Annotated in this window: 47 protein-coding genes, 1 other RNA gene and 1 pseudogene; 15 read left to right on the top strand and 34 right to left on the bottom strand. The window is 52.5% G+C overall.

Translation table 11 applies throughout. The annotated features are described in order from the left end of the window. Both LQZ19_RS05740 and LQZ19_RS05735 read right to left on the bottom strand, forming a co-directional pair. Positions 1-1,751, bottom strand: a 1,751-nt coding sequence (locus tag LQZ19_RS05740) for a methyl-accepting chemotaxis protein (RefSeq protein WP_411046702.1), incomplete at its 3' end; no start/stop codon positions are given. Between the two features lie 73 nt (positions 1,752-1,824). Then, on the bottom strand, positions 1,825-4,008 hold the full coding sequence (locus LQZ19_RS05735; protein ID WP_411046701.1) for a methyl-accepting chemotaxis protein: 2,184 nt from the start codon (positions 4,006-4,008) through the stop codon (positions 1,825-1,827). A 169-nt stretch (positions 4,009-4,177) separates the two neighbouring features. On the opposite strand from LQZ19_RS05735, the gene LQZ19_RS05730 reads away from it, so the two are divergent. Next, complete coding sequence (locus tag LQZ19_RS05730; RefSeq protein ID WP_411046700.1) at positions 4,178-5,275, top strand: AI-2E family transporter; 1,098 nt, start codon at positions 4,178-4,180, stop codon at positions 5,273-5,275. A 17-nt stretch (positions 5,276-5,292) separates the two neighbouring features. Here the strand turns inward: LQZ19_RS05730 and LQZ19_RS05725 are convergent, their stop codons facing one another. Further along, complete coding sequence (locus tag LQZ19_RS05725) at positions 5,293-6,333, bottom strand: L-threonylcarbamoyladenylate synthase (RefSeq protein WP_411046699.1); 1,041 nt, start codon at positions 6,331-6,333, stop codon at positions 5,293-5,295. 10 nt (positions 6,334-6,343) lie between these two features. Then, positions 6,344-7,399, bottom strand: coding sequence for a magnesium/cobalt transporter CorA (gene corA, locus LQZ19_RS05720; RefSeq protein WP_411046698.1), 1,056 nt, complete (start codon positions 7,397-7,399; stop codon positions 6,344-6,346). A gap of 120 nt (positions 7,400-7,519) precedes the next feature. Between corA and LQZ19_RS05715 the strand changes: the two genes are divergently transcribed. Further along, positions 7,520-7,966 carry a PTS sugar transporter subunit IIA gene (locus LQZ19_RS05715; RefSeq protein WP_411046697.1) on the top strand — a complete coding sequence of 149 codons (447 nt, stop codon included), beginning with the start codon at positions 7,520-7,522 and terminating at the stop codon, positions 7,964-7,966. A gap of 107 nt (positions 7,967-8,073) precedes the next feature. Here the strand turns inward: LQZ19_RS05715 and LQZ19_RS05710 are convergent, their stop codons facing one another. Both LQZ19_RS05710 and LQZ19_RS05705 read right to left on the bottom strand, forming a co-directional pair. Further along, positions 8,074-9,282 carry a hypothetical protein gene (locus LQZ19_RS05710; protein WP_411046696.1) on the bottom strand — a complete coding sequence of 403 codons (1,209 nt, stop codon included), beginning with the start codon at positions 9,280-9,282 and terminating at the stop codon, positions 8,074-8,076. Positions 9,283-9,302: 20 nt separating this feature from the next. Next, positions 9,303-10,208 (bottom strand): hypothetical protein, encoded by a 906-nt coding sequence (locus LQZ19_RS05705; protein WP_411046695.1) that lies wholly within the window; start codon positions 10,206-10,208, stop codon positions 9,303-9,305. Positions 10,209-10,301: 93 nt separating this feature from the next. Between LQZ19_RS05705 and LQZ19_RS05700 the strand changes: the two genes are divergently transcribed. Next, the gene (locus tag LQZ19_RS05700) at positions 10,302-12,170 is read left to right on the top strand and encodes a glycoside hydrolase family 5 protein (protein WP_411046694.1); all 1,869 of its coding nucleotides are present in this window, start codon (positions 10,302-10,304) and stop codon (positions 12,168-12,170) included. Here LQZ19_RS05700 and LQZ19_RS05695 read toward each other — a convergent pair. Further along, a complete protein-coding gene (locus LQZ19_RS05695; RefSeq protein WP_411046693.1) occupies positions 12,134-12,874 on the bottom strand; it encodes a transglycosylase SLT domain-containing protein in 741 nt (246 codons plus the stop codon). The genes LQZ19_RS05700 and LQZ19_RS05695 overlap by 37 nt on opposite strands. Positions 12,875-12,979: 105 nt before the next feature. Here LQZ19_RS05695 and LQZ19_RS05690 point away from each other — a divergent pair, with 105 nt between their 5' ends. The 8 genes from LQZ19_RS05690 (at position 12,980) to LQZ19_RS05655 (ending at position 19,384) form a co-directional block, all read left to right on the top strand. Beyond that, complete coding sequence (locus tag LQZ19_RS05690) at positions 12,980-13,654, top strand: L-threonylcarbamoyladenylate synthase (RefSeq protein WP_411046692.1); 675 nt, start codon at positions 12,980-12,982, stop codon at positions 13,652-13,654. 100 nt (positions 13,655-13,754) lie between these two features. Beyond that, the gene (locus LQZ19_RS05685) at positions 13,755-14,927 is read left to right on the top strand and encodes a type III PLP-dependent enzyme (RefSeq protein WP_411046691.1); all 1,173 of its coding nucleotides are present in this window, start codon (positions 13,755-13,757) and stop codon (positions 14,925-14,927) included. Between the two features lie 130 nt (positions 14,928-15,057). Next, on the top strand, positions 15,058-15,321 hold the full coding sequence (locus LQZ19_RS05680; protein ID WP_411046690.1) for a hypothetical protein: 264 nt from the start codon (positions 15,058-15,060) through the stop codon (positions 15,319-15,321). 8 nt (positions 15,322-15,329) lie between these two features. Beyond that, positions 15,330-15,584 (top strand): hypothetical protein, encoded by a 255-nt coding sequence (locus tag LQZ19_RS05675; protein ID WP_411046689.1) that lies wholly within the window; start codon positions 15,330-15,332, stop codon positions 15,582-15,584. A gap of 307 nt (positions 15,585-15,891) precedes the next feature. Continuing rightward, complete coding sequence (locus LQZ19_RS05670) at positions 15,892-16,530, top strand: tetratricopeptide repeat protein (RefSeq protein ID WP_411046703.1); 639 nt, start codon at positions 15,892-15,894, stop codon at positions 16,528-16,530. 129 nt (positions 16,531-16,659) lie between these two features. After that, positions 16,660-16,953 carry a hypothetical protein gene (locus LQZ19_RS05665; protein WP_411046688.1) on the top strand — a complete coding sequence of 98 codons (294 nt, stop codon included), beginning with the start codon at positions 16,660-16,662 and terminating at the stop codon, positions 16,951-16,953. Between the two features lie 116 nt (positions 16,954-17,069). After that, entirely contained in the window at positions 17,070-17,735 is a 666-nt protein-coding gene (locus LQZ19_RS05660) for a hypothetical protein (protein WP_411046687.1), read from the top strand. Between the two features lie 695 nt (positions 17,736-18,430). Further along, positions 18,431-19,384, top strand: coding sequence for an Rpn family recombination-promoting nuclease/putative transposase (locus LQZ19_RS05655; RefSeq protein WP_411046686.1), 954 nt, complete (start codon positions 18,431-18,433; stop codon positions 19,382-19,384). A gap of 42 nt (positions 19,385-19,426) precedes the next feature. Here the strand turns inward: LQZ19_RS05655 and pheT are convergent, their stop codons facing one another. After that, on the bottom strand, positions 19,427-21,172 hold the full coding sequence (gene pheT / locus LQZ19_RS05650; protein ID WP_411046685.1) for a phenylalanine--tRNA ligase subunit beta: 1,746 nt from the start codon (positions 21,170-21,172) through the stop codon (positions 19,427-19,429). A 114-nt stretch (positions 21,173-21,286) separates the two neighbouring features. Between pheT and LQZ19_RS05645 the strand changes: the two genes are divergently transcribed. Beyond that, a complete protein-coding gene (locus LQZ19_RS05645) occupies positions 21,287-22,264 on the top strand; it encodes a carbohydrate kinase family protein (protein WP_411046684.1) in 978 nt (325 codons plus the stop codon). Between the two features lie 28 nt (positions 22,265-22,292). On the opposite strand, the gene LQZ19_RS05640 is transcribed toward LQZ19_RS05645, so the two are convergent. The 4 genes from LQZ19_RS05640 to LQZ19_RS05625 form a co-directional block, all read right to left on the bottom strand. Beyond that, positions 22,293-23,012: a P-II family nitrogen regulator gene (locus tag LQZ19_RS05640; protein WP_411046683.1), complete on the bottom strand. Its 720-nt coding sequence runs from the start codon at positions 23,010-23,012 to the stop codon at positions 22,293-22,295. Then, on the bottom strand, positions 23,005-24,552 hold the full coding sequence (locus LQZ19_RS05635; RefSeq protein ID WP_411046682.1) for a DUF1538 domain-containing protein: 1,548 nt from the start codon (positions 24,550-24,552) through the stop codon (positions 23,005-23,007). Before LQZ19_RS05635 ends, LQZ19_RS05640 begins: the two co-directional genes overlap by 8 nt. A gap of 53 nt (positions 24,553-24,605) precedes the next feature. After that, positions 24,606-26,192 carry a phenylalanine--tRNA ligase subunit alpha gene (gene pheS / locus LQZ19_RS05630; RefSeq protein WP_411046681.1) on the bottom strand — a complete coding sequence of 529 codons (1,587 nt, stop codon included), beginning with the start codon at positions 26,190-26,192 and terminating at the stop codon, positions 24,606-24,608. 61 nt (positions 26,193-26,253) lie between these two features. Further along, positions 26,254-26,940 (bottom strand): hypothetical protein, encoded by a 687-nt coding sequence (locus LQZ19_RS05625; protein ID WP_411046680.1) that lies wholly within the window; start codon positions 26,938-26,940, stop codon positions 26,254-26,256. A gap of 82 nt (positions 26,941-27,022) precedes the next feature. On the opposite strand from LQZ19_RS05625, the gene LQZ19_RS05620 reads away from it, so the two are divergent. Together LQZ19_RS05620 and LQZ19_RS05615 are read left to right on the top strand one after the other, a co-directional pair. Next, complete coding sequence (locus LQZ19_RS05620) at positions 27,023-28,114, top strand: hypothetical protein (RefSeq protein WP_411046679.1); 1,092 nt, start codon at positions 27,023-27,025, stop codon at positions 28,112-28,114. Between the two features lie 23 nt (positions 28,115-28,137). Then, positions 28,138-30,507, top strand: coding sequence for an Lcl C-terminal domain-containing protein (locus LQZ19_RS05615; protein WP_411046678.1), 2,370 nt, complete (start codon positions 28,138-28,140; stop codon positions 30,505-30,507). Between the two features lie 21 nt (positions 30,508-30,528). Here LQZ19_RS05615 and LQZ19_RS05610 read toward each other — a convergent pair whose 3' ends face one another. The 4 genes from LQZ19_RS05610 to LQZ19_RS05595 all read right to left on the bottom strand — a co-directional run bounded on the left by LQZ19_RS05610 (position 30,529) and on the right by LQZ19_RS05595 (position 34,171). Continuing rightward, positions 30,529-31,155, bottom strand: coding sequence for a rhomboid family intramembrane serine protease (locus tag LQZ19_RS05610; RefSeq protein WP_411046677.1), 627 nt, complete (start codon positions 31,153-31,155; stop codon positions 30,529-30,531). A 43-nt stretch (positions 31,156-31,198) separates the two neighbouring features. Beyond that, positions 31,199-32,203, bottom strand: coding sequence for a diguanylate cyclase DgcA (gene dgcA, locus LQZ19_RS05605; RefSeq protein ID WP_411046676.1), 1,005 nt, complete (start codon positions 32,201-32,203; stop codon positions 31,199-31,201). Between the two features lie 89 nt (positions 32,204-32,292). Further along, on the bottom strand, positions 32,293-33,270 hold the full coding sequence (gene dusB / locus LQZ19_RS05600; RefSeq protein ID WP_411046675.1) for a tRNA dihydrouridine synthase DusB: 978 nt from the start codon (positions 33,268-33,270) through the stop codon (positions 32,293-32,295). Positions 33,271-33,394: 124 nt separating this feature from the next. Further along, positions 33,395-34,171 (bottom strand): TatD family hydrolase, encoded by a 777-nt coding sequence (locus tag LQZ19_RS05595; RefSeq protein WP_411046674.1) that lies wholly within the window; start codon positions 34,169-34,171, stop codon positions 33,395-33,397. A 243-nt stretch (positions 34,172-34,414) separates the two neighbouring features. Here LQZ19_RS05595 and LQZ19_RS05590 point away from each other — a divergent pair, with 243 nt between their 5' ends. Next, positions 34,415-35,089 (top strand): response regulator, encoded by a 675-nt coding sequence (locus LQZ19_RS05590; RefSeq protein ID WP_411046673.1) that lies wholly within the window; start codon positions 34,415-34,417, stop codon positions 35,087-35,089. Here the strand turns inward: LQZ19_RS05590 and LQZ19_RS05585 are convergent. From LQZ19_RS05585 to LQZ19_RS05500, 18 genes and pseudogenes are all read right to left on the bottom strand, one after another. Then, on the bottom strand, positions 35,072-36,148 hold the full coding sequence (locus tag LQZ19_RS05585; protein ID WP_411046672.1) for a peptidylprolyl isomerase: 1,077 nt from the start codon (positions 36,146-36,148) through the stop codon (positions 35,072-35,074). The two genes, LQZ19_RS05590 and LQZ19_RS05585, sit on opposite strands and share 18 nt — an antisense overlap. Positions 36,149-36,181: 33 nt before the next feature. Next, complete coding sequence (recR, locus tag LQZ19_RS05580) at positions 36,182-36,772, bottom strand: recombination mediator RecR (RefSeq protein WP_411046671.1); 591 nt, start codon at positions 36,770-36,772, stop codon at positions 36,182-36,184. Beyond that, positions 36,769-37,122: a YbaB/EbfC family nucleoid-associated protein gene (locus tag LQZ19_RS05575; protein ID WP_411046670.1), complete on the bottom strand. Its 354-nt coding sequence runs from the start codon at positions 37,120-37,122 to the stop codon at positions 36,769-36,771. Before LQZ19_RS05575 ends, recR begins: the two co-directional genes overlap by 4 nt. Continuing rightward, positions 37,112-37,561, bottom strand: coding sequence for a hypothetical protein (locus LQZ19_RS05570; protein ID WP_411046669.1), 450 nt, complete (start codon positions 37,559-37,561; stop codon positions 37,112-37,114). The genes LQZ19_RS05575 and LQZ19_RS05570 overlap by 11 nt, the downstream gene beginning before the upstream one ends. Before the next feature lie 44 nt (positions 37,562-37,605). Beyond that, positions 37,606-38,826, bottom strand: coding sequence for a DNA polymerase III subunit gamma/tau (dnaX, locus tag LQZ19_RS05565; protein ID WP_411046668.1), 1,221 nt, complete (start codon positions 38,824-38,826; stop codon positions 37,606-37,608). Between the two features lie 76 nt (positions 38,827-38,902). Next, positions 38,903-39,085 (bottom strand): Trm112 family protein, encoded by a 183-nt coding sequence (locus LQZ19_RS05560; RefSeq protein WP_411046667.1) that lies wholly within the window; start codon positions 39,083-39,085, stop codon positions 38,903-38,905. Between the two features lie 29 nt (positions 39,086-39,114). Next, a complete protein-coding gene (gene thiM, locus LQZ19_RS05555; protein WP_411046666.1) occupies positions 39,115-39,915 on the bottom strand; it encodes a hydroxyethylthiazole kinase in 801 nt (266 codons plus the stop codon). Positions 39,916-39,950: 35 nt separating this feature from the next. Then, on the bottom strand, positions 39,951-40,628 hold the full coding sequence (locus LQZ19_RS05550; RefSeq protein ID WP_411046665.1) for a class I SAM-dependent methyltransferase: 678 nt from the start codon (positions 40,626-40,628) through the stop codon (positions 39,951-39,953). A 58-nt stretch (positions 40,629-40,686) separates the two neighbouring features. After that, positions 40,687-41,289, bottom strand: coding sequence for a flavin reductase family protein (locus tag LQZ19_RS05545; protein WP_411046664.1), 603 nt, complete (start codon positions 41,287-41,289; stop codon positions 40,687-40,689). 124 nt (positions 41,290-41,413) lie between these two features. Further along, positions 41,414-41,512: signal recognition particle sRNA small type (gene ffs / locus LQZ19_RS05540), an RNA gene on the bottom strand. Between the two features lie 142 nt (positions 41,513-41,654). Continuing rightward, positions 41,655-43,262, bottom strand: coding sequence for a carboxylesterase/lipase family protein (locus LQZ19_RS05535; RefSeq protein ID WP_411046663.1), 1,608 nt, complete (start codon positions 43,260-43,262; stop codon positions 41,655-41,657). A gap of 77 nt (positions 43,263-43,339) precedes the next feature. After that, on the bottom strand, positions 43,340-44,947 hold the full coding sequence (locus tag LQZ19_RS05530; protein ID WP_411046662.1) for a carboxylesterase/lipase family protein: 1,608 nt from the start codon (positions 44,945-44,947) through the stop codon (positions 43,340-43,342). Positions 44,948-45,070: 123 nt separating this feature from the next. After that, complete coding sequence (locus LQZ19_RS05525) at positions 45,071-46,186, bottom strand: ABC transporter substrate-binding protein (RefSeq protein WP_411046661.1); 1,116 nt, start codon at positions 46,184-46,186, stop codon at positions 45,071-45,073. 61 nt (positions 46,187-46,247) lie between these two features. After that, positions 46,248-47,177: a branched-chain amino acid ABC transporter permease gene (locus tag LQZ19_RS05520; protein WP_411046660.1), complete on the bottom strand. Its 930-nt coding sequence runs from the start codon at positions 47,175-47,177 to the stop codon at positions 46,248-46,250. A 9-nt stretch (positions 47,178-47,186) separates the two neighbouring features. Next, complete coding sequence (locus LQZ19_RS05515; protein WP_411046659.1) at positions 47,187-48,068, bottom strand: branched-chain amino acid ABC transporter permease; 882 nt, start codon at positions 48,066-48,068, stop codon at positions 47,187-47,189. Between the two features lies 1 nt (position 48,069). After that, entirely contained in the window at positions 48,070-48,789 is a 720-nt protein-coding gene (locus LQZ19_RS05510) for an ABC transporter ATP-binding protein (protein WP_411046658.1), read from the bottom strand. Continuing rightward, the gene (locus tag LQZ19_RS05505) at positions 48,773-49,492 is read right to left on the bottom strand and encodes an ABC transporter ATP-binding protein (protein ID WP_411046657.1); all 720 of its coding nucleotides are present in this window, start codon (positions 49,490-49,492) and stop codon (positions 48,773-48,775) included. The genes LQZ19_RS05510 and LQZ19_RS05505 overlap by 17 nt, the downstream gene beginning before the upstream one ends. Positions 49,493-49,579: 87 nt before the next feature. Further along, a pseudogene (locus tag LQZ19_RS05500) lies at positions 49,580-49,803 on the bottom strand (Rpn family recombination-promoting nuclease/putative transposase); the annotation flags it as partial.

The raw sequence follows: 49,803 nt of genomic DNA, 5'->3' as shown, positions 1-49,803 counted from the left end.
TTTAGCACCGTGCTGATCGTCTTGGACTGCTCCCCGGAACTCTCCGCAAGCTTCCGTATTTCGTCCGCTACCACCGCAAAGCCCTTCCCCGCTTCTCCCGCGTGGGCCGCTTCTATTGCCGCATTCATCGAAAGCAGGTTAGTCTGGCTGGCTATGTTCTCCATCACCGCGTTGATCTCCAACAGACCCTCGGACTCCCGGCTAATCTCCTGTATGTCCCCGGAAACCTCCTGAAGGCCCGTGCGTCCCACGTCGGAGGATTCTATCAGTTCCTGGACACTCTCGGCATTTTTCGTCAGGGTATTGGTTACCGACTGGATATTGGCAATCATCTCCTCAATGGCGCTGGAAGACTTGGCCACACTGCCGGTCTGGTTTTCCACATGCCCGTTGAGCTTATCGATATTGACGGTGATCTGCTCCATGGTCGCGTTTGTTTCAGTTACAGAAGCGGACTGATTGATGACCCGGCCCTTGATGCTCTGGATATTAGCGGTGATTTCATTAATAGCAGCCGCAGTCTCGGTCATATTGGAGGCAAGCTCGTTTCCGATATCAAAGAGAGCTATGGCCTGGCGCTTGATAATAATAATCAGGCTTTTAATTTTCTCCAGGGTCTGGTTAAAGTACTTGGATAGATCGGCGATTTCGTCGTTACCCTTTACGGGGATAGTCTTGGTCAGATCCCCTTCGCCTTCGGAAATATCCTTGAGGGTCAGGGACACATTGACAATGGGCTTAATAATATTAGTAGCGATAATAAGAGTAATAATCGCAGAAATAATGATGGCGATTGCTGCTAAAATAATGGTAAATTCCGTCAGCTGATTAACCGCCGCAAAAACCACATCTATGCCCGCAGAGGTCAGCACTGCCCAGGGAGTAGTAGTATCCCCTACCCAGAAGGGATAGGCAGCGCTTATGCGGCCGTTGTAGATCACAAAATCCGGTTTCCCATCGCGGATGACCCCCGTGAGCCTGGATATCCCCTCGGGTCCCAGTACCGCTGCGGAGGAAGTCTGGGCGCTCTTTCCCACCTCGGAAAAATTGTAATGCCCGCCGATGGTCAGATCGTTGGCATAGAGGACCGCCCGGCCGCCTTCTCCATAGGGATGCATCTCTTCAATGATTTTTTGCGCCTGGTCAAGGTTCACCTCGGCGCCAATCACTCCCACTATGCGGCCATCGTCGGTAATAATAGGGGTAGTCATCCTGACGATAAAGCCGGGTTTGCCGTTGATGACCTTAGCAATGGGGTTACTCAGGATTTGGGAGGTGGAGATATTTGCCGCCAGATCCTTGGCCCCGGGGAAAGCCCGTAGCTCTATCTGGCCGCTTTCTCTGGTATACCAGGACATATAATACCCGGTTTCGTCGGTTCCCGGGGTATTGCGCAGGGACTCAGCCCGGCTGTCAATTACCCCGGGCTTCCAGACCGTATACAGCCCCACTATTTCTGTCTTGGACTGGATTACCGAAAGGAGCATGTCATTATACTGGGTCCGCCGCTCAATTTCAGGCACCGCTTCAAATCCGTTTACAATCTGGGCGATGGTGACGATAGCATCCAAAGGCTCTTCATACAGGGCCTGCAGGTCCTTGGCCTCAAGGCCCGCCATGTTTTCCATGTTATCCCGGGCGGAGATGGTTTGCAGTCCCCTGGCTTGGGTTAACAGAACGACTGATACGGTGGCAACCACCACAACCATCAGAGCAATAATAATAATAGTAAGTCTGAACTTCAGTTTCACTACGGCCCCCTTATCAATATCTCAAAAAAAAATCCCACGACACACGGGCATAGCCCTGTGGATGGTGATTACTCTACTCTACCTTAAAGCGGGAAACTTCCTTCACCAGAATGTCAATATTCGCCTTATTATCACCACTGATGGTATTTACCCGGTTCACCGCAATATTTATCTGATCCGCTCCGGTGGCCATCTCGTTCATCCCGTTGGTTATCTCCTGGGTCGCCAATTCAAGGTTCTTCCCCTCGGTGATGATCTCCTTACTCCCCTCAAGCATCTCCATGGACCCGCCCTTAACCTGCTGCGTAATCCCGTTGAGCTGGCTGATAACTTCCAGGATCTGCTGGCTTCCCACACTCTGCTCTTCCATAGCGTTCCGGATATTCTCCGCCTGCTCAGACACGGTCTTTACACCGGTATCTATGGCCTCAAACTTGTTCAGCACATTGTCCGTGGACTTCGTGATCTTATCTATCGATTCCTTGATCTTCTTTAGCACCGTGCTGATCGTCTTGGACTGCTCCCCGGAACTCTCCGCAAGCTTCCGTATTTCATCCGCTACTACCGCAAAGCCCTTCCCAGCCTCCCCGGCGTGGGCCGCTTCTATTGCCGCGTTCATGGAAAGCAGGTTAGTCTGGCTGGCTATGTTCTCCATCACCGCGTTTATTTCCAACAGGCCCTCGGATTCCCGGGCAATCTCCTGGATATCCGTGGACACTTCCTGAAGGCCCGTACGTCCCACGTCGGAGGATTCTATCAGTTCCTGAACACTCTCGGCGTTTTTCCCCAGGGTATTGGTTACGGACTGGATATTGGCGATCATCTCCTCAATGGCGCTGGAAGACTTGGCTACGCTGGAGGTCTGGTTTTCCACCTGCCCATTGAGCTTGTCAATATTGATAGTGATCTGCTCCATGGTTGCATTTGTCTCGGTAACCGAGGCGGACTGGTTAATGACCCGGCCCTTGATGCTCTGGATATTGGCGGTGATCTCGTTAATCGCCGCCGCAGTCTCGGTCATATTGGAAGCAAGCTCGTTCCCGATATCAAAAAGGGCTACCGCCTGCTTTTTGATGGTCATCACCAGGTCTCTAATTTTACCCAGGGTCTGGTTAAAGTACTTAGCCAGATCGGAAATTTCATCATTACCCTTTTGAGGGATGGTCTTAGTCAGGTCCCCCTCCCCTTCGGAGATATCCTTGAGGACCAGCCCCACCCTTACAATGGGCTTGGTGATGGTCCCCGCCACGAAGAAGATGATCACCGCCGCGACAACGGCAAAAATCGCCGCGAGGATTATGGTAAAGGTGGTCAATTCGTGTACTTCGGCCAGGACCTCATCCTCCTCGGCGCCTATCATAAAGGACCAAGGGGTTTTAGTTTCGCCAATAGTAAAGGGAATCAGCTTTATCCGCAAATTGGTCTTTAAAGCCGTCGAATACTCTTCCAGGGTCAGGGAAGATCCGGCCTTAATAGCGTTCGCCACCTGAACGGGATCGGTGTAAAGGGTACGATCCGCCTCAATAACCGTCTTCCCAATCCGATCGGGGGCATAACTGGCAATAATCGTGCCGTTACTGGTATACACCGCCGCAGCGGAAATATCCGTATTGCCCTTTATCATTTGCTCAAGAACAGGCTGAAGATAACTCAGATTTACCGCAATACCGACCAGTCCCACCAACTCACGGCGTTGATTTTTGATGGGGACCGTAAACGTCAGGCTATAGGTCGACTTACCCTCAATAGTCCGGGGCTTGGGGTCAGTAACCTTAATCTCGTCCGTGAGGGTATCAAGGTACGGCTGGTACTCATTAAAGGATCGGTATTCTGTTTGTCCGGACTCCCGGGTATACCAGGGAATAAACTGGCCCGTAACGCTGGCCCCGACCCGGCCGACATACTGGCTGTCATAACTATCGACGGTATTCGGCTTCCAGGCCGTAAAGATACCCACAATTCTTTCATTACTATTCAGGGTCGAAAGCAAGATAGAGGTATACATATTCCGGCGTATTCCCTCATCATCGCCCTCAAAGTCGCTAAAAATAGCGGCTATGTTTTGGGCGGTGGTCAAATAGAGGGTATAGCGGTCTTTTACATCCGCCCCTTCCTGCCCGGCAAGACGCTCTATACTTTCAAGAGCCCCATTAATCTGGAGCATGGATGCCCGGTTAAGTAAAACAATGGAAATAGTGGCTACCACCACTACCATAACCGCAATCACAATAATGCTTAATCGAATACGAAGTTTCATCTATGACTCCTTCATTTGCCCTTTCAAATCGCCAACTGTTTTAATGATATTTTAACCATATTTAAGATTGTTTTTCAATAGTTGCATGATAGGGATACAAAAATCTGCTTTTACCCCCCTTATACGAATAATCCTGACAAATATTACATATTATGCCATACTTAGGAGTATGCAGGATAAATTTAAACGTTTTAATTCCGGAAGAGCAAATTTTTTCCTAGTAGCCTTTATTGCCCTGATCCTAGGGGGGGCGATTTTAAAAATAATTGCCCCCATAGTCTTGCCCCTTACCATTGCTCTCCTATTGGCATTTGTTATGGGGCCCATGGTTACATTCCTCCTGGAAAGACGGATTCCCCGGATCTGTTCAATTACCCTAGCGGTAATTATCATTATCGCCGGATTGTATCTCATGGGAATTATTCTTTTTTCTTCCGCCCGGGCCATTATGTCCCAGTATCCCCGGTATGAACGCCGTTTAACGGAGATTTATGTCTGGGTAGCGGGTTTCTTCGAACTTTCCTACGATGAACACCTAAGTTTCCTGGAAAATCTCTGGGGTCAGTTGGGGTTCAGGGCCAGAATACGGAATATTACCTTTATTCTTTCCAATTCCTTCATTGATTTCCTGCGGGATGCCTTTCTGGTAGTCATGTTTCTGGTCTTTATCCTCTTTGAAGCGGCCTATGCCAAGGAAAAAATCGAATTGGCCTTTGAAGATAAATGGGCAGGGTCAATTAAGAAGATAAGCGACAGCATAGTCCAACAGATTATCCGGTATCTTTCCACCAAATTCCTCATTTCCCTGGCGACAGGCATCGTGGTTGGGGTGGGGCTCAAATTAGCGGGCCTTGAATTCGCCGTTGTTTGGGGGCTTATACAGTTTGTTCTGAACTTTATCCCCAATATCGGAAGTATTGCTGTCGGCGCCGGGGCTACCCTTTTCGCGGTTCTCCAGTTCTGGCCAACCCCAGCGCCGATAATCCTGGTGGGGCTGATAATGCTGGGGGCCAATATGATCATCGGTAATGTGCTGGAACCAAAAATAATGGGGGATAACCTGGGGATTTCCCCTCTGGCGGTGCTCCTATCCCTGACAATCTGGGGCTTCCTTTGGGGCTTTGCGGGGATGATCCTGGCGGTTCCCATGACGGTAGTGGTAAAGATCATCTGCGAGAATGTCCCATTCCTGGAACCGGTATCGGTATTGCTTGGTTCCCACCGGTCGGTAATGGCTGCTTCTAACGAACCCCCTACTGGGGTTTAACCCCAGTAGGGGTTATTTCATTTACTTGCCGCCCGAAATAACCGGTCGTTAATCGCCGGTCCCAATTCCACTAAGGGCGCTTCCTCCGCCCGGATACGGGAGGCGTTCAAACGATCCATCTCATGGAGCAGGTCAAAAAGATTGGACGCCGCCTCCTGGGTACTTGAACAGGGGGACAGTACCCGAACCGAGTCCGGGGGAGGCGCTGCGCCCCGCCGGGTTTGTTCCGCAAGCCACGGATCACGGGTAGCGGGAGAAAAAAAGAGGTAGATTTCCCCCGGAGTATACGGCAGGGCGGCCATTATTTCCGGGCTGTGGAGGCTAAGCGGAGTTCGGGGGGCATAGTGGCTTTTCAACTGACCGGGTGCTTCCACGGTTTGATCCCCCGTATGGCCGCCGGCAAGTCCTGGAAACGCCACCTCCCCTATCAATGTTTCGATGGCCTCCCGGGAAACCCCGCCGGGCCGGAGTATGCGCGGAATACCGCTCCCGCCGCTTAGGTCCAGTACCGTGGACTCCACCCCCACAACGGTACGCCCGCCGTCGATGATAAAATCCACCTTTTCGCCTAATTGATCCCGCACATGTTCCGCCCTGGTGGGAGAAAGCCGCCCGAAAAGGTTTGCGCTGGGAGCAGCCACCGCGCCGGTAGAAAGCCGGATAAGCGACTGGGCCGCCGGGTGGTTCGGAAACCGGATTGCCGCAGTGGGAAGGCCGCTGGTAGCCAGGTCCGGAACCGAAGGCCGTTTGGGAAGTATAAGGGTTAAAGGACCGGGCCAAAGCTGATCCGCCAGGAGGGCAACCTTTTCCCGAAGCTCAGGGTTCAAGGCGGAGAGATCCGCCAGGCGATCCAGGAATTCCAAAGCGGCGATGTGGATGATCAGGGGGTCGAAATGGGGACGGCCCTTGACGGCAAAAACCCGGGCCAGGGCGGCGGTATTAAAGGCGTCCGCCCCCAGACCGTAGACGGTTTCCGTGGGAAATGCCACCAGGAGCCCCGCCTTTAGCGCTTCCGCAGCCCGGCGTATATCCGCTTCAGCGGTGGAAAGTAGCTGCATAAACAAAAACCTATAACCAGTCCCGGCTTTTAAAAAAGGCGATCATCCCAATGGCGATGAGGATCATGATCCCCCAGACTATGGGGTACCCGTAGACGCTGTTTAATTCAGGCATATGGGTAAAATTCATCCCATATACCCCAACGATAAATGTAAGGGGGATAAAAATAGTGGAAATAATGGTTAATACCTTCATCACCTTATTCAGGCGGTTGGAAGCCGCTGAAAGGTGCACTTCCATAATTCCGGAAATAGCCTCCCGGTAACTCTCCACGGTTTCCGCCGCCTGGATCACATTATCCTGGAGATCCTTGAGAAAGGGGGTAAGAACTTCGTTGACATAGACCGATTCTGTCCGGAGCAGGACGGAAAGACTTTCCCGGAGGGGCCAAATAGCCCGCCGGGCGTGGTGCAGCCGTTGTTTTGTCTCCTGGAGGTCAGAAATAAAAGCCACATCCTTAACATCCACCGCCCGTTCCTCAAAATCTTCGATAGTTGCCCCCAGAGTATCCAGGACGAGAAAATACCGGTCCACCACGGAATCCATAAGCGAGTAGGCCAAATACTCCGCTCCATGCTTACGGACCCGGCCCAAATTACTCAGAATACGTTTCCGGATACCGTCAAAGGAATCTCCGGCGGTTTCCTGAAAGGTGATGACCGTATTGGCGGTAAGAACTATGCTTATCTGATCAAAAACAAAGGGACTATCCTCGGGATTACTGATTTCTTTGAGGGTAATGAAGAGGTAATCATCAAACTCCTCCACCTTCGGCCGATGTTCGGTATTGAGGATATCCTCTATTGTTAAGGGATGGATCTTATACACCTCGGCCAGACGGCTGATGGCATCGCTTTCCCTAAAACCGTTCACATTTATCCAGGTAATCCCCGAGGCATTCCGGTATTGCAGCAGTTCATCAACGGTTTTAGCGGATTTTACCCAGGACCCTACGGGATCATAACCAATTATGGAAAGGGCTATCTCCTCAGGGTGGCGATCCCCCACGTATACCGCACTTCCCGGGGGCAATCCTATATCGGATCGTTCAAAATCTAAAGCCATAGGTCGAGAATACTACCCAAATAAGGGCATAGCAATAGGTTTTGGTGTAATAACTATAATTTTATATTATTCAAATACTTATTCTTGACTTTTCAGAGCTTGAGCTCCACACTCAAGGGTATGAACCTAAAAACCGTACTTACAAAAGATACTATATCTCTTCACTTAAAAGGCGCCTCAAAGCAGGAAATTATTAACGAACTGTTGGATATCCTGGTTGCGGCAGGGAAGATACAAGATAGGGACGCCGCCTTTTCCGCCATCATGGACCGGGAACAAAAAATGTCCACGGGCATGAAGCACGGTATAGCTATTCCCCATGGGAAAAGCGCCACGGTAAAGGATCTGGTTGCCTGTATCGGTATTTCCGATTCTGCAATTGATTTTGACGCTCTGGATAAAGAGCCATGCCGAATTTTTATCATGACCCTTTCCCCATTGGAAAAAACCGGCCCCCATCTCCAGTTCCTTGCGGAAATAAGCTTACTTTTTAAAAGCGCAGAAAAGCGGGCGGAAATACTGAAAGCCGCTTCTCCGGAAGACATTATGCACATCCTCGCCGAGTAAAGCCCCGTCTCTATTATTTTTTGCTATAAATTATACGGTCTGCAAAAAAACAGGGAAATATGTAAAACATATTTCCCTGCAGGTATTTTCTTTGTTCCGCTTAAGCCCTATTGAGGGAGCTTAGCCAATGCGTCATTAGCCAAGGTCTTAACCGCATTAGTAGCCGTCGAACTGTCTATAACTGCCCGCAGAGGGGATCTGCTCGATGCCTTACCGGCAACCCCAATGGCATTGATAATTGCCCGGAGCATATCGCCTTCGGTTCTGGTAATGGCGCCGCTTTGCATCTTGCCTATGAGGATCATCAGGAAAGAGTTAAGATTCTTCGCCGAATCCTCGGATGCAATGGTTCCCAAGGTCTGGATGGCGATAAGTTTTTCATCATCATCGAGGCCTTCCTTATAGGAACGTTCCAGCAGGGGATACACCGCAGAATCAGTGGTTCCATACCGGCGTATCATATCGATACTTGTTTTCCGCATCCGGGCTACTTCCCCCCGCTGCCGCACATCGTTGGTGGTGGCTCGCCAACCTTCGGACAGGGAGGCTACCGCTGCGGTCGCTTTCGAAGCACTAGGCGCGTTGGCGCTCTCTATGGTCTGGAGCGCTACGAATTTAATTGAGGGCGCATAGCTTGAACTCTTAATAACCTGTTCGGTCAACAATGCAGAAGGGTCTTCAAGAATAATGGGGAGCGTAACCTTGGCCAGTTCCTTTATCCGTTCCGGGTAGCCCCCAACGGACATAATGAACACCGGCAGATACCCCGCTTCATCCCGGAATTTTTCCAGGGCAATAATGGCGCCCCGGGCAACTTGTCCTTTGGCAATCGCTTCTTCCTGACCGCGGGGAGGAGCAGCGTTAAGATCGGTAAGTACCCGAATAACCGGATCAAGGAATTCAGTAGCCCTCAGTTTTCCCAGTGATATTAACGCTTCCGCTTTTACCAGGGGTGCAGAAAAGGCTCCCACGGCGCGCCAGAGGTCTGGGGCTGCGGTGACATATTTTTCTTCACCAATTAGTACGGCAAGGGTTTGCGCCAGATCGTCCGCAGCGGATTTTTCCACTGCGGGGGCGCTTCTTTGAATATTAGGGATTTGATTTACCAGGCGGTTAAACGCCTTGGCGTAGAATTCACCGGCGCCGGTAAGTTTCCGGGTTTGAAGAACCAGCAAAATATTAAACTGATCCGTAACGGTCCGCGAATTCTCATACAAATACATGTATATTTCCAGATCCTCATTCGCAGAAGCTGCAAACCCCATTGAAGCAACGCAACAAATCAGAATGAATACTACTAAGAATCGTCGTTTCATAAATTTGGTTCCCCCCACAATTAAGTTCTGCCGCGATCGGGCCGGAACTCGTATTCAAACTCCATTACTTGGACGGAATTTCCTTGGTAATTTTCAACAGTCTTCTTCAACAATTCACCGGCAGTACCATATTCATTGGTAATCTTCAGCTGGGGTTTGCCATCCGCAGCGGTCTGCGTAATTTCGATATCCACAGGTTTCCCCGATACGATCTGCCAAACCGTGGCAATTTTCCGGGTTACAGCGCCGGCGGCGTTAAAAAGCACCTGGCTAACCAGATTTCCATCACGGTCATAATCATTCGTGGAGGAACTAATCGGCTTTCCGGTTCCATCCTGGGTTTTCGAAGAAACAACCAAATTCCCTTTGTAGGTATAGACGGTTTCCGCAAGTTTGATATTATTCCCGTTTAGGATAGCCCGGGATACCACATTACCGGCTTCGTTATAGGAATACTCATTGGTGGACACCGCCTTACCCGCCTTGTTAACCACGGTTTCCCGCGTCAACAGGTTAGTGCCTTCATCACGCACATAGACAATCCGGGATTTTATCCGGTTTTCATCGTCCCTGGTCATTTTGGTGGTTACCGTCTTTGTGTCTTCATTGTAGGTAAATTCAATCTGATCCATCAGCCCACCGGAAGCTGAAAACCGGTTCTGTGCCGAAAGAAGAGTAATATCCGAAGGGTCGTATTCGGATATCGTAAACTCATCCACCGTCCCATCGGCAAATTTAACTACAGCCCTCTTTTCTACGGGAATTTGTCCCGGTGCAGCAGGCGCCTGTGCCTTGCCCTTTGCAGGCGCCTGTGTAGGCGTCTTTGCAGGCGTCTGTACAGGAGCAGCAGAACCATCAGGGGCAGGCCCTGAACCGCAGGAAGCGAAAACCAGCGCAATCGCGACTATCAAGGTAATTAATCTCACGACAATTCTCCTTTTATTAAGTAATATGGCACAATTGTTAATACCTTTCAATACCGTATAAACGAGTACTTTAATTTGGAGTATACTACAATTATGATTATTATCGATCAAAAACTTAAGGATGAACAGGGGCGAAATTTATTATTTCGCGGCTGTAATCTGGGGGGAAGCAGCAAAAGCCCAATTCCGCCGGATCTTTCGCCCCGGGAACCGGTATCTTTCATAGGCCGTCCTTTTCCGCTTGCAGAGGCGGAAGCTCATTTAGAAAGGCTTCGTTCATGGGGTTTTTCTCTTATCCGGTTTATCATTACCTGGGAAGCTCTGGAACACGCGGGCCCGGGGATCTACGATGAATCCTATCTAGCTTATTTGCGAAAAATTCTCAATCTGGCGGGGGAAAAGGGGATTTCCGTGTTTATGGATCCCCATCAGGACGTGTGGAGCCGCTGGACCGGCGGCGACGGGGCCCCTGCATGGACCCTGGAGAAGCTTGGCATGGATGTGGACCGTCTGGATGCGGTGGGCGCCGCCCTGACCCGGGAACGGTACGCCGAATTCCACCCGGGGCCCTATCCGCGCATGATCTGGCCCACCAACTATAACCGGTATGGAGCGGCCACCATGTTCAGCCTCTTTTTCGGCGGCAATACCTATGCCCCGGAAACAAGGATCGACGGGGAAAGCGCCCAGGACTGGCTCCAGGAACGGTACCTTGCCTGTATGCGCCATTGTTTCCGGCGGCTCAAGAACTGTAAAGCCATTATTGGCTGGGACACCATGAACGAGCCCCATCCGGGTTTTATCAGCTATACGGACTTGAACAGCCTGGAAAACTATGCGGTTGCCACCGGCACTATGCCCAACGCTTTCCAGACCATGGCCGCCGCATCGGGTCACCGGGTTTCGGCGCCGGTTTACTCCACGGGCATCCTGGGGGAACGGGTGATCCGGCAGGAGCTACTCAATCCTCAGGGACTGTCCCTCTTTAGGGAGGGCTATTCCTGTCCCTGGAAACAGGCCGGAGTCTGGACAGACCGGCAGGGGACGCCCCAACTACTCAAGCCGGATCATTTCGCCCTGTACCAAGGCCGGCCGGTACGCTTTGCGGAGGATTTCCTCAAGCCCTTCATAATCCGCTTTACGGAAAGGATGCGGGACGCCGATGAACGGACCCTGGTATTTATAGAAGGAGTCCCCCAAGGACAAGGTTTTACGCAGCCGAGCCATCCCAGCTGGACAAGGGAGGACCCCACGGGGGCGATTAACGCTTTCCACTGGTACGACGGTCCAACCCTGTTTACCAAATTTTTCCGGCCCTGGTTTTCCTTCCGTACCGACACCGGCAAGATAATTCTGGGGCGCAAGAAAGTGGCGGCCCATTTTTCGGAACAGTTGGCCCGGGGCATAGCCTGGGCTAAAGAAAAAATGGGAAACATGCCCTGCCTGCTGGGGGAATTCGGCCTTCCCTTTGATATGAACGGGAAAAGCGCCTTTAGGACCGGGGATTACCGGCCCCACGAAGAGGCCATATCCATGTACTACGACGCCATCGACAAAAATCTCCTCCATGCCGTTATATGGAACTATTCGGCGGATAATACCCCCGAAGATGGGGACGGATGGAACGGTGAAGATCTATCCATTTTCAGCCGGGGTGAAGGCCGGGCTATGGGCGGATGGCGGCGGCCCTACCCCATGGCGACCGCCGGAGAGATCCTGGAAATACACTGGAACCGGAAACGAGGCCTGTTCCGCCTCCGTTTCCGGGCGGACCCGGGAATCCCCGCCCCTACGGAGATCTACGCCCCGCCGGAGTGTTTTGGAACCGCTCCAAAAATCGAGATCCGCCGAACAACATTGGATACGGCGAAGGTTTCTGCGGAATATAAGCCGGAGGAAGCCCGGGTCTTTATATGGAACGAAGGCTACCGGGGAGATTTGGAGATCATTATTTCCCGTTGAAGATGGGGCGCCCTTTGTACATATTCAGCCTGAAAAAGGCCTTCTATACCCTTCCGGAATTCCAGGATCCGGGATACGTGGTCCAGGGTATGCCTGGGGGTGGTCCCCGCATTGACCCGGTTAGTGCCGGCATTGTACATGGCAAGTCCCGCCACATCGGACCCCCCTGAATCCAGGCACCAACGCAGATGGGCCATACCGTAGTAGGCGTTTACCCTGGGGTTGAAAAAATCCGCTTCCCTAAGCTTGGGGAAGGAATTGCCGTTCAGCTGAAAAAGGCCCCGGTCTACGGTCTGATTACGGTTTGTCCGGTTAACCGCCAGGGGGTTGAACCGACTTTCCCCCCAGCAAAGGGCAAAGGCCAGGGAAGGGGGGATATCAAAAGCATCCGCATTGGTCAGTATTGCCCCGGCAATATCCTCTGACTGAACCAGGGCGCTGAAAAAGGCTAAAACCTCGGAATGACTTGATTCATTTCGGTAATAATCCAGTATGTAATCCGGTTTTTCCATGGATTCCAGAATTTCCGCCGTGTAGGCAGCGTTTTCAGGCGCCGACCATGAAGGTATCTGCAAAACTATATTACCGATATCGTCTCCTGCATCGGCATCATTTCTTGTAATGTTTTTAACCCGATAATATAAGTTCAACCCCAACACTGCCGCCAGAATCACCCCAGCGGGTATTAAAAATTTGATATTCACCTTTTAGAAATGTCCTCCCAATGGTCTTCTCTATAATTGATACAATAATACTCATTTTCCGAAATTTAGGCTAGACATTTTTGAACATTATGTCATCCTTTCCTAATGATTGAGTATGTGACCGCCGGAAATACCGATGACCGCGTTCTTTCCCGCGCTGCGGCGCTCCTTGCCAATGGGGGTATCCTGGCCCTGCCCCTGGATACCAGTTGGGCAGTAGCCTGCTCCCTCCGTTCAAAGGAGGGGATCAAAAAGCTGCGCCGCATCTCCGGGGAACGGGATGAACGCCATTTTACCCTGCTCTGTTCGGATATTTCCCAGTTCGGCGAACTTTGCGATCTGGATAATACCCGGTTCCGGCTGATCAAACGGCTTTCCCCGGGCCCCTACGTGTGGATCCTCAAAACCCTCCTGGGTACCGAAAAAACCCTGGGGCTCCGCCGCCGGGAAGTAGGGGTCCGTATCCCGAATCATCCCCTCCCCCTGGACCTGATTGCCGCCCTGGGCTGCCCCCTCTATACGATAACTGCCAAGCGTTCCATGGCCGACGATGACCGGGATGACGCGGCCCCGGACACCGCTGAGGAAAGCGCCGAGCTGCTTCCTCCCATCCCCGAGGAGGACCTCTTCGACGGAGGCTGGGAAATGGAAGATTTAGCGGGCCTCGACCTGGTCCTGGATACCGGGGAAGAACGCCCCCGTATTTTCTCTACCATCCTGGACATAAGCGGAGACGAAGTCCGTCTCATTCGCTCCGGCGCCGGTCCCTGGCCGGTCTAATAATTTTTTTCAAAAACCAGTATACACGGATACCCATATTGAATATGCTGAAACGCGAAAACTTTTTTCCCAAAAAATTTATTTGCAAAGCGGGGGCATCATGGTAAACAGGGGTGAATATATTTCCGATTCGGAGTGGCAGCGTTTCCAGAATTTTTCGAAGGACCAGGAAACACCCTGCATCATCATGAACCTTCAAACGATCAAGGAAAACTACCAGCGCCTGCGTGGCCTTTTCCCCTACACCGAAATCTATTACGCCGTCAAGGCCAACCCTGATCCGGAAATTGTCTCCATGCTTGCGGAAATGGATTCCTGTTTCGACATCGCCTCCCGGCCCGAGTTGGACAAGGTCCTCGCCCTGGGAGTTATCCCCGAGCGGGTCTCCTACGGCAACACCATTAAGAAAGCCAGGGACATCGCCTACTTTTACGAAAAAGGGGTCCGCATGTTCGCCACCGACAGCAAGGAGGACCTTAAAAACATAGCCTCCGCAGCGCCGGGGGCAAAAATCTACGTCCGTATTCTGGTAGAAAACTCCGTTACCGCCGACTGGCCTCTGTCCCGCAAATTCGGCTGCCACCCCGACATGGCCTACGATTTGCTCATCCTCGCCCGGGACCTGGGATTGGTCCCCTACGGCATCTCCTTCCATGTGGGAAGCCAGCAGCGGGATATAGGCCAGTGGGACGACGCCATTGCCAAAACCAAATACCTGTTTTCCTCCCTGGAGGAGGACGAGGGCATACGTCTTTCGATGATCAACATGGGCGGCGGTTTCCCCGCAGCCTACACCACCCCCACCAACGATCTCAGCGAATACGCCACCGAAATTCAGCGCTACCTTGAGGATGATTTTGGAGATGACCTCCCAAAAATCATCCTGGAACCGGGCCGCTCCCTGGTAGGCAACGCCGGCATCCTCATGACCGAGGTGGTCCTTATCTCCCGGAAAAACAACACCGCCCTGAACCGCTGGGTCTACCTGGATGCGGGCAAATTTAACGGCCTCATAGAAACCCTGGACGAATCCATCAAGTACCCCATCATCACCAGCAAGGATGCGCCGGGGGTAAAGGAAGCGGAGGTCATCCTGGCCGGCCCCACCTGCGACAGCATGGACATCCTCTACGAAGACTATAAGTACCGCCTGCCGGTGGATCTTAAGGTCGGCGATAAACTCTACTTTTTATCCACCGGGGCCTACACCGCAAGCTACGCGTCGGTGGGGTTCAACGGGTTCCTGCCCATTAAGACCCATATCATGAAGTAACCGTTGAAGAGAATAACCACAGACCTCACGGACAAAGACGGTAATGTAATGGTGAGTCTGTGTGGTCCGTGGTTATTCTCCTTCCTCCATCTGAATTGACAAAGCCCTCCGGGGGGCCTACACTTACACCATGGACGTTGGCATCGAGTTTACCCAATCTGCGTTCAAACATGGCATAAACGAGATCGACATTCGTTGGGCCATTGATACCGCTAAATATGACGGTTCCCTCGAAGACGATGAAGACGCCGAAAACAAACGGGTACTCATCGGTTTTGACCGGAACGCCAGGACGCTTGAAATCTTTTATAACGTCCTTGATTCAGATACGGTTCGAGTGTTTCATGCGATGAAATGTCGAAATAGCTTTAAACATCTGCTTGAAAAAGAGTAGGAGGAACTATGCCGGATTTAACTGAAGAAGAATATGATGCCCTTGATGAAAAATGGACAAAAACCACGCCCAAGGTAGGCCCCAACGGGACAGGTTTTTTCGCCCAACGGAAAGCGGCTGCCCAGACCGCCCGTTCAATAACGGTTGACTCATTTACGGCGGATTACCTGCTGACCAAAGCCATAGCCGCCCACAAAACCCCGGCGGAAATTATCACCGAAATGGTACAAGAAAAACTGGCAGCCGCTATGCAAGAGCAGTAACGCACCCTCACTCCTCATTATCTTGACATACCCCCCCTGAATCGGCCATCCTATACCAGTCCGGCTCAAAAGCCCGACAGCTCCAAAAAGGCCCCCGGACCTTTGGTCCGTTACACCCCCTGCTCAGCGGGACCGACCCCCCTAGGGGGCCAAACAAACACGGTAAGGAGACCTCCCATGAAAAACTTGACGATGAAAGCAGCTACTGACGACACTAATACTGCCGCAGTATCGCTGTTGACCCCCCCCACCCCACCCACGTTTTAAGCACTATTTTACTTCCCTAAGAAAGCGCGCCCTTTTCCCCCTGCTGATTATCCTGGCCGGGATTGGCGCCGGTGTCTATGACCAATCCAATGATGAGCTTGCTCTTGATCACTTTAATCTTGGATCTGATTATTATCAGAGAAAAGACTATGATCGGGCCATTGCGGAATTTACCGAAGCAATACGAATCGGGTTCAGTAAAATTGACGCTACTGCTTTGACCTATTACCTGCGTGGGGCAGTGTATTACATAAAAAACAATTATGACCAAGCCATTGCCGACTTTTCCCAATCCCTCAGGATTAACCCGAATAATGCTTTGGCCTATGGGCAACGGGGAGATATGTATTCTAAAAAAAGAGATTACGACCGGGCCATTGCCGACTATACTGTGGCGCTGAGGATAAGGCCGGATCATGCTAATACCTATGCTTCCCGGGCAGCTTTGTATTCTGAAAAAAAAGATTATGACCGGGCCATTGCCGACTATTCCCAAGCCATCAGGCTTAACCCGAATGATGCTGTTGCCTATTGTGAACGGGGACGGTCATATCATCTCAAAAACGATTTAGACCGGGCCATTGCCGACTATACTGCGGCTCTAAGAATTAATCCGAATGATAGTGAGTCCCAAAGGCTTAAAGGTATCGCTGAAGGAACGAAACGTAATACGCAATAAGGGACCGCTCCCCGTGTCCTCCAGAAACAAAGAAAAGGTGCCAGTGACCTTTTCCAGAAGGGAAGAAAAAAGTGCCTGGCACCGGTTTGGAGCGAAAAGAGGGAAGAAGCCCCCGGTGCCTGGCACCCCTTGGCCGGAAGAAAAAAGTACCTGGCACCGCTTTTGCCGAGAGTCCCCGCGGGGGGCTCTCCAGGCCGGGCCGGAACCCACGGCGGCCTTGGGGCAAAAGCGCGCCCGGCGCCGGTCGACGCGCAGCCCTTGAAAGTCGACTTTCAGACTTTGAACTTCGACTCTCAGACTTTGAACTTCGACTTTCAAACCTTGAACTTCGACTTTCAAACCTTGAACTTCGACGCGCAAACCTTGAACTTCGACGCGCAAACCTTGAACTTCGACGCGCAAACCTTGAACGTCGACGTTTAGGGCGATATTGGCAGTATCGGACCCATCACCGGGTTCGTTCAGGCCTTCGTTGGAGGGGCTGATAGTATGAAAAAACCGGGGGGTGAAAAGGACATGCCCCGGAAAAGGAGTAGAAAATGGCGCATAACAAGGATTGGCTGCCCGCCGGGCAGGAGGAATTCGTCGTCTGGTCCCAAAAGTACGCTGCGGGGGTCAATAACTACGCTGCCCAGCTGGGCATCCCCAGCGCGGTGGTCACCACCTTCAACACCGCGCAGGCTACCTTCATGGCTGCCTGGAACGAGTATGTTATCCAGGAGAAAAACCCCTCGGTGAACGCCGACAAGCGTGCGCTGGTCAACGCCCGCAAGGCTGCCATCCGGAAATTCCACAACCAGTACATTCGCTACAGCCCCTTCCTGACCGACGAAATCCTCGCCGCCCTGGGGGCCCCCATCGGGGACCACACCCACACCCACATCGTGGTGGGGGACCGCCAGGTGGTCTTTACCCTGGAGCCCAAGGGGGTGTTCCAGGTCGAGATGAAGTGCCGGGACAAAGATACGGGCGAAAAGAAGATCCTCTACGGCATGAGCGGCATCGTGGCGTTCTTCGCCATCGCTGATGCGCCCATCACGGACAGCGCTCTGCTCGTCGAATCGGCGCTGCTCACCGACGTTACCCATACCTTCCACGCCGCCCCCACCCAGCGCGGCAAGTGGCTGTCCGCCACCGCCTGCTGGCAGAGCGAATCCGGCGAGCGGGGGGACTGCGGGGCTATCCTGTCGGCGGTGATTCCCTAAGCCCGGAAACCACGTCCGCCAGTAAAGCTATGCGGGGGGGAAAAAAGCCCCGGGCGGCCGCATTGCCACAGCGGCGGACCTAGGAGAAAAGCGTGCCTGGCACCAGGTGACCGTCACCCACACGGCGTATTCGGGAAACCGGGTACGCCGTTTTTGTTGGGGGGGCGTGTAACGCAAAAGCGCCTGTCACCACCGTTTAGCGCCTGTTCGCAAGGATCTGTTTACCATTGCTCCCCCTCACCGCGCTTACTAGCGCCGGTGGGGGAATCCGTCTAACTACGTGTGGGCTACCTGACAACGGCGGGCGGAGGGAGGGGCATCCCCGGTCGAGCACATAAGGAATTCCTCACCGGAGGAGACCCGAAGGGGCTCCGGAGGTGAATTCTACTTGCGTGCTCGACCGGGGATGCCCCTCCCTCCGCCCGTCTTTGCCAAACCGCCTGTCAGCCCTAACGGTGAATATCAGATAAAGATAACAGACCCAACGGGAACAGGGACGATAAAATCTATTGCAATAATTGAACGTAAAACCCGGTAATGAATTATGGCGAAGATGAATCTGGCAGGGCGGAAGTAAATACTTCCACTAAATCACCCATAAACTAAAGCAATTTTCAGCTCAGCCCCCTCATATCAGGTAGGGGCCTTATGGCTTCACGTAAAACCACAGGGCTTAGGCCCGTCAAGGAGCTGTCATGAAACTATCTTTCCTAAACCCCTTTCTGTGGGGAGAACTGCGCCGCAAAGCCCGGGAAAACGCCGAACAGGGCGTCCCCCTGGACATACTCTCCGACTTCGGCTTTAAAAGCCTGTTCACCGCCGATGACGATGATTCCCGGGAAGCCCTGCGATCCCTGCTCGCCGCCTGCACAGACCGCCCCATAGCCTCTCTGTCCATACGGAACAACGAGCTACTCCCGGAGTACCTCACCGGCAAAACCGTCCGCCTGGATGTCCACGTCACCTTTAACGACGGCGAGCAGGCAGACCTGGAAATGCAAGCCCAGAAGTCCGATGACGATATGAAGGTCAGGTCAACCTTTTTAGCCGCCCGTATGCTCTCCGGGCAGGCCAAGCGGGGTGAGGACTACCGGCAGATACGGCGGGTGTACCAGATATTTTTCCTCAATTTCGTCCTCTTCCAGGAAAGCGGGAAGGTACCCCGGCGCTACTTCATGCAGGAAGAGAAAGAGCATGACCAGCTGACCGATGTGGTATCCTCAGTTTTTTACGAATTGCCCAAACTGAAGAAGATAAGCTTAGAATGTTTAAGCGGAAAAACAGATCTGTCCGTATTGCCCGCGGACCAAAAGTGGAGTATATTTTTCAAGTACCGGAACACCAAAAAGATGGCGGCCCTGATAGGGGAACTGTGCCAAGAGGAGGAAGGGATCATGAGGGCAGACCGTGCATTAAAAAAGATAAGCCGTGATGAGGAGCGCTGGGCGCGGACCCTGTTCCGGGAGAAGGCGGCCATGGACTACAGATCCGGTATAAACAACGCCCTCCGGAAAGGCCGGGAAGAAAGTGCCCGAGTGATTGAGGAAAAGGACCGATTGCTTGAGGAGAAAGACCGGGTGATTGGGGAAAAGGACCAGGTAATAGCGGAACTTAGCCGCAAGCTGCTGGAAGTCGGTAAAAACCAATAAGGGGTGGACTTTGCCCGGTAGGTAAAAAATCAGGTCCCCTCCCTAGAGGAGGGCGTCCAGGTCAATTTCTGCGGCAATGCAGGGCATGGTGACACCCCAGTTCCCCAACAGCTCAGGATGGACCTCTCCAAAAACACCTATCCCTTTTCCCTGGTACAGAATTGCTGCGGCCCGCCCGGGAATAAACCGGGGATCCGTCGATTCTTCCACTTCGTATTCACGGGAAATATAGTAGAATAGTGTTTGTAACTGCCCAACGGCGATATTAAAATTAGCGTCCTGGCCTGCGTGGAGAAAACCTAAATACTGACGGGTACTGGTTCCGTAGTTTTCCGCGCTGTCCCGGTAGGCAACTTTGCCCACCTCGAAGATCCGGTGGGGATACACCGAGTGGCCCGACACGGATTCGCTTTGCATCAGGGAGGCCAGGACGGAATCCCGGACATACTCGTAGTTTTCCGTCATGGGATTAGAGATACGGATAATTTTTGCGCCGTCTCCCCGCATATTTTCTACCAGATCCTTCCGGGAACCCAGATAGTTGTAGATCATCTCCTGATAACCCATACCCACCAGGATTTCCTTGACCCGGCGGCTGAAGTAGGTTATCGGCGTAAGGCGGCCCACGGTAAAGTCCCGGGGGCGTTCGGGTTTGAAGGAGTTGAGGGTGCGGCCTATCATCACATCCTCCGCCACATCTGCGGCGTGGAGGAAGTCATTCCGGTATTCCGGGGGCCAGGCAATGACCCCGCTCTTGATCTGCTCCAGGGCTTCCCCGTTTTCAATGGAATCGGCCTTCTCCGCCTTTACGCCCATACGTTCCAGGGCTGCCAGACATTCATCGGCGCTCAGTTTTTCCCCCAGAAACCGTTCCACCCGGGCGAGGGAACAGAAAACCGGCTCCTGGAAATAGTAGGGGGTAGTAAGCTTCCTGCCAAAGGGAGTGTCGTATTCGTACTCCACTTCCACAGGCTCAATGGTATACCCCTGATCCGCCAAGTCGCAGGCCATGATCGACGCCGCCAGTGTTACTGATGGTTGATCCGTACCGGTAAGCTCCACAAAAAGATCCGTATCTCCCACCTGGACCGCCCCCAGGTCCGCAGAGTTGATAATAGGCGGATAAGAGAGGACGGCGTTTTTCGAGTCCACCAGAAGGGGATGCAGGGGCTCATGTTCCTGGATAAAACCGTATTCCTTGCCCTTGGGATGCTGCTTGAGGATTTCCCGCAGCGTCAATGGCACATCCCATTGCAGGGGCACAAAGGACACCGAATCGGGATCAACCCCCTTGTAGGTGATGGGCCATTTGATGATGGCAATACGGTATAGGCCCATGGAAATGGTCCGGCGTTTGCGGCCGAAATTCCAAGCCAGCTTCTCCTGGGTCTGGATCATGTCCCGCAGGGAAGAATCGGTGATGGATTTGCCGGAGGCGATGAAGCCCGCAAGATAGGGGCGCACACCCTTAACGCTGGCCTCCACCAGAACCTTCCGGTTCGCCTTTTGGGACTTTTCGGGGCTGGAAAAGAAGGGATACTCCGGCCTCTTGCCGCCGTTATGGATACGCAGCTGCCGGGCACAGCCCGCGGTAGCCCAGAGATCGGGCCTGTTGGTATCGTTTAACTCAATTTTAAGAGTCCGTTCCGCTGCGGGGAGGCCTTTATCCGAATCCTCGTCCAGTTCCGCCTTGGCGCAGGTCAGAGCCTCTTCAAAGGCATCCCGGGTATCCCAGCGGCGGCCCGTCAGGGTATAGAAAAGTTCTTCGTTTACTTCAATTTTTGGCATGGTAATAAGATATTACGGTAAAAACTTGTCCTGTTTCAATAGCCAAACCCACTGAATATACTGGACAGTTCAATCTTCCGGGTGTATAAGAGGACCAGGAGAGATAATCCAATCGTGAAAAAGGTACTTTGTGTTGGTCTTGTTATCTGTGATACCCCCCTCATTCCTGTACCGGAATCGATTATGCAAATGGATGTTTGTCAAGTTGAATCACCAAAAAATTCCACCGGCGGCGATGCACTGAATGTGGCGATTACCCTGACTAAGCTTGGGCTAAAGGCCTCCCTTAGCGGCTTGATAGGAAATGATTCAAACGGTGATTTTATACTGAACCATTTACATGAGGTGGGAGTAGATACCCGGGGAATAAGCCGTCATCCAAGCTTGGGAACTGCGGCCTCTTATGTGCTTATCGAAAATAACGGGAAACGTCATTTTATCGTATCCGGGGCCCTGAACGCCGAGCTCAAGTACGAGCATATTCCCCAGGACCTGATTGAGGAAGCGGATCTGGTCTATTTCGGCAGCGCAATGTGCATGAGCGCCATGGACCAGGGAGGCGCCGCAGCGCTTTTTAAAAAAGCCCGGAGCCTGGGTAAAATAACCGTGGCGGATACCGCCGTAGCTAACCCCAATCTCGATACCGACTATTATCGAAATCTCTTAGAACCCATGTTGAAAGAAACCGATATATTTATCCCCAGTTATGAGGAAGCGGTGTTACTTACCGGTAAGGCGGATCTCCCCGGAATACGGGATGCTTTGGCGCCCTACAAGTTTACCCTCCTGGTGGTTAAGCTGGGATCAAAGGGCTGTTATGTAACCGACTTTAAGCAGGAATGGACTATCCCCACCTTCGCTGAATTTAAACCCGTAGATACCACCGGCGCCGGGGATTCTTTTACCGGCGGTTTTATCCAGGGATATCTGATCGGCTGGCCGCCGGAAACCGTGGCGCTGTTCGCCAATACCGTGGCCAGTTTCAATGTAACCAAGGTGGGGGCCACCGGAGGTGTGCCGGATTTCAAGACGGCATACTCCTATGTAACAGAACATGCCGGGGGCGTAGAGCGTTTTCCGCTTTCAAATTGATCGGGGTCTAGCGCTTCGCTTGCGTTTTTTACGCCAGTGCGTTAAGGCTCATCACCTGGTCTACGGGCAGCGAGAAAATCACCCCGGCGGCCTTGGATGAAGCGCCGAAGTCTGTTTTTACCGCATCCATAATGGGAACCGCCGTATTCTTATCCGCCAGAATGAAGATGATTTCCTTTTCATCCTGCACGGACATGCCGAGGAACTTTTTCATCACTTCCTGCGAAATTCCGCGCGCACTGATAACTGTTCCACCCCGGGCTCCCGCCTTACGGGCCTCTGTCATAAAAGCATCACTGTTTCCGCCGTTTAATATCGAGATAATCATTTCATTCTTTATTTCAATCGCTTTCATACCCTGCTCCTTAGTATTTGACGCATCGTCCCCCCGTTGGACGGCTTCCTCGAACATCGTTAAAATACGGGCAGTTACACCGCCAAGGGGTATCGAAAAAGCGATACCGGCCCCGGCGCTCCGGGCCCCCATGGCGCGGCGAACCTCCTGGATTATATGCGGCGTATCCATACTCTCCACAAGACAGATGAATACGGCTTTTTCCGTTGAACCGATACCCAAAAGGTCGATGATTTCCGAGCTTGCGGTACCGCTGCCATTGCTGACAAAACTCAGCAGGCAGTTTTCCTTGGCAAATACTTCGGATACCACATTCAGTTTATCCCAGTCCACAATGAGAAATAACGCTTTCAGACGAACATGGTTATCGGTTGATCCTATCGTTTTAGCCATAAAAGTAAGCCTCCTCGAAGACGACCACCTCATCCACTCCAACTCCGGCCTCCGCCGCTTTTATCGTCGCAAATTGTTTCCGGTAGATAAGTCCCAAAAGCTGGACAACCACCAGGGGGGTCATGGCAACCATGGCCACAATACCAAACGCATCCTCCATATGTCCGGCGGTTGCGCAAGCGCCGATGGCAAAGGGCAGCAGGAAGGTACTGGTCATAGGACCGGAACAGACGCCGCCTGAGTCAAAGGCGATACCGGTAAAAATCGGCGGAACAATAAAAGTGAGTATCAGTGCGAATACATACCCCGGAACCAGGATGTATAAAATACTGATGTTAAAAAGGATACGCACCATTGCAATACCCAGGGCAAGGGACATACCGATAGAGAGCGCCGTCGACATAACCTTTTGGGTGATAGCACCCTGGGACACATCTTCAACCTGCTTGTTCAAAACATGTACCGCAGGCTCGGCGGCTACAATGAAGTAGCCTATGACCATACTGAGCGGTATCAGTACCCACTTGATGGGGGATGCGCCGAGTTCGCTGCCGAAGAGACTTCCCACGGGAATAAAGCCCACATCCACGCCAGTGAGGAATACCACGAGTCCTATGAACGTATAGACAAAGCCTATGAGTATCCGTAGAAGCTGGTGCTTATGAAAGCGCCGTGTAATCAGCTGGAATATAAAGAAGAAGACCAGTATCGATCCCAGGGCTGTTCCTACATTTTTCATCGTTGCGGGAAATTCGAAGAAGAAAGATTCAACCACATCACGGTCGGTGTAATCCGCAATCGCGGCTATCTCTTCCGCAGGCAGGCTATTAGGCGGTACTTCGGTGATTTGCAGGGCCACGCCGAGTATCATTACCGACATTATCGGGCCGATACTACACAGGGCGACAAAGCCGAAGCTATCGCTCTTGGCGCTTTTATCACCCCTTAGAGACGCGACACCAACACACATGGCCAGCATAAACGGAACGGTAATCGGTCCGGTGGTTACACCCCCTGAGTCAAAGGACACCGGGACAAAGGCCGTGTTGCCATTTTTCACCATATAGTAGGCAAGGCAGAAAGTGACGGCGTAGAAAAACAGCAAAAGGAAGCGCAGGGGCACCCCGATGATCACCCGCAGTACCGCTATTGCCATAAATATGCCGACACCCAATCCTACGGTGACAATGAGCGCCCAGATGTTCAGCGATTTGGCAAGCTGCAATGCCAGCACCATGAGGTCAGGTTCCGCAATGGTGATGATGACACCCATCAAGAAGCTGATGCCCACTGCCAGGAACACGTTCTGCCCCTTGGTGAGCTGTGCGCCGATACCTTCGCCCATGGGCATCATTGCCATGTCGGCGCCCAGGGTAAAGAACCCCATACCGACAATGAGCAGCGCGGCGCCGACTAAAAACATGACGATGATACCCGCTGACATTGGTACAAAAATAATGCTGGCGATAATCACTATCGCGGTGATTGGCAGCACCGATGAAAAGGCTTCCACTATCTTTTCGTTTAATACTTTATTCATACTCTTTTAGTATACTTCTTAATCCTATAAATATCCAATGCGTAGCGGAAGGATCACACCCCTTCCTTCGTCCTTCGCAGCCGAACATTCTCAATATCGTAGCTAAACAGTTCCCGCAGATCGTTCAGCCCCAGGGCCATGAGGGCCATGCGGTCTATGCCTATGCCCCAGGCGGCCACAGGAACGTTAACACCAAGACTGGCGGTAACTTCGGGGCGGAAGATACCGGAACCGCCCAGCTCGAACCAGCCCAGAACCGGGTGCTTGATATGGACCTCCACCGAGGGTTCGGTAAAGGGGAAATAGCCGGGAACGTACTTTACTTCCTTGGCCCCCGCCACTTCCCGGGCAAACATGTCCAGCATACCCAGCAGGGTCTTGAGGTTCACATCCTCCCCCAGAACTATGCCTTCGGTCTGGTAGAAGTCCGAAAGGTGGGTGGCGTCCACTTTGTCGTAGCGGAAACACCGGACTATGCCGAAGTACTTGCCGGGTATCTTCGCCTTGGGCAGGGTTTTGGCGGAAAGTACCGTACCCTGGCTGCGGAGTATGAGCCGCCGGGTAAACTCCCGGTCAAAGTTGTAGTTCCAGCCCCGGCTCCCGGTCTTGCCGCCGTTTTCATGGGCGGCGGCCACGTTGGAAAGCCAGGGTTCCTCAATAGCCTTTGCCTTTTCAGGTTCGGCGATATGGTACACGTCGTGGATGTCCCGGGCGGAGTGAAACTGGGGCATAAAGAGGGCGTCGGAATTCCAGAATTCGGTTTCCACCAGGGGGCCGTCGAATTCTTCAAAGCCCAGGGAGGAAAGCTTGTCCTTTACATCCTCCAGAAATTTTGCGTAGGGATTGGTCCGGCCAACGATAAGCCGGGTAGGGGGAACTTTGACGTTATAGGAACGGAAGGTCTTACCCTTCCAAGCGCCGGATTCCAGCATCTCCGGAGTCAGGGTTCCGATTTCGTCTCCGGTGATCCCCGCCGCTTTAAGTGCGGTGATCACAGGCTCCCAGTCCGGGGTAAAGCCGAAAACGACGGTTTCCCGATCCGCCTGACGGAAGGGCGCGTCCGCCGCTCCCCGCTTCTTGGCAATACCGCCTATGGCGATTTTTTCAGCCGGGGACAGGGCGGCTTCCGCTAAGAGGCTGCCATCGGCGGCGGCGGCTTTGTCCAGAAGACCCCGTACAACAGCAAAGTAATCGGGGGCATTCCCCGTACCAAGGATCACCTTTTTCTCTCCGTCCAGAGCGAGGACTCCCAGCTTGGAGAGAGCGCCAAAGGCGCTGCCCACATCTTTGTTATCAAGACCCAGGTTTCCGGCAATATCAGGAAGGCGGAGCCCTGAGGATGTTCCTGCCCCTTGCTTACCCCGGACCAGATCCAGGATCCGTTCTTCGGGGCTGCCCTTTTCCTTCCAGATCCGGCCTAAATCGGTCAATTCATAAAAAATACTGGTTTCCCGGCGGATTTCACTGACAATACCCTTGCCCGCGAGCCAGGACAGGGCCTGGTTGCCGTTCCCGCTCTTAAACTCCAGGTCCTTTTCGACCTTTTCCACCGTAAGCTCATCACCCTTTTTATAGGCCAGGATGATCCGGACCTCCAGGGGGTGCAAATTCTTTACCGTACTTTGAATATCGATACCCATGAAGACAGAATAGCAATTTCAGAGGGCTTTGAGAAGGGGCGGCGCTCAGACGTGGTAGATTCTAATACGCTGCGAAGGGAATGACCTCGGTAACGTTCACCCGGAAACGGCCTGAGGCGGTCCATTGACCGGCATCCATCCAAAACAGGGGAAACTCAGCCAGGCTGATAAAGCCTTCGACGGCCTTGGGGCGGTTCCGTTCACTGCCCCGGAGTATAGTCCGGATTGCAGAGCGGGCGGCATCTTCCAGAGCGGCCTGTTTGATGGTAACCCAGGCGGAAACTTCCACCGACCCGCCGAGGGGGCCGTGCCCTATGGCCTGGACGCTTCTGGTAGTCCCGGTTTTCCAGGTACGCAGCCGGCGTTGCTGGATCTCGTTTGGCCGGAAATCAGCCCACACATAGAAACGCTGATCCCGCATCTCCGCATCGGTGGCGAAAAGCCCGGGGTCCCCCCAGGGGATGGTTCCCAGAGGCTTAAGTTCCAGTTCTTCGTCTATGTCCCGGACACGTTCCCCTATGTCGTAATGAAAGGACCAGCCGTATACCATGTCAGAAAAAAACAGGGACGCTTCCTCAAGGGCCCGGCGCCGTAAAGTCTGAAGATCCGGCGGATTAGGATCGTTTATAAACTGGCCGGGCATAGGTTCCAGTTCCACCCAGACCTGTCCCCGGAGCACCTCCTGGGCGGGAAGTATCGCCGTTAGAGCCAGAGATATAATCAGGATACAAACTAATGCACGGGACATACTTCAATTATCGGGGCTTGGTTATTTTTATTAATATGCGCCGCTCTTGAAACAGGATAAAAATCGTTCTAATATACCAGAAATGAACTGGAATATTAAAAACCGCCCCCTTACCGTCAGATATTGTTTTGGCCAATTTCATCTCCTCTGGTTCTTTATGGCCCTCCTTACCTTGTCCTGCGCGGGGAACTTCGTTGCAAGTAGTGCGTCCGCACCGGCGCCCCCATGGGCGCAGACAGGTGGCGTCCGGCAGATCTACCCCGACGAGCAGTACATAGCCCAGCGGGGAAACGGTGAAACCAGACAAAAGGCGGAACTCAACGCCCTTGCCGAAATCGCCTTTTACTTTAACTCGGGAATTACTACGGCCCTGTCTTCCCGGGAGTCCGACACAAAAAAGGATGGGCTGAATACGTATGACTCCCAGATCTCTTCTGAAACGGTAGTAGAGAGCCAGATGAAGCTGGTAGCGGTGCGCTATGCGGACGAGCCCTTCTACAACAAAGCCACAAAGGAATGGTCCACCATCGCGTTTATCGCACGGGATGAAGCCTGGGGGATCTACGAACCCACCGCGAAGAAAGCTTCAGATTCTTTTTTAAAGCTCTTCAGCTCGGCGGAAACGGAAAGCGATCCCTTCTCCAGGGCGCTGCGTTACGATGCTGCCCGGGCATATACCCGGACGCCTGAGTTTAGCTCAGCCCGGGATTTCTCCATGGTCCTCCACCCCTCAAAGGCGGATGCGCTTTTCGCCGAAACAAACAGAGCCCTCTCTGCGCTTCCGGAAAAATCCTACAGCGCCCGGCAAAACGCTCCGGTGTACATCGACTGTCCCATGGATGTGGACGGGCTGCTCCGTTCCGCTGCGGTAAATGCCTTGAAAACCGCCGGGTTTCCCACGGAAACAAACCGGAACCGTGCCGCCGCTGTCTGCGCAATCTCCGTAGAAGAGGGGAAGCCGGCTGTAAGCGAAGGAACCGCGTACAAGATCACTCTCACCGCCCAAGTGTCGGGGCAAACCGGCGCTCTCTTTTCTTTTTCCTGCGAAGGTCCCAGAAAGTCAGCGTATAACCCCGAAAAAGCCAGGCAGGATGCGTATCGGGCTTTGGCGGAAATATACGGCGGATCCTTTTCCCAGGCATTCAACAATAAACTTACGGAAGTACGGCCGTAAATCAATATTTTCGAGGTAAAATTATGAAGAAGCTTATCGTTTTGGTGATGGCAGGCGCGTTGATCACCTTGGGTTCCTGCGCGGGGAACTCCGTTGTAAGCGACGGAGATGTCGGTACGGCGCAAGTTACGGCGGCCGCCTCCGGAAGCGATAACGACGAACCGGATAGGAGAGCCCTGTACGCCGGAGACGGCGGTAAGGGTATAAGCCTCGCGATTCTCCCGCCGGAAGGCAAGGGGCTTGCCAAAGACCAGGATTACCTCCCCGCCAAGGTACAGGGCGTCTTCGTAAGGGATATGTCAAACCCCTATTCCGCCATCTCCGTACTGAACCGGCTCGAACTGGAAAGGGTGATCAAAGAAGGTGAAAGCGGTGTGTATACGGAACGTGCGGACTATATCAAGCTGGGCGAAGTTACCCAGACGGACTATGTCATGACCGGGTCCATAACCAAGACCGGTTCCGGCTACACGCTGCAAATGCAGATAGCAGATACCAAAGACGGCATAACCAAGGCGCCGTATACCGGAAACTGTACCTTGTCGGAACTGGAAGACTTCTCCGCGATCAACAAAGCCGCTGCGGAGCTGCTTGATAAGATGGGTGTAAACCTGACCGAGGTGGGGAAGCAAGCCCTCTTTGCGGATGTGGACACCCGGCGAATGGAGGCGCAGACAAACCTTGCCAAGGGCATTGAGGCCATGAAGAAGGGAACCGTGATAGAGGGGCTGTCGCTCTTCATCCAGTCGTCCAGCGCGGACCCGGAATTATCGGAAGCGGCGAGCCGCATGAACATTGTGAGCAGGGACATCAGCAGCGGCAATATCGGTGTAAACGCCCGGAACGAGATCGCCTGGCGCAAGGATTGGACGGCGAGGCTTGATGAGTGCGATCAGTACGTGAAAAATTTTCTCAATAACACGCCCTTGCCATTGAATCTCTTATATTCCACGGAGTTGCGGCATGGCGAGATAAACTGGAACAGGGAAACGCTGCCCATAAGTTTTGATATCAGGCTGTTTCTCGCGACCGGTGAGAACTGGCCGAAACCGGTTACCGGGGTGGTGGACACGGTCTACGAAGGACTTACCGCAACAGGTAAAGCATCCAGCTGGAATCTGAGCTGGCCCAGTTCCTCCTCACCCATCGGTAATGGGGCAGTACGGACCTATGATGTGGCGGTGGAACTGGTGAACGATAAGAAAGAGGTTATCGGAAGGGAGACCGTGCGGCTCAGTGCGGGCTGGGAAACGGGCTTCAGCAATGGGAAGGCTTATGCGCGGAAATCCGAAACCAGTAGAACGGTAACCTTTGGGGCGGTAAACGCCAACAAAATCACCGACGGGCTCAGTATCCGGGTGGCGAGCCTGAACGGATCGAACGCAGAAACGGTGGCAAGGGAAAAGCAAATCTCCATTGCGGACCTGGATGGATACCGGCTTGCCAAATTTGGACGGACCTATCAGATAGGCGATACCATTCCTCTCCGCGGTCTTATCTGTTACGACGGTTTCCAGTCTCCCGATTATTTTGAGGTCGTGCGGTTTCCGGGACAATATTCATGGGACCAGGCGGTTGCGCGACTCAGGGCAACGAAGGTCAATGGCGTTGGGGGATGGCGGATGCCGTCCTTAGAGGAGCTTAACGTAATATCTCGGCTCTCCGAATCGAAAGGAATCTTTTCGGTTGGTATAGACCGTTTTAATAACGAAACCTATTGGCATGAGTTAGCCGAAGCATACGAGAAGTTCGGAGCGGCTTATGCGGCTGACGCGAACGGACCGAGAACGCTTTACGGAACAAACTCGTACTGGTTCTCCGGGGGGTACAAAAATTTCAAAGACAGGAGTGAGGTCGGTTCCACGGACGGCCAACACATATTGTTTGCTGTCCGGGTGATTGGTACAGAGGCGGAAGAACGCAAACTGGCGGAGGAATGGGTGGAACTCCAGCAGTTCATCAACCAGCCGGAATCGTGGTATCAGGGGGCCCATAAAATTGGGGATCGCGGACCGGCGGGCGGTTTTGTTTTTGCCGACCAGGGCGCCAACGCCCCCCGGGGCCGGCGCTTTCTGGAAGCCGCTCCCGGAGAAACGGATTTTGATGCCAGGTGGAACGATGCCGCCAAGAAGTGCGAGGAATTAAACGTCAACGGCATTCGCGGTTGGCGGCTGCCCACGATAGACGAACTCAACTTAATGTACCGCATGGTATTCAGCCCAGGGGCGCCAGTCGCAGAAGCTATGTCCGGCTTCATGAGGCCGGTAATCAGTGGGTTCATCCCCTCTTTCTATACATACTGGTCTTCCTCCCGGACGGTAGTGAACTTTAACCATGGCAGACAATCCAGCGAGAACGTTAGAAACAGAGTCCGCGCTGTCCGGGAGTTTTAGAATGGGGTCGCCGAATTTGTCCTATTTTTTTCCGATCAGGTACTTCCAGGGATTGGCGCCGAAACGAACAAGGAAATAGATCCAACCGAAGGCAAATCCCGCCAGATGGGTCAGATGGGCGACGCCGCTGCGGAAACCGGTTACGGATGAGAACAGCTCCAGGGCGGTAAAGCCCAAAACCATGATAGGCGCCTTGAGAGGCAGGATGCCCCAGAGATAGATCACCGAGTCGGGGAAAAAGGTGGCGTAGGCCAACTGTACCGCAAAGAGGGCCCCGGAAGCGCCCAGGAGGAAGACCCCGTAGGAACCGGTAAACCAGTAGATCACAAAAGACAGAAAGCCCGCCAGAATGCCGGTGCTCAAATAATAGACCAGGAATTCCTTGCTGCCCATACGGCGTTCCACCTGGGCGCCAAAAATGAACAGGGCCAGCATATTGAAAAGGATATGGCTTATCCCGCCATGGGCAAACATATAAGTTACAAACTGCCAGTAAAAACCATGTTGGATCAATATAGGGTTCAAAGCGAGATAAGAGGTGAATCGGGGGTTGATCCGCTGCATAATGTAGACCAGCACATTGATACCGATAATATAGAGCACCACATTGTCATAACGGTAACGGAAAGGCTTGCGGATAAGATTCATATGGTAAACATACGATTCTTATCCGGTCTGGTCAATATGAATATTATTTTTCCGAGAAGGTGATCCGGTTTCTTCCAGCCTGTTTTGAATGATACAAGGCCTTATCCGCCCGATCAATCATGTGTTCGCTGGAGATATCTAACCCATGCTCGTAACAGACCACGCCGCAGGAAATAGTAATCTTCAGAATTTGTTCTTTATATATAATTTCACTTTCCTCAATGGTCTTTCGGATACGTTCGGCAATTTTCAGGGCCATGTTTTTGCCCGGCTGGGAGACAAGGATAACAAATTCCTCCCCGCCGTACCGGGCAGCGACATCCGAACTCCGGATATTATCCAGGAGAATCCGGGCAACATACTTCAAAACCATATCGCCGCAGCTATGCCCGTAGGTATCGTTGACCCGCTTAAAAAAATCAATATCAAACATAAGCAGGCTGAAGTCCTGACTGATCCGTGCGTTTCCCAGCCACTCATTCAGGATAGAAAACAAATAATGTTTCAGTTTGAGCTTGGTCATCATATCCGTGGTGGCCATCTCGAAGAGGCCGGCGTTATTGATGGCGATAGAAGCCAGGGAAGCCACATTAAGGATATACTCCTTTTCATAGCTGTCAAATTCACCCTCTTCTATCCGCTCGCCCATCATGATAATACCGTTTATCTTACCCTGAGCTTGTAAGGGAACCAGCAGGGATGGCTCAAGGTTGGTGACAGGAGCCAGGTCTTCCAGAGAAACATTTTCGTTCCGTATATCATTCAGGGTATAACAGCCATATTTGTTGTTGAACAGCTTTATCAAATCATGGCTTTCAGGAATGGCATAGGTAAGGGCATGATCTATATCAAACCCCGTATAATTACGATGGAGGCTAAATTCATCCGAATCCAGATGCTTGCGGACAAAGAGGCCAACCTTAAGGACCTTGAGCTGGGCCATACAAATAAGCAGAAGGGAATCGATAAGTATGGTAAAATCCAGGGTTGAATTCAGGCTTTTTGATATTTCAAAAAGTTCTTTGAGATCATATATCTGTTTATTCAACTGCTGAGTATCTGATACGCTATCTGTCATCTTGCCTGTCCAAAAGAAGAATTTAGTAATTATAACCCGCTTCCCAAGGACACTGCAAGCTAAATCTCTATAATTACCCGATAATCCTCTATAGTATCGGCATGGATTAGCCGATTCCTAAGGGCCGCGCCGCCGCTTATCCCCTTGGTATAGGCACAAAACTGCTTTCGCATTTCCTTACAGGCGAATCCTTCCCCCATATCCCGGCTTAAGAGGGTCAGTTGGCGAAATGCAGTTTCGAGCCGTTCCCGGGAACTTGGTCCTTGCCATGTTTCATTTGAAAGGAGAGCCTTGGTCGCAGAAAAAATAAAGGGGTTCCCCATGGCCCCCCGGGCGAACATCACTGCGGCGCAACGTGTTTCCCGGAGCATCCTTTCGGCATCTTCCGGGCTAAAGAGGTCTCCGGAACCGGCCACAGGAACCGATAGCCGGGAAGTCAGGTCGCTTATCATGGACCAATCGCTTTTACCGGCATAGCCCTGAGTCCGGGTTCGGGGGTGTAGTCCCACCAGGGCGGCTCCGGATTCGGCGGCGATCCGCCCACACTCTCCGTAATTAAGAGAAGCCGCATCCCAACCGGAACGGAGCTTTACCGTTACCGGAACGCCGCCTAAGGCTTCCTTCGATGCCCTGACCACCGCCTCCACGATACGGCCCAGCCTATCCGGGCTGCGCATCAGTGCGGAACCGGCCCCGGTCTTTACCACCTTTGGTACCGGGCAGCCGCAGTTTATGTCCACCGACTCGGGCCGCCAGGGGGCCAACAGCAGGGCCGCCCGGTACATCACATCGGGCTCCGCGCCAAAGAGCTGTACCGCATACCGGACCTCGTTTTCCGCCCGGGGCAGTAAAATTTCGGTACGCACATGGTTTCGGGCTAGAGCTTCGGAAGAGACCATCTCGGTACAGGTAAAGTCCGCCCCCTGGTCTATGCAAACAGAACGGAAGGCCCGGTCAGAATAACCCGCCACCGGGGCCAGGAAGAGATTACCGGGAATCGTGAGGGTGCCGATAGTGATGGGCTTATACAAACTCATTATAAAAATTTTAACCGCAAAGTCGAAGAAGAAGATTAGGGAATACTGAAAAATTATCCCCTTCCCCCTTTTTCGACTTCTTCGACTTGGCGGTTTTATTCCTCTTCTCTTCTTTTAGCAGTTCCTATTCATTCGGAAGCCCGAAGAAGCGGTTTGAGTTTTCCCAGAGGGTTGCGGCCAGTTCTTCATCGCTTATTTCCAACATGTCCGCAAGGAAGCCGGCGGTCAGGGGAAGATATTTTGGCATATTTCGCTTACCCCGGAAATCTGCCGGAACCATGAAGGGACTCTCGGATTCGATGAGGATACGGTCCAGGGGCAGCACCCCGATGGTTTCGTGGAGGTTCCGGGCGTTCCGGTAGGTCAAATTGCCCGCAAAGGAAAAGTAGAGGTTCTGGTCTAAGGCTTTTTTTGCATACTCAGCGTCTTCTGAGTAGCAGTGGAGGACCCCGCCCTTGGGGGGCAGCCGATCCCGAAGTATGTCCAGCACATCCTTGCCCGCATCCCGGTTATGGATGATCACCGGCAGGTTAAGCTTGGCAGCCAAGTCCAGTTGTGTGATAAAAAGCTCAATCTGAGACTTTTTGTCCCCAAATTTGCGGTAATAATCCAGGCCGATCTCCCCTATGGCCACAACCCGGGGAAGCTGGACATTCTGCTCAATAATCTGAACCCATTCCCTGCCGGGATTCTGGACCTCCGAAGGGGAAACCCCCACGGCATGATACACATTGGAGGCGGATTTAAGGTTATCGTAAACCTTCACAAAATCATGAAGGCTATTACATATCGAGACAAGCCTTGAAACGGCAGCCTGGCGGGCTTCCTGAATAACAATGAGCTGCTCGATAGGGTCCTCACAAATGAGCCCTATATGGGCGTGAGTATCAAAATACTGCATGGCTTAGTCCAAAGAAATGAAATCTGATCTTTCCAAACTGGATATTAACACTATAACACAAAATTTTCGTGTGGTCAATGAAATGCGAAATATAACTCTATTTAAATCAACAATCTAATGGTTTGGTTGAATAATCTGCAGGCTGATGACATATGTCATTCTGAAGAAAAATTTCTTGTAAGCCCCAGCTTTATCTGGCATACTACAGCATGTGGCTTCAATTCAAAGGTGGTACCCATTACCATGGTACGAATTGTTATTATTGACGGTGAAGATTCAGACATAAGCAAAGTAGAAGTAGTTCTATCGGCCCAAAACGACTTTAAAATTGTCGGAAAGGGAAAAGATGGTTATGATGCACTCACCCTCGTAGAAATTTGCAAGCCCGATATCCTCTTGCTGGAGGTTGATTTGCCCGATATTAGCGGGGTAAAGGTGATCTCCCTCCTAAAATGCCGCTTCCCCAAAACATCGATCATCATCTTTACCTATTTGAATGATGATAAATATGCACTAAACGCCATCTGTAGTGGTGTTTCAGGATATCTTTTGAAAAATTCTGACATGGAAAAGCTGGTGGAGATAATACGGGTGGTCAATGAGGGCGGCTGCCTCATATCTCCCCATGTGGCGGCGAAGGTATTCCCCCATGTTTCCCGGCTTGTCCGGAAGGAATACCCGCAACCACTGGAAACGCATTTTCCGGTTAATCTGTCCAAGCAGGAGCTGCTGATCACCAACTATGTAGGCTTGGGGCTGAAAAACCGGGAAATTGCAAAAAAGCTATGTTTAAAAATAGGCACCGTACGGAACCATATTTCCGTGATTCTCCAGAAAACATCCCTCCGGAACCGGACCCAATTGGCGGTCTTTGCCGTAAAAAACGGACTTACAAAGGAATTACCGCACCAGCTCTAATTCAAAGATGAGGAAGCTGTTTCCGGGGATAGCTCCATTTCCGGCGCCCTGCTCTCCGTAGGCAAGTTCCGGCGGGAGCACCACCACCCGTTTTTCGCCCCGCTTCATATCCACCACAGCCTCATCAAAGCCCGGTATGATCTGGCCCGACCCGGTCTTGAATTCCAGGGGGCCGTGGAGATCGGAATTGTCGAAGACCTCGCCGGACAGTAACATCCCCTTGTAGTTTACCGCTACGGTTTTTCCCGATCCGGCCTTGTCACCGGTCCCTTCTTTTTGGACAACATAATAGATTCCCGATGGTGTAACACTGGCGCCGGGGTATTTCTGCTGGATTTGGGCGATATCCGCATCCCGTTGGGCCTTGAGCCGGGTGGCGCCCGCAGCGCCGGCTTCCCGTTGTAGGGCATCAAAGGCTGCCTGGTCTGCCTTGAAAGCGGCTGCGGCCTGTCCGTTCCGGATAATCGTTACCGTCTCGATCCGGTCTCCCTGCTTGATGGCGTTCACCACATTCTGCCCCTGAATAACCCGGCCAAAAATAGTGTGTTTGCCGTCAAGCCAAGGGGTAGCCACGTGGGTAATAAAGAACTGGCTGCCGTTAGTACCCGGTCCTGCATTGGCCATGGAGAGAACCCCCGGCCCATCATGCTTGAGGGAGGAAACGATCTCATCGGGGAAACGGTAACCCGGACCACCGGAGCCGGTACCCTGGGGATCACCGCCCTGGATCATAAAATCCGCGATAACCCGGTGAAAGGTAAGACCATCGTAGAAGGGCTTACCCCCGGCGGCACTCATTTTCCCTTCCGCCAAGGCGACAAAATTACAGACCGTAAGAGGGGCCCTCTGGTATTCCAAACGCAGAACTATGTCCCCCCGGGTGGTACGGATCCGGGCGAAAAGCCCATCTCCCAGGCTAGTATCCCCTCCCCCAACTCCGCGGGAAGCTTCGCTGGAAGTACCGGAACGGGAATCTCCCGAGGGGCCGCAAGCGGCAGTTCCGGCAGCAAAAAATGCCAGCAGGACACTACCAATACTCAATCGTGTTAACATACGCATAAAGTGATTATACCACAAAGCAGGGTTGCGGGGCTAGAGTTTTATCCGGCCCCGGAAGCTGCGGGAAAGGGTTAGCCGGTCGGTGTATTCCAGATCGCCTCCCACGGGCAGCCCCGAGGCGAGGCGTGTTACATCGGCGCCCGTATCCTTGAGCAGTTTCTGCAAATAGAGGGCGGTGGTATCCCCTTCCAGGGTTGGGTTCATGGCCAGGATCACCTCCCGTATCCCCTCTTTCCGAACCCGGCTGAGGAGCCGTCCTATACTGAGATCATCCGGGCCTATTCCTTCAAGGGGAGCTATGAGTCCGCCTAAAACATGGAAGCGTCCGTGAAACTCCCGGGATTCATCGATGACCCGTACATCCTGGGCCCTTTCAACCACACAAATTATAGACGTATCCCTGCCGGAATCCATACAAATGGGGCAGGGATCAGTTTCGGTAAAGGCGCCGCAGACAGAACAATGTTTAATAGCCTGGTGAAGCCCCGCAAGTTCCCTCGCCAGTTCCCGGGCATAGTCGGGGCTGGTTTCCAGAATATGGTAGGCCATACGGCCGGCGCTTTTCTTGCCCACCCCGGGGAGTTTTGCAAGAAGGGTTACCAGCCGGTCAAGGGCGTTAATCATGAGAGCCCCGGAGCTCCGAATCCGGGGAAGCCCGGAGGCATACCTGGGATACCCCCCGCCATGCCCATAAGGGAGCCCATTTCACGGTTCAGAGCTTCCTTTATTTTTTCCGCAGCGCTGGTGAAGGCGGCGGCAACCAGATCCTGGAGCATTTCCATATCCTTCCCGTCCGCCGCTTCCGGCAGTATCCGTACCCCAAGAATTTCCATACGGCCATTCATATCAATCTCCACCATACCGCCGCCGGCGGAACCGGTCACACTAATGCCGCCTAGTTTTTCCTGAAATGATCCCATCTGTTCCTGGATTTTTTGGGCATTTTTTAGAATATCAAAAGGGTTAATTTGCATCTTTTTTCTCCATGCTATTTTTTTTCACCACCGTTCCCCGGAATATCCGCCTAACCAGCTCCGCCTGGGGCGCCAGGTCCGGCTCCTTATCGGCCTCCCCGGTCTTGTCGGGGGCTTCAATCACCTCAAGCATCAGGGGTAAACCCCAGAGATCCCCCAGGATTTGCCGGATAAGGGGATACTCTTTTTTTAGTAATTCCGCCGTCAGAGGATCCCGGACCGGAATAAGAAGTTTCCCGCCAACGGAAGAATCGGCCCATTCCCAGGGCAGGGACTTTTCAATCCCCGAGGCCAAAATCCCCCGGTCCCGGTTTAAGCTCTTGATAAGGGCCTCCCGCAGTTCCGGAAGATCCTTCGGCGTTCCACCGGGTGGGGTTTCCTGGGGCGGTAATACCGGCTTGGCTTGCGCGGGTGTCCCCGCAGCTTCCCGGGCAGCCATGACCCGCTTAAACTCTTCTGTAAAGGCGCCGGGACGGTTAAGATTTAGGGACTTGTCCTTATCTGCGGAGCCTCTTTCAGCCCCGGCCCGGATAAAGGGCCGGCTATCCCTCCCCCGCCGCCTTGTTCGAGAATGTTCCGGGCGCCGACGATGGCAGCCCTGAGTTCCAGGGGAGACACCCACCGGTCCAGCCAACAGAGTTTTGAAAGTACCGTTTCCAGCTCAAACCGGGGTGAAACCGAGTACCGTATATCACGGTAAAGCCCCAGGAGCAGGGACAGGGCTTGTTCAAGCTGGGCCGAATCAAGCTTTTCCCGGACAGGAACAGAAAACCGATCCGGACCGTAGCCCAAAAGCGACTCCCGGGTAACCCCATTCTTCAAGAGCAGCAGACTTCGATAGTACCCTGCCAGATCGATAACGAACTGTTCTATCGCCACCCCGGAATCGAGCAGGCCGTCAAGCAGGGCAAAGGCTCCGGCTGTGTCGTTTGCCGCACAGGTTTCCGCCAGGGCGTTGAGTTTATCCAAGCCCACCAGGCCGAGCTTGTCCCGGATCAGTTGGGAGCGGATATGCCCTTCGGAAAAGGAAGCTACCTGATCAAAAAGGGTATAGGCGTCCCGGAGACTCCCGGTAGATTCCTTGGCAATCCAGAACAGCGCCTCATCCTCAGCCTCTATTCCCATCTTCGTACAGGTTTCCTTGAGGATCTTCTGGATCGTTTCTATAGGGATAAGTCTGAAATTGAACTGCTGGCAGCGGCTCCTGATGGTGGCCGGGACCTTATGGACCTCGGTGGTGGCAAAAATAAAGACGATATACTCCGGCGGCTCCTCAATGGTTTTGAGAAGGGCGTTAAAGGCGCTGTTGGAGAGCATATGGACTTCGTCTATGATGTAGATTTTTTTCTTTCCCCCATGGGGCGGGAATATGACTTCATCCTTAATTTGCCGCACACTGTCTACCGAGTTATTGGAAGCTCCGTCAATCTCGATGATATCCAGGTTTGACCCCTTGGCGATTTCCCGACAACTGGGACATTCCCCGCAGGGGTTCACCGTGGGCCCCTTCTCGCAATTGAGCGACCGCGCGAGTATCCGGGCGGCGCTGGTTTTACCACAGCCCCGGGGGCCGGAAAACAGATAAGCATGGGCGATACGTCCGGTTTCAATAGAGCTTTTAAGGGTGGCGGCAACAAAATCCTGACCGGCTAATTCATCGAAGGTTTTTGGACGCTGCTTGGTGGCGGTAACTTCATAAGCCATGTTGTCAGTATACCCGGAAAAGCGGATTAAAAAAAGCCCCGAAAATCCGCCCCGGTACCCTAGCAAACCAAAACTATCATATCCCGTCACCTTCGGTGAAAAATTCTTTTTGCGGCAGCAAGACCGGAATCCCGTCCTTAATTGACCAAGTACGCCGTGCCTTGGGATTGTAGAGAATCTCCTTTGAATCAATAAAAGTCAAAGGTTCCCCGTCGAAAGGGTCTGCCAATATTTCCAGTAAATTACTGTCAATCGCCATACACAAAATCCTCTCTGCCGTTTTTAGCTTTATTCGGTCCCCAAAAGGTTCAGGGCATCCACAAATGCTACCGCAAAACTGCCCGTGCCCTTTGAATTCTTCTGCGCCAACTCTCCGGCTGCGGCGTATATGACCGATGCAGCCGTCGCCGCTTTAACAGGATCGTTGGTTATCGGCAAGAACGAAGCCATTACGGCCCCCAGGGTACAACCGGTCCCGGTAATCTTCGTCATTATAATATGCCCCCCCGGTACGGCTACCAAAGTTTCCCCATCCGTAATGTAGTCAACTTCACCGCTGACTGCCACCACAGCCTTCGTATCCACCGCCAATTTACGGGCAGCGGCGATGGCGGCGGCCGATGATGCGGTTGAATCAACCCCCTTAGCTCCCCCGATGGCGCCCGAAATCGCAAGTATTTCAGAAGCGTTTCCCCTAATAATGGAGGGCTTATACCCGATCAATTCGGAGCTAATCCTGGTACGGTATTCCAGGGCGCCCGCCGCCACCGGGTCAAGAACCCAGGGTGTTTTGGCCTCATGGGCCGCCGCCGCGGCTTTTAACATTGCCTCTGCATCATGATTGGTAATAGTCCCCACATTGATAAGCAACGCCTGGGCTATTCGGGCAAATTCCCCGGCTTCCTCAACGGCGATTATCATGGCCGGAGATGCGCCAATAGCCAGCAGGACATTGGCGGTAAAGTTTGCCACCACTTGATTTGTAATGTAGTGAGTTAATGGTGACTTTTCCCGTAATTCCCTCAAAAAATTCAGGGTTTCCGCATCAGGCCAACGAACCGTCTTTGTAGCGTTCTGAAAATCAGGCATACAATCCTCCTTTACTGCCTAGATTAAGTTATATGTCAGCGTTTTACCGCGATAACACCAAGTATGCTGGGCACCGCATCCGGGCCCCCTTCAATAATTTTTTCCAAAACAAACCCTGCCCGAAGATAAATATTGATGATTTCTGATATGGGCCGATGCCAACCGCCCACCCGGCGGCGTATCTCGCTGTTATAGTGGGAGGGTTCTAAATATTTGCTGCCCCGATATCCAGGATATTGTACAACAGTACCATCGCTTTGTTGTACCGAAAAACCGCCATAAAAACAAGGATGGGTACCAAGATCGATGTACCGGCCTCCGGATTTTAATATACGATAGATTTCCGCCACCGCCTCTTCAAGGTTATCCCAATCGGTGGTTATAAAGGTCGAATAAGCCAACGAGACCGAGGCGGAACGAATCGGGAGCCGGGTCGCATCGGCTTGGGCTACGGGAAGCCGATTTTTTGCGATCCTCAGCTGATCATAGGCAAAATCAAACCCTAATGGGGTATAGCCCAGTTCCTTGAGCACCTTGGACATAATACCGGTACCACATCCCACATCTACCGCAACCCCACTACCGGAACCGATGAGTCCTGCCAGCAACGCATGGGCGGCGTCATTCAACTTCCCCCGTTTGCCCTGGTCATTCATTACATCATCATACCAGCTGCCAAACCCTTCATAGCGCCCCGGTGTGTAATCTGCCATATCGCAATTGACCCCTATATAGATTCTAATACCTAGAAATTGTATAGGAATTATAATATTATGTCAAGGGATTTTTTAGGGAATATCCATAATATCCCAACTTTCTACCCCGATCGTAATATCCCTTGTCTATAGTCGAATAATATACAAAATTACATTTTTCTTTATCGATTTTACCGTTCTCGTTCAAATAGGCGGTACTACCTTCAATAGATACCACTTCCCCGATAAAGATGGCATAATGGGCCATCTCAACCGTTTCAACCAGTCTGCATCCAATCGACAGGGGCGCTTCCAGAACTGCCGGGGCGGTACGGAGGTTTTTTATCGGCGTCGGGGTAAGTCCGCAGTGCTCAAATTTGTCATGGTCCGCCCCGGAACTCACCCCACACCAGTCATAGAAGAAACATAGGCTGCTATCAACCATATTTATTACAAACTCACCGGATTGTTTTATCTGATGGTACGAAAACCGTTCATCCTTGACGGATATACAGACCGTGGGGGGGTCCGTGGTAAGCTGGGCAGTCCTCGCGATTGCTATGAGGTTATCCTTGTCATAGGGAGGAGTCAGACCCCGGCAGGACACCAAGGCCGAGGGTAGGGGGGATAAAACCTCCGTCCGTATTCCCAATTCTTTTCGTTCACCGTGATCGCCCATATCAACCTTCCATAAATTTTAATACCTATTAAATATATATGATTAATATATATTTAGCAATGGTTTCAGGCGTTTGATCGTATCGGTGCGGCTGGAATGCGTATTAAGTCTTACCAAAAAGCCCCGCAACCAGGGGGGCCACGGCGCAATAAACATCCGCTTGCCGTTGCTTCCTTCCGAACCTGGCGGAGTTGGGCGGCGTCTATTCGCATGGGTCCTGGCTAAGGGGCATGTATAGGGTACTAAATAGGGGCGCTTAGGTCAAGGAATACAGCTCCCTATTCACCGGGCTTTTCTGAACCGCATAGTGTACCGCAATCCCTTTAGGGATCACGGCAAACTATGTGGATCTTACATTTAGAATACTATCTGGTAGCTATGAGCTGCCGCAAATTCTGATCATTCAGCGGAGCAAAGCGGCTGTTCGTATCAAAAACCAAGGTGCCGGTTTTTGTCGCCGGGTCAAAGGGCTTCCACTCCAGGCCAGGCTGGCTCGGATTGCCGGTACGGGCAAAGTTTATCCATGCCTGGGCCATAACATCCTGCATCTTATAAACATCAACCGTTCCGCCGGTGGCCCGCGTGACTTCCCTGAGGTTCACATTGTGAAACACATAGGTCAGTTCCGAGCAATGGAAGGGGGTAACCCCGCCGTTTACGGGAGCCTCGAAGGTGAACAGGTAGTTGTACACCGGGGCAGATCCGGATTGCGCTTTTTCTACCAAGTAGTCCAAAGTGGGCCCACGGCGGCCAATATCATAGAAAAAGGCGTCCTGGGGTTTCTTCTCGGGGAAGAGCGCTGTAAACTCGGCTTTTATAGCGGCAGCATCGCTGCCGAAACGCTTGGCAAGATACTGGTCTGTTTCAGCGGCGGTCCAGGTGTTCTTGTTAATGCCCTGGGCGATGAGGTTCAGGTTGTTATTTGCGGCTTCGCTGAACACGGTGCCCTGAATAAAGGGTATTGACTTGGCAAATTCGGGGTACGTGGCCAAAAGCGTCTCATTGTCAATCGTTACATTCCAGCCGCTGAAGCTTATGCCATATTCCTTGCCGGCTTCACCAAGGGCATATACGCCGGCAGCCAGCAGCGTTTTGTAGTCAATTGTTTTAATCTGGTTGAGGGTGGCTGCGGTAAGCCCGAGTTTTTCTACCGTAAGTTGGCCAATCCGATTGGCCTGTTCCTGGGTTATGGGATTGTAAATGCTGCTATGACCAATGGCTTTTGAAAAAAGACCCGCCGCATCCGGCATGTGCAAAAGGGATTGTACCTTTCGGCATCCGCCGGACTGACCGAAGATGGTTACATTGCCGGGGTCACCGCCAAACTGGGCAACATTGTCCTTGACCCACTGAAGAGCGGCAATCAAGTCATACTGGCCGAGGTTGGTAGTATCTTTGTACCCATCCCCAAATGAAGAAAGGTCTAAATAGCCCAGAACATTGATCCGGTGGTTCACGGTTATTACAACCACATCGCCGAACTTACTCAGGTTTCCACCTTCGTAGGAAACGGCTTCCATGGCGGAACCGTTATTGAAGCTGCCGCCGTGGATAAAGATCATGACCGGTTTCTTCGCGCTGGAAGAAATGGATTGGGTCCATATATTGAGATACTGGCAATCTTCACTCTGGATATAATACCGGTGGGGCCAGACAAATTCGTCATAACCAACCGCAGTCTGTTCCGGAACCATGGGAATAGGTCCGTACACCTGGGCAGGTTTAACTCCCTGCCAAGCCGGTACCGGCCGGGGTTTACCATAGCGCTCGGCCACCGCGTACCGGACACCGGTAAAGGCCAAAGTCCCGTCCCCTTCTACAAATCCCTTGAGCTGTCCGCCGGATACCTTAACAATAGGCATCTCAGGCGGCGCAGTAGGGATGCTTTTCCCCTGCTCTGTCATGCCCGTAGCGAACACAAAGGAACCTACAGCTACAAGAATTACACAGACAATTAACAATTTTTTCTTCATCCTAATCCTCCAAAATAAAATAGCGATATGACGCATACCCCATGGTTTACCGCCCATGGGGTTTTACGTTTAGAACACTATCTAGTACCCATAAGTTCCTGGAGCTTCGAATCGTCAAAAGGAACAAAACGGCTGTTCGTATCAAAGAGCATGGTGCCGGTTCTGGCGATAGGATCGTAGGGCTTCCATTCCAAACCAGGCTGGCTCGGGTTGCCGTTGGTGGCAAAGTTAACCCACGCACGCGCCATAACATCCTGCATTTTATAAACATCAACCGTTCCGCCGGTGGCTTTGGTAATTTCCCTGAGGCCCACATTGTGGAACACATAGATCAGTTCCGAACAGTGGAAGGCGGTTATGCCGCCGTTTGCGGGGGCCTCGAAAACGAACAGGTAGGTGTATACCGGAGCGGTTGCGGTTTTTGCCTTATCTGCCAAGTGATCCTGAGAGGGACGCCGGAAGCGGCCGATATCATAGAAAAAAGCGTCCTGGGGTTTCTTCTCGGGGAAGAGCTTGGTAAATTCAGCCTTGATAGCCGCAGCATCGTTACCAAAGCGCTTGGTAAGGTAGCTGTCTGTTTCCGTAGCAGTCCAAGTATTCTTGTAAATACCCTGGTCGATCAAAGGCAGGTTGTGGTTGGTGATCTCGCTGAACACCGAACCCTGCATAAAGGGCATCGTATTAGCCCAGTCGGGATAATCGTCCCGGACCACATTGTTGTCAGCTACCGCACGCCAGGAAAGGCTTACGTTCAATTCTTTGCCCGCATCTGCCAGGGCGGCTACACCGGCGGCTATGAGAGTGTTGTAATCAATGGTCTTAATCTGGTCGATGGTGGCCTGGGTAAGACCAAGCTTCTGCACCGTAAGCTGACCAACCCGGTCAGCCTGTTGCCTGGTCAGTGTGGTATAGGCGCCGCTGTGTCCAACTGCCCTAACAAAGAGACCCTTTGCCGCGGGCATGTGCATCAGTACCTGCACCTTCTGGGAGCCGCCGGACTGCCCGAAAATGGTCACGTTATTGGGATTCCCACCGAACTGGGAAATATTTTCGTGAACCCACTGGAGGGCTGCCACCAGATCCAACTGACCGAGGTTAGCGGTTTCCTTATAGGAATCACCGAAGCTGGAAAGATCCAGGTACCCCAGGACGTTAAGCCGGTGGTTTACGGTTACTACAACCACATCGCCGAACTTGCTCAGGTTTCCGCCTTCGTAGGCTACCGCTTCAATGGCGGAACCGTTGTTGAACCCGCCGCCATGGATAAAGACCATGACGGGCTTGTTCGCACTGGAAGCAAGCGATTGGGTCCATACATTAAGATACTGACAGTCTTCACTCTCAATATAATACCTGTGGGGCCAGGCAAATTCATCGCCGCCCACAGCGGTCTGTGTCGGAATCTTAGCGTTAGGTCCGTACACCTGGGCGGGTTTAACTCCCTGCCAAGCCGGTACCGGCTGGGGTTTACCATAACGCTCGGCCACCGCATATCGGATACCGGTAAAAGCCAAAGTCCCGTCCCCTTCTACAAATCCCTTGAGTTGACCGCCGGCTACCCGGGCAATCGGCATCTCAGGTGCTGTTGTGGGGAGACTGTTCCCCTGCTGTGTACTGCCGCTGGCGAACACAAAGGAACCCACAGCCGCAAGAATTACACAGACGCTTAACAATTTTTTCTTCATCCTAATCCTCCTATATAAAATGATGTACTATAAAGTAACAGTATAGTATAGACCCTATATTTTTGTATATAAACAAATTTTTTCTCGAACAAAACTATCCGCATCAACTGGGTAAATTTTACGCTATTTGCCACTATACGGGATAATTTCCAGAACCTTTCGCTTAACGCCGTACTGTATCTCAAAAAGGTACACCGGTTTGTCCCGGGGATAGCCCCGGGAATTACTCCAGGTAAACTGTACGCCCTCAAAGTCCCGGATCTCATTGCAGTAGTCCCGGATAAGGATCCGTTCGGCGGCCAGTTTCTTTGGGTCACCGGTGATGCCGGTGGACTCAATGGCGCGTTTGATCATGTAGACCGCATCGTAATAGTTGGTAGAAAGACTGAAGGGTTCAATGCCATTGTACTCCTTCTTAAAGGCTGCCCGGAAGGCGTCCCACCTGGGGCTGCTCAGGTTCGGATCGGTATGATTGTAGATCATGATTCCGTTAATATTAGAACCGCCAATGGTGTACAGGGAGGCATCATCACCGGAGGAAAAAACCAGGAGGGAATTCATTTTGTTCCAGCCCCGGGTCTTTAGTTCGGCAATGATGCTGGGGATCTTTTGGGCGTTGCAGGAAAAGATGATCGAATCGGGATTCTGCGAGAGGGCGTTAACCACCAGGGGGCCAAAGCTTACCGCATCGGCGGGAACATCAACTTGGTTGAGTACCACCGCCCCGGCATCACGTATCCCCTTTTCGTGGGCCTTTGCCATCCCGGCCCATACACTGTAGTTTTCCACAAACTGCACTACCCGCTTGCCCCCGGTATGCTTAAGCCAGCCCGTAACAATGGGGGGGAGGGGATCCTCCGTGGGAGGATACCAACTGATAGCCCAGGGATAGAAATCCGCGACGTACTCATAGGAGGTGGTGGCGGTAAAGGAGTAGATCCCCTCTTCGGCGGCCAGGGGAACCGCCGCCAGGATTACCGGCTCCGGCACAGGGCCCATCACGGCCAGGGCAGTATCAAGGAGCTTGGACATTTCGGTGATACCGTTAGCGCTTTCCATGCCCGTGTCGATCCGCACAATGCGTACCGGCTTCCCCGCAATGCCCCCGGCGGCGTTAATCTCTTCGGCGGCCCGTTCAGCGCCCCACTGGAGATACGCTCCGATACTTGCTATAGGACCGGTAAGCACATTGAGAAAGGGGATCCGCCATTCATCAAGCGCGGCTTTTTGATCACCCACACCGCTCGCATGAACAGCAAAGCTGCAAATGAGAAGTACTGCGCAAAACAAGCAAAACCTTTTATTCACTCTTTTCTCCATGCAGCTCTTTTATTTTTCGGGAGATACGCCTCAAAACTGGCCGGGTTATAATTCCCTCGGGTTTGACCAGTATAATAAAAATCAGCATAAAAGCATAAAATACATTTTTCCAGGGCTGGAGCCCCTCGGGCAGGATCAGGGGAAGCCCCCAGAGAATCGGCGCCGCGAGCAGGGCGCCCCAGGGGGTGGTATGGCCCCCCACAAAAAGTATGGTCATGAAGAGCCCCAAGTTACGGAAGGTGATAAAGAGCGGAGAAATGGAACGGGTCACGTAGAGGTAGAGCACCCCCGCAAGCCCCCCCAATGCACTGGACGCAGTCTGGAGGATCATCCCGGTTTTTTTAACATCGATCCCAAGAGAAAAGGCCAGATCCCGGTCCACGAAGATCACCGATGTTGAACGGCCCAAGGATGATTTTTCAAACCGGTGGATAAGAAAGCCCATTAGAATAACTATTAAATAGATGATCAGCACTAAAAAAATCCGGTTCCCCTGGTTAGAATTGATGATCCGCGGAACGTTGAACATCCCCATGGTCCTCCCCAGGACAGCGGTATTTTCTGCGATGGTCTTGAAAAGATACATGAAGGTGAACCCCACGATTACCACAGCAAAACAGGGAGCGTCCCCAAGACCTAAGGAAACCAGAAAACCGATTAACCCGCTAAGCAGCACTGCGGCAAGCAGCACCGCAGGAAAGGGCCAGTGCAGACCGATGGCGGCGGAAGCTTCCCCCTGGGAGCCGGACACCACCGCCCCGGATAGTATGGCGCCAAAATAAGCGGAGATCACCATGTTGGCCACCGCCAAGAAATGAAGCTGCCCCATGCGATAGGGCAGGTATATGGCCCAACTGGCCAGGAGAAAAATCGCCGTAAAACTCAAATAGTAAAACAAAGGACCTGACAAGATTTCTCCCTACAATTTAGCGCCGAAAATACCCCGGGGCTTAACCAGTACCACCGCCAGCATGATAACAAATACCACGGCGTTGGACCATGAGCCGGAGAAAAAACCCTGGATAATCGCTTCCACTATACCCAGGAGCAGGGCAATAACCAGCCCCCCCGTAAGGTTTCCCATACCGGCGATAATGGACACCCCCAGGACCTTGTGGCTCAAGAGGTCCCCCAGGTCCGGCGAAGCGGAACCTAAAAGCAGAGCCATAAGCATGGCGCTAATACCCCCCAGCAGCCCCGTGAGCATATAGCTTTGGAGAGCGGTTTTAATAACCGGAATCCCCGCCAGTTTAGCGCCGTCGGGGTTTTCGGCGATAGCCCTGAAGGCCCGGCCGGATTTTGTCGAGTAAAGTATCCGGAACAGGACCGCCACCGCGATAAGAGCGGCCGCAAGGGTAAGAACCTGCCCATAACTGACACTGATAAGACCGTACTGCCAGATCGGTTCCCCGGCGCCGGAGATGCGGAGAAAGGAAACGGGGAAACCCTTATTAATACTGTGGGAACAGAATTCGGTGATCAGCATCCCCATACCCATGGAAACAACCATGGTAGCGTTAATGTCCACGGAACCGCGCTTACCCATGACATGCTGGAATATGGGGGCGGAGATCATGTTGATGATAATGGCGGATACAATAGCTGCGGCTGTTCCCGCAATAATACTGCCGGTTATCTGCATGGCAATCCAGGCCATGTACATTGAAAAAACAACCACCACCGGAAAGGAAAAGTGGATTATCATGGCCACCAGGAGAAGGAGATTAAAGCCCGTTACCAAAAGCGCATAAACACTACCCAGGGATATACCGTTGATAATCTGTGCAATCAATACTTCCACACTACACTCCCAAATAAGCTTCACGGATTGCCGGATCATGTAACAGATCCTCCGCCCTGCCTTCCCGAATCACCCTGCCGGTTTCCAGCACATACGCCCGGTGGGCGCATTTGAGAGCACGGTAGACATTCTGCTCCGACAGGAGAATCGAGTAGCCCTCCTTATTCAGCTTAACCAGTATATCAAAAATAGTATTAACAATGATAGGCGCAAGGCCGATGGAGGGTTCATCTACAAGGATCATCCGGGGGGTGGACATAAGGGCCCGGGCAATGGCAAGCATCTGCCGTTCGCCGCCGGAAAGGGTGCCCGCAAGCTGCTTCTGTCGCTCTTCCAGTATAGGAAAAGAGTTGAAAACAAAACTAAGTTTTTTTTCCACCCCCTTTAGTTCATGATGGGCTCCCAGGAGGAGATTATCCATCACAGACATGGAGGCAAATACCCCCCGGCCTTCAGGAACCAGGGTCATGCCGTTACGCACGTTTTTATCCACCGGCGCTCCGGTAATATCGGCGCCTTCAAAAAACACGGTTCCTGAATCGGGCTTGTGGACCCCCAGGATAGTTTCCATCAGCGTGGTTTTACCGGCGCCGTTGGCCCCCGCCAGAACTACTATTTCGCCCTGGCGAACTTCAAGATTAATGTTCCGGAGGGCTTTTATTTGACCGTAGGAAACGGAAAGATCCTTGACTGACAGAATAACTTCACCCTTCTGTTCCAAGGTACGCCTCCATCACCAGGGGATCATTCCTGATAGTCTCCGGCGTACCCTCGGCAATCTTTTCACCAAAGTTTAGTACCGTAACCCACTCCGCCACATCCATGAGCATCTTAATATCGTGGCTCACCACCGCCACGGTGATGCCCATGGCTTTAATCTTTCTAATCAGCTTTACTACTAATTCAGTCTCTTTGGCCGCCAGCCCCGAAACCGGTTCATCCAGCAGGAGCAGTTTCGGCTTGCCGATAATGGCCCGGAGGATCTGCACAAACTGCCGCTCCGCCCATACCAGATCCCCCGCCCAGCGATCCGCCGCGGTCTCCATGCCCACGGACTCCAGCAGTTCCCGTGCCTCCGCTTTCAGGGCCTTCTCTTTTATGGAGGAATTTCCGCTCATAATATTTTCCAACACCGTTAAGGTGGGCGCCAGCTTTGCCGCCTGAAAGGTCCGGCGTATTCCCAGGTTCGCGATTTGGTCGGCCCGCAGCCTAGTAATATCAATAGTATCGAAGGAGATTTTTCCGCCTTCCAGGGGAATAATACCGCTTATGCAGTTGAACAGGGTGGTCTTTCCTGAACCGTTGGGGCCGATGATACCATGGATCCGGCCTTTTTCAATGACAAGACTGAGATCCTTCAAGGCGTGCAGCCCCCCGAAGGACTTGGTTGCCCCTTCTATTTTCAGTATTTTTTCTGCTTCCATGGCTCTATTAGTATACCGGAAAAGAAGGAGTACGTACCCCCGCTCCCCTAAACTTGACCCACAAAATTAGCCGCAAACGGCTTGTTACTACGTATCTATCCCGGCATCCCGAAGTTTCTGCCGAAGCTCCTGATTTTCCCGGTCTTTTTCCTCAAGCGCCAGCCGGGCTTTCTCCGCGCCTTCTTCCAGGCCTCTCTGGTGTGCATTGTACATGCCGGAGTTGTAGTCCATGGCCGCTTTTTCTCGGAACATGGTCCGCGCCCAATGTTCCCGTTCCCGGCTTATCTTCTTTAACGCTCGGTCTGCCTTCA

The sequence above is a fragment of the Treponema primitia genome (assembly GCF_046533075.1).
Lineage (GTDB): Bacteria > Spirochaetota > Spirochaetia > Treponematales > Breznakiellaceae > Termitinema > Termitinema primitia_B.
Note: the sequence above shows the minus strand (reverse complement) of the source record. Positions and strands in the feature narration are given on the sequence as shown.

Excerpts from the sequence above, each read along its gene's own strand:
- LQZ19_RS05545 (WP_411046664.1), bottom strand. The coding sequence starts at position 41,289 with ATGGGCGATCACGGTGAACGAAAAGAATTGGGAATACGGACGGAGGTT.
- LQZ19_RS05530 (WP_411046662.1), bottom strand. The coding sequence starts at position 44,947 with ATGAAGAAAAAATTGTTAAGCGTCTGTGTAATTCTTGCGGCTGTGGGT.
- LQZ19_RS05675 (WP_411046689.1), top strand. The coding sequence starts at position 15,330 with ATGCCGGATTTAACTGAAGAAGAATATGATGCCCTTGATGAAAAATGG.
- pheS (WP_411046681.1), bottom strand. The coding sequence starts at position 26,192 with ATGGGTATCGATATTCAAAGTACGGTAAAGAATTTGCACCCCCTGGAG.
- LQZ19_RS05550 (WP_411046665.1), bottom strand. The coding sequence starts at position 40,628 with ATGGCAGATTACACACCGGGGCGCTATGAAGGGTTTGGCAGCTGGTAT.
- LQZ19_RS05620 (WP_411046679.1), top strand. The coding sequence starts at position 27,023 with ATGAACTGGAATATTAAAAACCGCCCCCTTACCGTCAGATATTGTTTT.
- corA (WP_411046698.1), bottom strand. The coding sequence starts at position 7,399 with ATGGCTTTAGATTTTGAACGATCCGATATAGGATTGCCCCCGGGAAGT.
- LQZ19_RS05570 (WP_411046669.1), bottom strand. The coding sequence starts at position 37,561 with ATGGCTGCCCGGGAAGCTGCGGGGACACCCGCGCAAGCCAAGCCGGTA.
- LQZ19_RS05625 (WP_411046680.1), bottom strand. The coding sequence starts at position 26,940 with ATGTCCCGTGCATTAGTTTGTATCCTGATTATATCTCTGGCTCTAACG.
- LQZ19_RS05585 (WP_411046672.1), bottom strand. The coding sequence starts at position 36,148 with ATGCGTATGTTAACACGATTGAGTATTGGTAGTGTCCTGCTGGCATTT.
- LQZ19_RS05595 (WP_411046674.1), bottom strand. The coding sequence starts at position 34,171 with ATGCAGTATTTTGATACTCACGCCCATATAGGGCTCATTTGTGAGGAC.
- LQZ19_RS05590 (WP_411046673.1), top strand. The coding sequence starts at position 34,415 with ATGGTACGAATTGTTATTATTGACGGTGAAGATTCAGACATAAGCAAA.
- LQZ19_RS05575 (WP_411046670.1), bottom strand. The coding sequence starts at position 37,122 with ATGCAAATTAACCCTTTTGATATTCTAAAAAATGCCCAAAAAATCCAG.
- LQZ19_RS05635 (WP_411046682.1), bottom strand. The coding sequence starts at position 24,552 with ATGAATAAAGTATTAAACGAAAAGATAGTGGAAGCCTTTTCATCGGTG.
- thiM (WP_411046666.1), bottom strand. The coding sequence starts at position 39,915 with ATGCCTGATTTTCAGAACGCTACAAAGACGGTTCGTTGGCCTGATGCG.
- LQZ19_RS05680 (WP_411046690.1), top strand. The coding sequence starts at position 15,058 with ATGGACGTTGGCATCGAGTTTACCCAATCTGCGTTCAAACATGGCATA.
- LQZ19_RS05710 (WP_411046696.1), bottom strand. The coding sequence starts at position 9,282 with ATGAAACGACGATTCTTAGTAGTATTCATTCTGATTTGTTGCGTTGCT.
- LQZ19_RS05715 (WP_411046697.1), top strand. The coding sequence starts at position 7,520 with ATGAACCTAAAAACCGTACTTACAAAAGATACTATATCTCTTCACTTA.
- LQZ19_RS05730 (WP_411046700.1), top strand. The coding sequence starts at position 4,178 with ATGCAGGATAAATTTAAACGTTTTAATTCCGGAAGAGCAAATTTTTTC.
- LQZ19_RS05725 (WP_411046699.1), bottom strand. The coding sequence starts at position 6,333 with ATGCAGCTACTTTCCACCGCTGAAGCGGATATACGCCGGGCTGCGGAA.
- recR (WP_411046671.1), bottom strand. The coding sequence starts at position 36,772 with ATGATTAACGCCCTTGACCGGCTGGTAACCCTTCTTGCAAAACTCCCC.
- LQZ19_RS05685 (WP_411046691.1), top strand. The coding sequence starts at position 13,755 with ATGGTAAACAGGGGTGAATATATTTCCGATTCGGAGTGGCAGCGTTTC.
- LQZ19_RS05660 (WP_411046687.1), top strand. The coding sequence starts at position 17,070 with ATGGCGCATAACAAGGATTGGCTGCCCGCCGGGCAGGAGGAATTCGTC.
- LQZ19_RS05505 (WP_411046657.1), bottom strand. The coding sequence starts at position 49,492 with ATGGAAGCAGAAAAAATACTGAAAATAGAAGGGGCAACCAAGTCCTTC.
- LQZ19_RS05640 (WP_411046683.1), bottom strand. The coding sequence starts at position 23,012 with ATGGCTAAAACGATAGGATCAACCGATAACCATGTTCGTCTGAAAGCG.
- LQZ19_RS05700 (WP_411046694.1), top strand. The coding sequence starts at position 10,302 with ATGATTATTATCGATCAAAAACTTAAGGATGAACAGGGGCGAAATTTA.
- pheT (WP_411046685.1), bottom strand. The coding sequence starts at position 21,172 with ATGCCAAAAATTGAAGTAAACGAAGAACTTTTCTATACCCTGACGGGC.
- LQZ19_RS05615 (WP_411046678.1), top strand. The coding sequence starts at position 28,138 with ATGAAGAAGCTTATCGTTTTGGTGATGGCAGGCGCGTTGATCACCTTG.
- LQZ19_RS05735 (WP_411046701.1), bottom strand. The coding sequence starts at position 4,008 with ATGAAACTTCGTATTCGATTAAGCATTATTGTGATTGCGGTTATGGTA.
- LQZ19_RS05535 (WP_411046663.1), bottom strand. The coding sequence starts at position 43,262 with ATGAAGAAAAAATTGTTAATTGTCTGTGTAATTCTTGTAGCTGTAGGT.
- LQZ19_RS05560 (WP_411046667.1), bottom strand. The coding sequence starts at position 39,085 with ATGGCGATTGACAGTAATTTACTGGAAATATTGGCAGACCCTTTCGAC.
- dusB (WP_411046675.1), bottom strand. The coding sequence starts at position 33,270 with ATGAGTTTGTATAAGCCCATCACTATCGGCACCCTCACGATTCCCGGT.
- LQZ19_RS05655 (WP_411046686.1), top strand. The coding sequence starts at position 18,431 with ATGAAACTATCTTTCCTAAACCCCTTTCTGTGGGGAGAACTGCGCCGC.
- dnaX (WP_411046668.1), bottom strand. The coding sequence starts at position 38,826 with ATGGCTTATGAAGTTACCGCCACCAAGCAGCGTCCAAAAACCTTCGAT.
- LQZ19_RS05690 (WP_411046692.1), top strand. The coding sequence starts at position 12,980 with ATGATTGAGTATGTGACCGCCGGAAATACCGATGACCGCGTTCTTTCC.
- LQZ19_RS05610 (WP_411046677.1), bottom strand. The coding sequence starts at position 31,155 with ATGAATCTTATCCGCAAGCCTTTCCGTTACCGTTATGACAATGTGGTG.